General features: G+C 58.9%; 59 protein-coding genes (2 of these 59 only partly in view). 14 read left to right on the top strand and 45 right to left on the bottom strand.

The genetic code is table 11. The features are described from left to right. Both C2U30_RS17905 and C2U30_RS17900 read left to right on the top strand, forming a co-directional pair. Window positions 1–888: the 3' portion of an Nramp family divalent metal transporter gene (locus tag C2U30_RS17905; protein ID WP_103244210.1), read on the top strand. 336 nt of this gene lie to the left of the window's left edge; 888 of the gene's 1,224 nt are visible here — the last part of the coding sequence; its start codon lies beyond the left edge, outside the window; it ends in the stop codon at window positions 886–888. Between the two features lie 100 nt (window positions 889–988). Further along, the gene (locus C2U30_RS17900) at window positions 989–1,837 is read left to right on the top strand and encodes a hypothetical protein (RefSeq protein ID WP_069784677.1); all 849 of its coding nucleotides are present in this window, start codon (window positions 989–991) and stop codon (window positions 1,835–1,837) included. 189 nt (window positions 1,838–2,026) lie between these two features. Here the strand turns inward: C2U30_RS17900 and C2U30_RS17895 are convergent, their stop codons facing one another. The 4 genes from C2U30_RS17895 to rnr form a co-directional block, all read right to left on the bottom strand. Further along, a complete protein-coding gene (locus tag C2U30_RS17895; RefSeq protein WP_069784676.1) occupies window positions 2,027–2,482 on the bottom strand; it encodes a GNAT family N-acetyltransferase in 456 nt (151 codons plus the stop codon). A 151-nt stretch (window positions 2,483–2,633) separates the two neighbouring features. Then, window positions 2,634–3,203: a Crp/Fnr family transcriptional regulator gene (locus tag C2U30_RS17890; RefSeq protein ID WP_069784675.1), complete on the bottom strand. Its 570-nt coding sequence runs from the start codon at window positions 3,201–3,203 to the stop codon at window positions 2,634–2,636. A 7-nt stretch (window positions 3,204–3,210) separates the two neighbouring features. Next, window positions 3,211–3,960, bottom strand: a complete 750-nt coding sequence (gene rlmB, locus C2U30_RS17885) for a 23S rRNA (guanosine(2251)-2'-O)-methyltransferase RlmB (protein ID WP_103244209.1) — start codon at window positions 3,958–3,960, stop codon at window positions 3,211–3,213. Next, window positions 3,957–6,350 (bottom strand): ribonuclease R, encoded by a 2,394-nt coding sequence (rnr, locus tag C2U30_RS17880; protein WP_010673114.1) that lies wholly within the window; start codon window positions 6,348–6,350, stop codon window positions 3,957–3,959. The genes rlmB and rnr overlap by 4 nt, the downstream gene beginning before the upstream one ends. 133 nt (window positions 6,351–6,483) lie before the next feature. Here rnr and C2U30_RS17875 point away from each other — a divergent pair, with 133 nt between their 5' ends. Then, on the top strand, window positions 6,484–7,506 hold the full coding sequence (locus C2U30_RS17875; protein WP_010673113.1) for a GGDEF domain-containing protein: 1,023 nt from the start codon (window positions 6,484–6,486) through the stop codon (window positions 7,504–7,506). Window positions 7,507–7,567: 61 nt separating this feature from the next. On the opposite strand, the gene luxS is transcribed toward C2U30_RS17875, so the two are convergent. From luxS to C2U30_RS17855, 4 genes are read right to left on the bottom strand one after another with little or no spacing between them, the layout of a single operon-like run. Next, entirely contained in the window at window positions 7,568–8,077 is a 510-nt protein-coding gene (gene luxS / locus C2U30_RS17870) for an S-ribosylhomocysteine lyase (RefSeq protein ID WP_010673112.1), read from the bottom strand. A gap of 18 nt (window positions 8,078–8,095) precedes the next feature. Continuing rightward, window positions 8,096–8,698 carry a transglycosylase SLT domain-containing protein gene (locus C2U30_RS17865; protein WP_041214486.1) on the bottom strand — a complete coding sequence of 201 codons (603 nt, stop codon included), beginning with the start codon at window positions 8,696–8,698 and terminating at the stop codon, window positions 8,096–8,098. A gap of 46 nt (window positions 8,699–8,744) precedes the next feature. Beyond that, window positions 8,745–9,083: a nitrogen regulatory protein P-II gene (gene glnB, locus C2U30_RS17860; RefSeq protein ID WP_005308848.1), complete on the bottom strand. Its 339-nt coding sequence runs from the start codon at window positions 9,081–9,083 to the stop codon at window positions 8,745–8,747. A 9-nt stretch (window positions 9,084–9,092) separates the two neighbouring features. Continuing rightward, on the bottom strand, window positions 9,093–10,715 hold the full coding sequence (locus C2U30_RS17855) for an NAD+ synthase (protein WP_103244208.1): 1,623 nt from the start codon (window positions 10,713–10,715) through the stop codon (window positions 9,093–9,095). A gap of 137 nt (window positions 10,716–10,852) precedes the next feature. On the opposite strand from C2U30_RS17855, the gene C2U30_RS17850 reads away from it, so the two are divergent. Beyond that, entirely contained in the window at window positions 10,853–11,356 is a 504-nt protein-coding gene (locus tag C2U30_RS17850) for a GspH/FimT family pseudopilin (RefSeq protein ID WP_010673109.1), read from the top strand. Between the two features lie 13 nt (window positions 11,357–11,369). Here the strand turns inward: C2U30_RS17850 and C2U30_RS17845 are convergent, their stop codons facing one another. Together C2U30_RS17845 and C2U30_RS17840 are read right to left on the bottom strand one after the other, a co-directional pair. Continuing rightward, complete coding sequence (locus tag C2U30_RS17845) at window positions 11,370–11,654, bottom strand: TapY2 family type IVa secretion system protein (protein ID WP_041210962.1); 285 nt, start codon at window positions 11,652–11,654, stop codon at window positions 11,370–11,372. Then, window positions 11,651–14,965: a pilus assembly protein gene (locus C2U30_RS17840; protein WP_233720958.1), complete on the bottom strand. Its 3,315-nt coding sequence runs from the start codon at window positions 14,963–14,965 to the stop codon at window positions 11,651–11,653. Before C2U30_RS17840 ends, C2U30_RS17845 begins: the two co-directional genes overlap by 4 nt. A gap of 80 nt (window positions 14,966–15,045) precedes the next feature. On the opposite strand from C2U30_RS17840, the gene C2U30_RS17835 reads away from it, so the two are divergent. Further along, window positions 15,046–16,077: an IS630-like element ISAhy2 family transposase gene (locus C2U30_RS17835; protein WP_001809438.1), complete on the top strand. Its 1,032-nt coding sequence runs from the start codon at window positions 15,046–15,048 to the stop codon at window positions 16,075–16,077. Window positions 16,078–16,092: 15 nt separating this feature from the next. Here C2U30_RS17835 and C2U30_RS22675 read toward each other — a convergent pair whose 3' ends face one another. The 11 genes from C2U30_RS22675 to murJ all read right to left on the bottom strand — a co-directional run bounded on the left by C2U30_RS22675 (window position 16,093) and on the right by murJ (window position 26,404). Further along, window positions 16,093–16,383, bottom strand: coding sequence for a hypothetical protein (locus tag C2U30_RS22675; protein ID WP_158654924.1), 291 nt, complete (start codon window positions 16,381–16,383; stop codon window positions 16,093–16,095). 11 nt (window positions 16,384–16,394) lie between these two features. Next, complete coding sequence (gene tppD, locus C2U30_RS17830) at window positions 16,395–16,838, bottom strand: type IVa pilus pseudopilin TppD (RefSeq protein WP_069785400.1); 444 nt, start codon at window positions 16,836–16,838, stop codon at window positions 16,395–16,397. After that, window positions 16,835–17,827 carry a PilW family protein gene (locus C2U30_RS17825; protein WP_081999332.1) on the bottom strand — a complete coding sequence of 331 codons (993 nt, stop codon included), beginning with the start codon at window positions 17,825–17,827 and terminating at the stop codon, window positions 16,835–16,837. The genes tppD and C2U30_RS17825 overlap by 4 nt, the downstream gene beginning before the upstream one ends. After that, entirely contained in the window at window positions 17,824–18,387 is a 564-nt protein-coding gene (gene pilV / locus C2U30_RS17820) for a type IV pilus modification protein PilV (protein WP_103244206.1), read from the bottom strand. The genes C2U30_RS17825 and pilV overlap by 4 nt, the downstream gene beginning before the upstream one ends. Before the next feature lie 3 nt (window positions 18,388–18,390). Then, window positions 18,391–18,798: a type IVa pilus pseudopilin TppA gene (gene tppA, locus C2U30_RS17815; protein ID WP_039039991.1), complete on the bottom strand. Its 408-nt coding sequence runs from the start codon at window positions 18,796–18,798 to the stop codon at window positions 18,391–18,393. A gap of 110 nt (window positions 18,799–18,908) precedes the next feature. Next, entirely contained in the window at window positions 18,909–19,844 is a 936-nt protein-coding gene (gene ispH / locus C2U30_RS17810) for a 4-hydroxy-3-methylbut-2-enyl diphosphate reductase (protein WP_042878840.1), read from the bottom strand. Next, entirely contained in the window at window positions 19,844–20,296 is a 453-nt protein-coding gene (gene fkpB, locus C2U30_RS17805; protein ID WP_010673101.1) for an FKBP-type peptidyl-prolyl cis-trans isomerase, read from the bottom strand. The genes ispH and fkpB overlap by 1 nt, the downstream gene beginning before the upstream one ends. Further along, window positions 20,293–20,796 carry a signal peptidase II gene (gene lspA, locus C2U30_RS17800; protein ID WP_010673100.1) on the bottom strand — a complete coding sequence of 168 codons (504 nt, stop codon included), beginning with the start codon at window positions 20,794–20,796 and terminating at the stop codon, window positions 20,293–20,295. The genes fkpB and lspA overlap by 4 nt, the downstream gene beginning before the upstream one ends. Continuing rightward, a complete protein-coding gene (gene ileS, locus C2U30_RS17795) occupies window positions 20,796–23,657 on the bottom strand; it encodes an isoleucine--tRNA ligase (RefSeq protein ID WP_103244205.1) in 2,862 nt (953 codons plus the stop codon). Before ileS ends, lspA begins: the two co-directional genes overlap by 1 nt. Next, on the bottom strand, window positions 23,657–24,631 hold the full coding sequence (ribF, locus tag C2U30_RS17790) for a bifunctional riboflavin kinase/FAD synthetase (protein ID WP_103244204.1): 975 nt from the start codon (window positions 24,629–24,631) through the stop codon (window positions 23,657–23,659). Before ribF ends, ileS begins: the two co-directional genes overlap by 1 nt. A 210-nt stretch (window positions 24,632–24,841) precedes the next feature. Continuing rightward, on the bottom strand, window positions 24,842–26,404 hold the full coding sequence (murJ, locus tag C2U30_RS17785; RefSeq protein ID WP_029313784.1) for a murein biosynthesis integral membrane protein MurJ: 1,563 nt from the start codon (window positions 26,402–26,404) through the stop codon (window positions 24,842–24,844). 191 nt (window positions 26,405–26,595) lie between these two features. Between murJ and rpsT the strand changes: the two genes are divergently transcribed. Continuing rightward, window positions 26,596–26,859, top strand: coding sequence for a 30S ribosomal protein S20 (gene rpsT, locus C2U30_RS17780; RefSeq protein ID WP_005308808.1), 264 nt, complete (start codon window positions 26,596–26,598; stop codon window positions 26,857–26,859). A gap of 48 nt (window positions 26,860–26,907) precedes the next feature. On the opposite strand, the gene C2U30_RS17775 is transcribed toward rpsT, so the two are convergent. The 8 genes from C2U30_RS17775 to rppH form a co-directional block, all read right to left on the bottom strand. Next, entirely contained in the window at window positions 26,908–27,210 is a 303-nt protein-coding gene (locus C2U30_RS17775) for an ArsR/SmtB family transcription factor (RefSeq protein WP_029313781.1), read from the bottom strand. Between the two features lie 48 nt (window positions 27,211–27,258). Beyond that, entirely contained in the window at window positions 27,259–28,191 is a 933-nt protein-coding gene (nhaR, locus tag C2U30_RS17770; protein ID WP_010673095.1) for a transcriptional activator NhaR, read from the bottom strand. After that, complete coding sequence (locus C2U30_RS17765; protein ID WP_175429470.1) at window positions 28,178–28,558, bottom strand: hypothetical protein; 381 nt, start codon at window positions 28,556–28,558, stop codon at window positions 28,178–28,180. The genes nhaR and C2U30_RS17765 overlap by 14 nt, the downstream gene beginning before the upstream one ends. A gap of 20 nt (window positions 28,559–28,578) precedes the next feature. Further along, window positions 28,579–29,769: a Na+/H+ antiporter NhaA gene (gene nhaA, locus C2U30_RS17760; protein WP_010673093.1), complete on the bottom strand. Its 1,191-nt coding sequence runs from the start codon at window positions 29,767–29,769 to the stop codon at window positions 28,579–28,581. Window positions 29,770–30,048: 279 nt separating this feature from the next. After that, window positions 30,049–30,843: a thymidylate synthase gene (gene thyA, locus C2U30_RS17755; protein WP_042014892.1), complete on the bottom strand. Its 795-nt coding sequence runs from the start codon at window positions 30,841–30,843 to the stop codon at window positions 30,049–30,051. After that, a complete protein-coding gene (gene lgt, locus C2U30_RS17750) occupies window positions 30,843–31,667 on the bottom strand; it encodes a prolipoprotein diacylglyceryl transferase (protein ID WP_039039982.1) in 825 nt (274 codons plus the stop codon). Before lgt ends, thyA begins: the two co-directional genes overlap by 1 nt. A 66-nt stretch (window positions 31,668–31,733) precedes the next feature. Then, the gene (gene ptsP, locus C2U30_RS17745; RefSeq protein WP_010673090.1) at window positions 31,734–34,013 is read right to left on the bottom strand and encodes a phosphoenolpyruvate--protein phosphotransferase; all 2,280 of its coding nucleotides are present in this window, start codon (window positions 34,011–34,013) and stop codon (window positions 31,734–31,736) included. Between the two features lie 13 nt (window positions 34,014–34,026). Continuing rightward, a complete protein-coding gene (gene rppH / locus C2U30_RS17740) occupies window positions 34,027–34,554 on the bottom strand; it encodes an RNA pyrophosphohydrolase (protein WP_010673089.1) in 528 nt (175 codons plus the stop codon). A 391-nt stretch (window positions 34,555–34,945) separates the two neighbouring features. Between rppH and C2U30_RS22670 the strand changes: the two genes are divergently transcribed. The 3 genes from C2U30_RS22670 to C2U30_RS17730 all read left to right on the top strand — a co-directional run bounded on the left by C2U30_RS22670 (window position 34,946) and on the right by C2U30_RS17730 (window position 36,373). Then, window positions 34,946–35,140 (top strand): hypothetical protein, encoded by a 195-nt coding sequence (locus C2U30_RS22670; protein ID WP_158654923.1) that lies wholly within the window; start codon window positions 34,946–34,948, stop codon window positions 35,138–35,140. A 145-nt stretch (window positions 35,141–35,285) separates the two neighbouring features. Further along, on the top strand, window positions 35,286–35,960 hold the full coding sequence (mutH, locus tag C2U30_RS17735; protein WP_103244203.1) for a DNA mismatch repair endonuclease MutH: 675 nt from the start codon (window positions 35,286–35,288) through the stop codon (window positions 35,958–35,960). 83 nt (window positions 35,961–36,043) lie between these two features. Then, window positions 36,044–36,373 (top strand): isoamylase early set domain-containing protein, encoded by a 330-nt coding sequence (locus C2U30_RS17730; RefSeq protein WP_103244202.1) that lies wholly within the window; start codon window positions 36,044–36,046, stop codon window positions 36,371–36,373. 102 nt (window positions 36,374–36,475) lie between these two features. Here C2U30_RS17730 and rplS read toward each other — a convergent pair whose 3' ends face one another. Genes rplS through rpsP form a run of 4 tightly spaced genes read right to left on the bottom strand, consistent with a single transcriptional unit; the run spans window position 36,476 to window position 38,434 of the window. Further along, complete coding sequence (gene rplS / locus C2U30_RS17725) at window positions 36,476–36,823, bottom strand: 50S ribosomal protein L19 (protein WP_005313505.1); 348 nt, start codon at window positions 36,821–36,823, stop codon at window positions 36,476–36,478. Between the two features lie 32 nt (window positions 36,824–36,855). Beyond that, window positions 36,856–37,605: a tRNA (guanosine(37)-N1)-methyltransferase TrmD gene (trmD, locus tag C2U30_RS17720; protein WP_010673086.1), complete on the bottom strand. Its 750-nt coding sequence runs from the start codon at window positions 37,603–37,605 to the stop codon at window positions 36,856–36,858. A 34-nt stretch (window positions 37,606–37,639) separates the two neighbouring features. After that, window positions 37,640–38,161 (bottom strand): ribosome maturation factor RimM, encoded by a 522-nt coding sequence (gene rimM, locus C2U30_RS17715; RefSeq protein WP_039039979.1) that lies wholly within the window; start codon window positions 38,159–38,161, stop codon window positions 37,640–37,642. A 24-nt stretch (window positions 38,162–38,185) separates the two neighbouring features. Next, window positions 38,186–38,434, bottom strand: a complete 249-nt coding sequence (gene rpsP, locus C2U30_RS17710) for a 30S ribosomal protein S16 (RefSeq protein WP_010673084.1) — start codon at window positions 38,432–38,434, stop codon at window positions 38,186–38,188. A 235-nt stretch (window positions 38,435–38,669) separates the two neighbouring features. Between rpsP and C2U30_RS17705 the strand changes: the two genes are divergently transcribed. Continuing rightward, window positions 38,670–40,007: an IS4-like element ISAeme15 family transposase gene (locus C2U30_RS17705; protein ID WP_041205253.1), complete on the top strand. Its 1,338-nt coding sequence runs from the start codon at window positions 38,670–38,672 to the stop codon at window positions 40,005–40,007. 46 nt (window positions 40,008–40,053) lie between these two features. On the opposite strand, the gene ffh is transcribed toward C2U30_RS17705, so the two are convergent. After that, a complete protein-coding gene (ffh, locus tag C2U30_RS17700) occupies window positions 40,054–41,433 on the bottom strand; it encodes a signal recognition particle protein (protein ID WP_010673083.1) in 1,380 nt (459 codons plus the stop codon). Between the two features lie 285 nt (window positions 41,434–41,718). Here ffh and C2U30_RS17695 point away from each other — a divergent pair, with 285 nt between their 5' ends. Together C2U30_RS17695 and C2U30_RS17690 are read left to right on the top strand one after the other, a co-directional pair. Beyond that, on the top strand, window positions 41,719–42,510 hold the full coding sequence (locus C2U30_RS17695; protein ID WP_039040017.1) for a cytochrome C assembly family protein: 792 nt from the start codon (window positions 41,719–41,721) through the stop codon (window positions 42,508–42,510). Window positions 42,511–42,549: 39 nt separating this feature from the next. Then, window positions 42,550–43,830, top strand: coding sequence for an HlyC/CorC family transporter (locus C2U30_RS17690; RefSeq protein WP_010673081.1), 1,281 nt, complete (start codon window positions 42,550–42,552; stop codon window positions 43,828–43,830). 30 nt (window positions 43,831–43,860) lie between these two features. On the opposite strand, the gene C2U30_RS17685 is transcribed toward C2U30_RS17690, so the two are convergent. Continuing rightward, window positions 43,861–44,328 (bottom strand): Rrf2 family transcriptional regulator, encoded by a 468-nt coding sequence (locus tag C2U30_RS17685; RefSeq protein ID WP_039039978.1) that lies wholly within the window; start codon window positions 44,326–44,328, stop codon window positions 43,861–43,863. A 111-nt stretch (window positions 44,329–44,439) separates the two neighbouring features. Here C2U30_RS17685 and hmpA point away from each other — a divergent pair, with 111 nt between their 5' ends. Then, entirely contained in the window at window positions 44,440–45,633 is a 1,194-nt protein-coding gene (gene hmpA, locus C2U30_RS17680; RefSeq protein WP_103244201.1) for an NO-inducible flavohemoprotein, read from the top strand. Between the two features lie 82 nt (window positions 45,634–45,715). Here the strand turns inward: hmpA and C2U30_RS17675 are convergent, their stop codons facing one another. The 6 genes from C2U30_RS17675 to C2U30_RS17645 all read right to left on the bottom strand — a co-directional run bounded on the left by C2U30_RS17675 (window position 45,716) and on the right by C2U30_RS17645 (window position 50,771). Then, window positions 45,716–46,369: a tetratricopeptide repeat protein gene (locus C2U30_RS17675; protein WP_223931817.1), complete on the bottom strand. Its 654-nt coding sequence runs from the start codon at window positions 46,367–46,369 to the stop codon at window positions 45,716–45,718. A gap of 402 nt (window positions 46,370–46,771) precedes the next feature. Continuing rightward, window positions 46,772–47,707, bottom strand: a complete 936-nt coding sequence (gene mdh, locus C2U30_RS17665; protein WP_010673076.1) for a malate dehydrogenase — start codon at window positions 47,705–47,707, stop codon at window positions 46,772–46,774. A gap of 242 nt (window positions 47,708–47,949) precedes the next feature. Continuing rightward, window positions 47,950–48,612 (bottom strand): arginine ABC transporter permease ArtM, encoded by a 663-nt coding sequence (gene artM, locus C2U30_RS17660; RefSeq protein ID WP_010673075.1) that lies wholly within the window; start codon window positions 48,610–48,612, stop codon window positions 47,950–47,952. Between the two features lie 2 nt (window positions 48,613–48,614). After that, window positions 48,615–49,265, bottom strand: coding sequence for an arginine ABC transporter permease ArtQ (artQ, locus tag C2U30_RS17655; protein ID WP_042864450.1), 651 nt, complete (start codon window positions 49,263–49,265; stop codon window positions 48,615–48,617). A gap of 3 nt (window positions 49,266–49,268) precedes the next feature. Continuing rightward, window positions 49,269–50,006, bottom strand: coding sequence for an arginine ABC transporter substrate-binding protein (locus C2U30_RS17650; RefSeq protein ID WP_010673073.1), 738 nt, complete (start codon window positions 50,004–50,006; stop codon window positions 49,269–49,271). 24 nt (window positions 50,007–50,030) lie between these two features. Further along, the gene (locus C2U30_RS17645; protein WP_041214472.1) at window positions 50,031–50,771 is read right to left on the bottom strand and encodes an ATP-binding cassette domain-containing protein; all 741 of its coding nucleotides are present in this window, start codon (window positions 50,769–50,771) and stop codon (window positions 50,031–50,033) included. 200 nt (window positions 50,772–50,971) lie between these two features. Here C2U30_RS17645 and argR point away from each other — a divergent pair, with 200 nt between their 5' ends. Next, window positions 50,972–51,442, top strand: a complete 471-nt coding sequence (gene argR, locus C2U30_RS17640) for a transcriptional regulator ArgR (protein ID WP_005308670.1) — start codon at window positions 50,972–50,974, stop codon at window positions 51,440–51,442. Window positions 51,443–51,521: 79 nt separating this feature from the next. Here argR and C2U30_RS17635 read toward each other — a convergent pair whose 3' ends face one another. The 4 genes from C2U30_RS17635 to C2U30_RS17620 all read right to left on the bottom strand — a co-directional run. Continuing rightward, the gene (locus tag C2U30_RS17635) at window positions 51,522–52,427 is read right to left on the bottom strand and encodes a Dyp-type peroxidase (protein ID WP_103244199.1); all 906 of its coding nucleotides are present in this window, start codon (window positions 52,425–52,427) and stop codon (window positions 51,522–51,524) included. An 89-nt stretch (window positions 52,428–52,516) separates the two neighbouring features. Further along, the gene (locus tag C2U30_RS17630) at window positions 52,517–53,551 is read right to left on the bottom strand and encodes an ABC transporter ATP-binding protein (protein WP_103244198.1); all 1,035 of its coding nucleotides are present in this window, start codon (window positions 53,549–53,551) and stop codon (window positions 52,517–52,519) included. A gap of 40 nt (window positions 53,552–53,591) precedes the next feature. Beyond that, on the bottom strand, window positions 53,592–55,217 hold the full coding sequence (locus C2U30_RS17625) for an ABC transporter permease (protein WP_103244197.1): 1,626 nt from the start codon (window positions 55,215–55,217) through the stop codon (window positions 53,592–53,594). Window positions 55,218–55,256: 39 nt separating this feature from the next. Then, a protein-coding gene (locus C2U30_RS17620; protein ID WP_039039971.1) for a Fe(3+) ABC transporter substrate-binding protein crosses the window boundary here: on the bottom strand, window positions 55,257–56,034 show its 3' portion. 230 nt of this gene lie beyond the right edge of the window; the window shows 778 of its 1,008 coding nt (coding positions 231–1,008); its start codon lies beyond the right edge, outside the window — the gene reads right to left on this strand; its stop codon occupies window positions 55,257–55,259.

Below are 56,034 nucleotides of genomic sequence, written 5' to 3'. Positions count from 1 at the left end.
GCTGCGGTCGGCTTCAAGCTGCTGCTCGGCATCACCCTGCTGGAAGGTGCCTGCATCACCGCGGTGGTCACCTGGGGGATCCTGATGTTGCAATCCCGCGGCCAGAAGCCGCTGGAGTTCGTGGTGGGGGGCCTGCTGCTGTTCGTGGCCGCCGCCTACATCGTCGAGCTGGTGTTCTCGCGCCCCCATCTGCCGAGTCTGCTGGAAGGGGCACTCTTCCCCGGTCTCCCCAATGGTGATGCTGTCTATCTTGCTGCCGGCGTGCTTGGTGCCACCGTGATGCCCCATGTCATCTACCTGCACTCGGCCCTGACCCAGCATACCCAGGAGCAGGGCACGGTGACCCAGCGGCTGCACAGCACCCGGGTCGACGTGGCCATCGCCATGACCATCGCCGGCTTCGTCAACCTGGCCATGATGGCCATGGCGGCTGCCGCCTTCCACAGCTCCGGCAATCAGCAGGTGGCCGAGCTGGAAACGGCCTACCAGACCCTCACGCCCCTGCTGGGCCCGGCAGCCGCCACCCTGTTCGGCCTCTCCCTGGTCGCCTCCGGCATCTCCTCCACCGTGGTGGGAACGCTGGCGGGGCAAGTGGTGATGCAGGGCTTCGTGCGCTTCACCATTCCGCTCTGGCTGCGCCGAGCCATCACCATGGCTCCCGCCTTCGTGGTGATCGCCATGGGCCTCAACACCACGGAAATTCTGGTACTGAGCCAGGTAGTGCTGAGCTTCGGCATCGCCCTCGCTCTTATTCCGCTGCTGATCCTGACCGGTGATCGCGCCCTGATGGGGGCACATCGCAATCACCCCGTCACCCAGGCCGTGGGGCGCCTCATCGTCGCCCTGGTGATCGGCCTCAATGCCTATCTGCTGGTCACCACCCTCTAACGCCATCTTGAGGCTCATTGACCCGGGTTGATGAGCCTCTTCGCACTTTCGCGTATGCTGCCCCTTTCCCTTCTCATCATCTCGTTGCGGGAGCCCTGCCATGGAACATACCCGAGCCAGCTTCGTTCTGGGCCACCATCAGGAACAGGCCAGCGTCGTCTGTTGCAAACAGGGGGATCCGACCCTGCTGGTCACCGACCTCACCCCCTTTCATCCCCAGAGCCACCTCTGGCCCGATCAACCCGGTGACGTGGGCACTGTGCGCTGGGAAGGGGGGGAAGCGGCCGTGGGCCCCTGCCGCATGGGCGCCATCAGTCCCGAGGGCGAGCTGTTCGTGGATACGGAGATTCCGGTCAAGCGGGGGGCGGATGGGTGGGCTTTCGTGGTGGTGCATCCCCTCGCCAGTTCCCATCACCTTGCCATTGGCTCGCCTGTGGAACTGACAGTGGATGCCGAGGCTCGCCATGCCCTGAGCCTGGGCCACAGCGCCTGCCACCTGGTGGCACTGGCCCTCAATCGGGCGCTCACGCCCTATTGGCGAAAGGAGACAAGCGAGCTGGACGCTCTCGGGCAGCCGGATTTCGACCGCCTCGCCATCCAGCACTCCCGGGTCGAGCCCAGAGGATCAAAGGAGCAGTACCGGATCGGCAAGAGCCTTCGAAAAAAGGGAATCAACAGCGAGGCACTGCTGGCCGACCTCGACAGGATAGCGCTCCAGGTCAACGAGCAGCTGATGCGCTGGCTCAAAGAGGGAGGCGAGATCCGCCGCAGCCGGGCCGGTGAGGCCATCATCGATTCCCGCTACTGGCATGGCATGCTGGAGGGTCGGGAGATCACCATTCCCTGTGGCGGCACCCATGTGGGCAGTCTGACCGAGTTGGGCCAGGTTCAGGTGACGCTGGCCTCCAGTGAAGAGGGATTTACCCTCACCACCCGGGTCACTCCCTGAACCACCCCAGCCCTCCTGATGCCGCACCGCCCTGACCGGGGCGGTGTCCCGACAGAGAGAGCCGCAGGCAGATCAGCGCGGCGGTATCTCACCCCGGGCTGACGACCACATGGCCACGGGGTAGCAAAAAAACCATGCGATGCGCCACGGGTGAGGGGCCACTTGCCCCTTTCCTGGCGCCTGACGATGTCAGGTAGGCTCCCTTCGCATCCCCATGTGAGGGATGTCATCTTCCAGATACCCTTCCCCTTCGGCCACGAAACCATGCTGGCCGTAGAAACCTTGCAGGTGGGCCTGTGCACCGAGCCAGATGCTGTGTGCAGGCCAGCGTGCCTCGCACTCTCTGACCGCTTGCGCCAGCAGGCGGTGACCCAGTCCGCCCCCCCGCGACGTGGGAGAGGTGACCACACGGCCGATGGCTGCGCCGCTGTCATCACCAATGCCGGGCGCCATGATGCGGGCATAGACCGCCAGGTGATCTCCCTCACGGCCGAGCAGATGCAGCACGCCGTCACGGCGATCCAGCCCGTCCAGATCCTGGAAAGGGCAGGTCTGCTCCACCACGAACACCTCGGCGCGCAGGGCAAGCAGCTCATACAATTCATCCGTGGTCAGCTCGGACCAGGATTTCATACTCCAGTTCATGAATGACTCCTGTTTAATGGGGTCTGACAGCATAATCTTGCTCCCGACGAGGGGCATTAACCTTGGTTAAGTTGCCCCCCTTCTCATCCAATGCGGACATGGCCGACAAAGAGCCGATCTCTGCCCAGGTTCATCGGCAATCCCTTCTGGCTCAACCCTGAACGCGCGTTTTCAGCCGCCTGCGGATGCGGCTCAGGCTGATGGGGGTGATCCCCAGATAGGCGGCAATCTGGTGATCCGGGACCCTGGCATCCAGCGCGGGGAAGCTTCGCAGAAAATGCTGATAGCGCGCCTCTGGACCCCCGGTCAGCAGCAACAGCTCTTTCTCCTCCTTGATGCGCAGTTGCACTTCAAGGAGATGGTGATACCAGGCGGGCCAGCAAGGGAGTCGGCGCAGATCCGCCAGCGGAAGAAGCTGCAGCCGGCAAGGCTCCAGCGCCTCCACGCTGTAGCGGGCGGGCTCACCGCTGAGCAGGTGGTGGAAGTCGAGAAACTCGTCCCCCTCCCAATAGAATTCCTTGATGTACTCGCGGCCATCCGCCAGCACCACCCTGGCCCGCAGCAACCCCTCCTCCACCCTGACCAGCAGTGCCGGACTGTCACCGGCATGCCAGAGGCAGGTGCGAGGGGGCAAGGTCAGGGAGCGGACAAAAGAGAGGAGGCGCTCGGCCTCCTGCTCATCTGCAACCCGTTCCCAGACAAAGGGGGGTCTGTCGGTCATCGTCTTGTCAGACGCGGCGCTGGCGCACGGCTTCGAACAGGCAGACACCGCTCGCCACCGAGACGTTGAGGCTGGATACTGCCCCCGCCATCGGGATGCTCACCAGCTCGTCGCAATGTTCGCGGGTCAGGCGGCGCATCCCCTTGCCTTCGGCCCCCATCACCAGCGCCATGGGGCCGGTGAGTTTGGCCTGATAGAGATCGTGATCCGCCTCACCGGCGGTACCCACGATCCAGACGCCGCGCTCCTGCAGCTCGCGCAGGCTGCGGGCCAGGTTGGTGACCTGGATGAGCGGCACCACTTCGGCGGCGCCACAGGCGACCTTGCGCACCACGGACGTGAGGCCTGTGGCCTTGTCCCGCGGCACGATCACCGCATGTACCCCGGCCGCATCGGCACTGCGCAGACAGGCGCCGAGATTGTGCGGATCGGTCACCCCGTCCAGTACCAGCAGGAAGGGCGCTGTCTCTTGCGCCGCCAGATCGTCCAGCAGGCTGGCCAGGTCGTGCTCGGCCAGCTTGGACGCTTCAATCACCTTGGCCATGATGCCCTGGTGATTGTTGCCTTCCGCCTTGTCATCCAGCGTCTTGCGGTTCACGCTCTGCACCCTGATACCGAGGGACTCCAGCTCGGCCAGCAGGGGATGCAGCCGCTCGTCATCGCGGCCCTTGAGAGCCCACACCTCGATGAAGCGCTCCGGGGTGCGCTCCAGCAGCGCGGAGACGGCGTGAATGCCGTAGATCAGTTCAGTACTCATTTAGTGCTCTTGGCCTTGTCGCGAGCCTTTTTGCTCGGTCGTCTGTTGCTGGGCTTGGCACGGCCACCCTTGTCGGATTTACCGCTCTCCTTGCCCTCTTTGCGTTTCTCGTGGCGCTGGGCGCTCTTGGCCTTCTCTTTCTTGATCTCGGCCTGCTTGCGCGCCATCTCCTTGGCGTTCTTGCCGGTGGCCTTGAGGGGCTCTTCCACCATCACGAAGTCGATCTTGCGATCGTCCAGGTTCACGCCCATCACCTTGACCCGCACCTTGTCACCCAGACGGTAGCGGCGGCGGAAGTTCTCGCCGATCAGCTGCTGGTGCAGCGGGTCGAACTGGTAGTAGTCGTTGGTGAGGGTGCTGACGTGCACCAGACCGTCGATGTGGATCTCCGCCAGACGCACGAAGAAGCCAAAACCGGTGACGCTGGCGATGACGCCGTCAAACTCGTCACCCACGTGATCCAGCATGTACTCGCACTTGAGCCAGTCTGCCACGTCGCGGGTGGCATCATCGGCACGGCGCTCCGTCATGGAGCAGTGCTCGCCCATCGGGTCCACTTCTTCCAGCTGGTAGTGGTAGCCACCGCTCGGCGTCCACTTGTGGCGCAGGTTGCCCTGCTGCTCCTTGGCGGTCTGGTACTTGATCGCCCGGTGCAGGATGAGATCCGGGTAACGACGGATTGGCGAGGTGAAGTGAGCGTAGGACTTCAGGGCCAAGCCGAAGTGACCGATGTTGTCGGCCTGATAGATGGCCTGACGCATGGAGCGCAGCAGCATGGTGGAGAGCAGTTCCGCATCCGGGCGCCCTTCGAATTTGGCGGCCAGGTCGGCAAAGTCCTTCGGCTCGGGCTCCAGGCCCCCCTTGAGCTCCAGACCCAGTTCGGCCAGGAAGTCACGGAAGCCGGTCAGACGCTCCTCGCCCGGGCGGTCGTGCACCCGGAACAGGGCGGCGGCCTCGTTCTTCTCGATGTAGCGGGCGGCTGCCACGTTCGCCTGGATCATGCACTCTTCGATGATCTTGTGGGCGTCATTGCGCACCAGCGGTACGATACGGTCGATCTTGCGCTGGGCGTTGAAGATGAAGCGGGTCTCCTCGCTCTCGAACTCCACCGCACCGCGTTGATGACGGGCATGCTTGAGCGCCTTGTAGAGGTTGCTCAGCTCCTCGATGTGGCCCACCAGCGGATCATACTGCTGACGCAGCTTGGGATCCCCGTCAAGGATCGCCGCTACCTTGGTGTAGGTCAGGCGAGCGTGGGAGTTCATTACCGCTTCGTAGAACTTGTAGCCGGACATGCGGCCGGCGGCGGAGATGGTCATCTCGCACACCATGCAGAGCCGGTCGACCTGCGGGTTCAGGGAACACAGACCGTTGGAGAGCACCTCCGGCAGCATGGGCACCACGAACTCGGGGAAGTAGACCGAGTTGCCGCGCTGATAGGCTTCGGTGTCGAGGGCCGTGCCCGGTTTCACATAAGCCGAAACGTCCGCGATGGCGACCCACAGGCGCCAGCCACCACCGCGCTTGGCTTCACAGAAGACGGCGTCATCAAAGTCACGGGCGTCTTCCCCGTCGATGGTCACCAACGGCAGGGCGCGCAGATCGATGCGACCCTCTTTGGCCTTCTCCGGCACCTGCTCGCCGAGACCGGCGACCTCCTTGGTCACCTCTTCCGGCCAGGTGTGCGGAATGCCGTGGGTACGCAGGGCGATCTCGATCTCCATGCCGGGCGCCATGTTCTCACCCAGGACTTCCAAGACGGTGCCGACCGCATTGAAGCGGGCAGTGGCGCGCTGGTTGATGCGCACGACCACGACCTGGCTCTGGCGAGCCCCCTTGTTCTCCCCTTCCGGGATGATGATGTCCTGGCCGATGCGGCTGTCATCGGGTACCACGAAACCGACGCCGTTCTCGACGAAGTAACGACCGACGATGTCCGCCTCGCGGGATTTGAGCAGGCGCACCAGACGCGCTTCCTGACGACCCTTGCGATCGATCTCGGTCGGCTGCACCAGGGCATAGTCGCCATGCATCAGGCGCTGCATCTCGCGGTTGTTCAGGAAGAGATCCGCTCCACCACCCTCGGGGCGCAGAAAACCGAATCCATCTTTGTGGCCAAGCACATAGCCTTTGACCAGATTCAGGCGATCCGGCAGGGCGTAACATTGGTTGCGGGTGAACACGAGCTGCCCGTCGCGCTCCATGGCGCGCAGACGACGTCGCAAGGCTTCCAACGGCTCTTCATCGGTCAGCTTGAGGACCTTGGCCAGCTCTTCCCGGGACATGGGTTTCTCATGGCCCTTGATGAGCTCCAGCAGCATCTCGCGACTGGCGATGGGGTTTTCGTATTTTTCGGCCTCGCGTTGGAGGAAAGGATCTTTTTGAGACATAAGCAGGCCTTAGGGTAGGTAATAACGCAGACATTATATCGGAGGGGGGAGCTAATGGCATCCATCGACTGCCTTTTGGCCATTCTCTCTGTCATACTGGACACAGTTTGCAGGTATGTGAGACTCGGAACTCATGAGCAAGGACTCGTTCGCCCAATCTGCCGCCTATTTGAAACAGGCGGTTCCCCTGATGATCAAGTATCAAATTCCCACCACGCCGAACAACTATCACCTTTGGTACAGCTATGTCTCCGGCGACATGCCCGAACTCAACCATGCCGTCGATCAGGCGATAAAACAACAGGGGACCTTCTCCCTGACCACCTGTGAGCGTCTCTACCACCAGCACCTTGCGGCTCAGGACGAGCAGCAGATCGAGGCGATGAAACTCAACCTGGCGGCCATGGCCAGCGAGCTGAGTCACTCGATGCAGGATGCCATCTCCGATACCGGGCTGTTTCAGGAGATGCTCGACAAGAGTTTCGACAAGCTGAGCAAGATAGACGACGAGGGGCTCAGCCTGGAAGACACCATGGGGATCCTGCGGGATCTCGTGCGCGAGTCGCGTGACGTACGCATGTCCACCCTCCACTTTCGCAACCAGCTCAGCAGCGCCGAGAAAGAGATAAAAGAGCTGAAACAGGCCCTGAACGAGACGAGGAAGCTGGCCACCGAGGACCCGCTCACGTCTCTGCTCAATCGACGCGCCTTCGATCTCGAGATGGACAGCCTCATTCGCAGCAAGCAGCCCTTCTCCCTGATCCTGACCGATATAGATCGCTTCAAGAACTTCAACGACGAATACGGACATCTGCTGGGGGACCAGGTGCTGCGCATCGTCGGCAAGCGGCTGCGAGAGGCCAGCAAGGAGGGCATAACCGCCTATCGCCTGGGGGGTGAGGAGTTTGCCCTCTTGGTGCCAAACCGCGCCCTGGCGCTGACCCGCCAGATGGCCGAGAGCCTGCGTCGCGTCATCGAGCGGATGTCGATTCTGGATCGCAAATCCGGGCGACGCATCGATCACATCACCGCCTCGTTCGGCGTGGGGGAATACATCCCCCAGGAGACGGCAGACACCCTGATCGAGCGTACCGACAAGCTGCTCTACAAGGCCAAGGAGCTGGGACGCAATCGGGTGATGCCACTGCCCTCCTGATCCCACCAGATGCAAAAAGGCCGGTCATTGACCGGCCTTTTTCATGCTTCCCTTCTCGGGATCAGAGGCTTTTCAGCTTCTCTTCCGGCAGGGCCAGCTCGTCATTGTGGTTGACACCGATACCGCGCTCCAGCACATGGCGGGCGATGGCATGGGCCTCTTCCAGCGAGTGCATGCTGTAAGTACCGCACTGGTATTCGTTCAGCTCGGGGATCTTGCCCTGATCCTGCACGGTCAGCACGTCGCTCATGGCGGCCTGCCAGGCAGCGCCAACACGGGCTTCATCCGGCGCACCGATCAGACTCATGTAGAAGCCGGTGCGGCAACCCATGGGAGAGATGTCGATGATCTCCACCCCATTCCCATTGAGGTGGTCACGCATGAAGCCGGCAAACAGATGCTCCAGAGTATGGATGCCGCGCTCGGAGAGGATCTCCTCGTTCGGCACGCAGAAACGCAGGTCGAACACGGTGATGGTGTCCTTGTTCGGGGTCTGCATGGTCTTCGCCACCCGCACTGCCGGGGCGGCCATGCGGGTATGATCGACGGTAAAACTGTCCAATAACGGCATTTCTGACTCCTGATTTGGTTACCAGAACCAGCCCCCGCTGGAGAGCTGATCCTTGCATTGTCGATACTGGGCACCGTAGCGCTGGGCACGGGCCTCCACCTTGCGGGAGACCTTCATCAGCCATCCCTTGCTGCGGTAGCTGCCACGTCGGTAGCCCCCCCAGCCTTCGTGATAATTGAGATACTGGCCATAGGCATCCCACTTGGACGTGCCGTTGAGCCGCTGTGCCTTGTGAGTGTACCAGCCCATGAAATCGATGGCGTCGGCAAAGTCGTCGCGATCGCTCCAGCCGTTGCCGGTTTCCCGCTGGTAGTCGGCCCAGGTTTCGTCTTTCACCTGGGCATAGCCGTAGGCTGAACTGGCCCGCCCGGTGGGGATGAAGAGGAAATACTGCATCGGCGGCTGGGCATCGTGCACGAAGGAGGACTCCTGGTACATCATGGCCATCACTACCTGGACAGGTGTCCCCCACTTCTCGTTCATCTTGAGCGCCGCCTCGTGCCATTCGGGTTTCTCCCGAAAGATCTGGCACAGGTTTTCCGGCTGGGCCGGCGGCCGGGTACTGCACGCGGTGAGTGCCATCAAGCACGCCGCCACGACCCCGATACGGTACAACGACATCAGAACGACAGACTCTTGCTGTTCATCACAGGGCACATCCACCACATCAGATCGCGTCTTCGTTCTCTTCACCAGTACGAATACGAATGACGCGCTCCACCTCGCAGACGAAGATCTTGCCATCACCGATCTTGCCGGTACGCGCTGTGTTCTGGATGGCTTCCAGGCAGGCATCGAGATCCTCGTCCTGCACCACCAGCTCCACCTTGACCTTGGGCAGGAAGTCGACCATGTACTCGGCACCGCGATAGAGCTCGGTATGGCCCTTCTGGCGGCCGAACCCCTTGACCTCGGACACTGTCATGCCGTTGATGCCGATCTCGGCCAGGGCCTCGCGCACATCGTCCAGCTTGAACGGTTTGATGATGGCTTCAATCTTCTTCATGGTGACTCCTTACCAGTTCTGTTTGCCGAACCCGGACGTGATGGGATAGCGGCGGTCCTTACCAAAGTTGCGAGCCGTGATGCGGGGGCCGACGGCGGCCTGACGGCGCTTGTATTCGTTGAGATCCACCAGACGGATCACCTTGCGTACCACCGCCTCTTCGAAACCTTCCGCCACCATGTCGGCGACAGACGCATCCTCTTCCACGTAGCGCTTGAGGATGGCATCCAGAATGTCATAGGGGGGCAGGCTGTCCTGGTCCACCTGATCAGGTGCCAGTTCGGCCGACGGGGGACGATCGATGACCCGCTGCGGGATCACGTACTCCACGCTGTTGCGATATTCGCACAGCTTGAAGACCAAGGTCTTGGGGACGTCCTTGAGCACATCAAAGCCACCCGCCATGTCGCCATACAGCGTGGCATATCCCACGGCCATCTCGCTCTTGTTGCCAGTGGTCAGCACGATACGGCGGCGCTTGTTGGACAGCGCCATCAAGAGTACACCGCGGCAGCGGGCCTGCAGGTTCTCTTCGGTGGTGTCGCGGGCGGTCCCTTCAAACAGAGGTGCCAGCTGCGTCATGAAGCCTTCGAACATGGGTTCGATGGAGATGATGTTGAACTCCACCCCCATCCGCTCGGCCTGCTCCTTGGCATCCTCCACGCTCATCTGGGCGGTGTAGCGGAATGGCATCATCACCGCCTGCACCTTGTCCGCCCCGATGGCGTCGGCCGCAATGGCCAGGGTCAGCGCCGAGTCGATACCACCGGAGAGGCCCAGCACGGCGCCCTGAAAACCGTTCTTGGTGACATAGTCGCGCACCGCCAGCACCAGGGCCTGATAGGTCTCGGCCAACGGCTCCAGCGGTGCGGCGGGTTCCCGCTCCTTCACCGGCTGACCATCGGCAAAGCGCACCAGCGCCAGCTCTTCGGCAAATGGAGCAAGCTTGTGGGTCAGCTCGCCCTGGCTGTTGAACACCTTGGAGCAGCCGTCGAAGATCAGCTCGTCCTGGCCGCATACCTGGTTGAGGTAGATGAGCGGCAGGCCGGTCTGATCGCAGCGTTCCGCCATCAGCTCGCGGCGGATCCAGGGTTTTTCCTGATCATAAGGAGAGGCATTGATGGTGAGCAGCAGCTCGGCCCCCCCCGCCTTGGCGGCCAGCGCCGGACCCGGCTGCCAGAGATCTTCGCAGATGAGCAAACCCAGCTGATGGCCACGGAACGGCACCACACAGGTATCGGCCGCCGCAGTGAAGTAGCGCTTCTCGTCGAACACCCCGTAGTTGGGCAAGTCCTGTTTGAAATAACGTGCCCGCAGTTGACCGCGCTCGTAGAGAGACGCCGTATTGTAAAGCGCCCCCTCTTCGCGCCAGGGATGGCCCACCAGAATGGCACATTGTCCCTGCCATGCCGCGATGCGGGACAGCGCAGCCTCGACCCGGATCATCAGGTCGGCGCGCAACAGCAGATCCTCAGGCGGGTATCCTGTCAGGGCCAGCTCGGAGCAAACCAGCAGATCGGCCCCTTGCTGATCGGCCAGGGCTGCTGCCGCCAGTACCTTGTCACAGTTATCTTCGATGGCGCCTACCGTCAGATTTAACTGGGCAAGCATCAGAGAGAGGGCTTTTGCCATGGCGATGCATCTTGAATTCGAAAATGATGGGGAATGATAAAGAAAAGGCGCTGGCTGTGCCAGCTCAACACTTGGGCTTTGCGCTGGTGTTCTGGCTGTCTGGAGATAAGATGTAACTAATCGAGGGAGATACTGCCATGATCAAGGACGAGAAAGGATTCACCCTGCTGGAACTGATGATCGCCGTCAGTCTGGGGGTCATCTTGCTTGGTATTGGTGCACCGGCCATGTCGAGCCTGCTCAATGAGAATGCCTTGAAATTTGAATCTCGCACACTCTTGAAATATCTGCGTTTTGCTCGCAGCCAAGCCATCGACAACCAGCAATCTGTCACTGTGTGCCTTGCCAATGCCAGTGACAATTGTGTCACCGCCAATCCGACCCAATTCCTCGTGTTCGTCGACGGTAATGGCAATGACATTTTCAATAACGGTGAGCAGATCCTGGCAAGAAGCCCTCAGCTATCTGACTCGCTGACTGCTGCAAACAATCGAACTTCCACTACCTTCAGCCCTGATGGCACCAGCCTGGGTACCAATGCCACCATCACGCTGTGTCGTTCGGGAAATGCCCAGATAAATCTGGTCATCTCTCCCTCCGGCCGCACCACCCAATCTACCCAGGCAAATATCTGCCTCTGAATGAAGTTCTTCGCTATCGCAGTTGACGGGCATCCTGTTGCTGACCCTCTTTTGACTGGAAATTTTCCTCCGCTGTTCGGCATTCCAGGATTTTCTTCACAGGCTGTACCGCACCATCCACCTCGTATCCTCTTTGTTTGAATTTATCCTGCACCGCCTTTGGCGTGTTGTCTGCCACAGTACCGTGCAGGACAACCTTCTGGCCGTTAACCAGCTCGACATAACATTTTATGTCATCTGCCAAGACAGACCCGGATAACAAGAGGCACAAACCCAACACCCCGCTGCGTGTTTTCATTGCGCCTCTCCTTCGTAGAGGTAAATTTTCTTGGGCGACATGTCCATTTCAGCCTCTTCCGCCCCCTGGGCGCACTCACCGCCACTGGTACACCGCTCAGGCTCACCATCCCCTTCATCTTTCAGGATGACCTCTTCCCCGGTGCCGCCCCCCAGGATGCGGATTTTGGCATCATCCCCGGCATGTACCACCAGATCGTCTGCCACCTTGTTTTGCACTTCAACGTAGCGTTCTGGAGTTTCATTGCCATCGAGATCGACCACATAGCGGAAGGAGCTGCCATAGTGCATGTCCACCATATACTGACGCGCCGCGCCTATAGACTGAATGGTGCATTGCTGGAACGATTGCACCTGAGGCAGGAAGGAGGTGAAGTAAAGCTTGCCCTGCAAGACCACCCCGGCCCCCAGAGACTTCTCTCCCCTCGCGTTCAACCAGTTGACCCAACCCTTGGCACTGGTAATACCCGCCTTGATTGCCAGCGTGCCTTCGACTGTCGTCTGGACCGACAAAGGATCATTGGTCACATCGTAGAGGTCTGATACTAGGATAGGGTCTCTGGCCGTCGCATTCGTGGCACGCGGCATGACATCATAGTCACGCAACATGAAATAGCCATTGCGGACGGTCGATTCAGACGAAGGGCGGTTGCGATCGCCGCTGCCGATCAGCACCGCATCGAAGGGGCGATCCTGATAGGAATAGACCGTATTGCCCCCCACCACGGAACGAGTCACTTCCTTGTTGATGGTGCGCACTACTATGGGTTGTGTAAAGAAGCGGCGGTCATCTGCCAGCGTTGAGTCCGACCCCAGACTGGCAAATTTGAATACACTCCAGTCCGACTTGTTGGTACTGGGGAGATCCATGCGCCAAAGATTGCCTCCTGTATCTCCAACATAGATGCGGTCGGTCTTGCCATCACCATCACTGTCGAGTGTTGCAACCGACCCAGGCATACTGTCAGTTATCTCTGTGACCTGGAGATTGCTAGTATCAGAAGGGGTTGCACTGAATATCAACGCCCCCGTTTTGGCATTGACGATGTAAATCCCTCTGCCCATGCTGTCACTGGATCCCAATCCCAGCAAGCTCTTGTTCACGTCATAACCGCCAGCAAAAATAAGCACGGGATCACTGATTCCCGGTACAAGCGCGACTTCAGGCACCGACCAGGTCAGCCCCAGCTCACCAAAACCAGTCGTCAGACTGTTCAGACGCCACTTCAGTGACGGCGCATCCGGGCTGGAGACGTCGAAGGCGTAATAAGCCTTGCCCCCACTCCTCAGCCCGGTGAACACCCAGACAAAGTCGCTTTCCGAGGCTTTCAATACACCATTACGGTTGGCATCCTTGATAAGGGCGACGGGAGATGAGTCGACGCCATAAATGTGGTCAGCGGATTCGGCATTGGCACGCAGCGCCTGCTGATTCGCCAGAAATTCATAGGGAATGGCGGCCCAGCTTTCGTCTACGGTTTTACCCATGTCCTTGAACATGTGAAGGAAACCGGCATTGGTTCCAAACACTATCCGCAAGTCGGGTGCATCCGTCGGGCTGCCGGATTGTGGGCCATAGTTCAGCACCAACGGACGGGAGTGCAGGGGATCCCCCATGATATGGCGGCGGTTCAGGGTTGAGGTATCAAAGTCTTCGTTGTCGACATCCAGCCCCTTGGTCCAGTTAATCAGTGCATCCAAATCGGTCGTGCTGCTGGCCTGCATCCAGGTCATGAGCGCCGCCTCACTGCCAGCCTGCGTCACCAGATTGGCCTTGGTCAGCTGATCGAGGCGGTTCTGGGCATTGTTGATGACATAGAGACTGCGATTGCTTTTCCCCGCCAGCATCTCTTGGGCTCCCCCTTCAGCCACCTTGTTGCCATCGCGGCCCGATGACCAGAAGGTTTGAGCGTTATCGATAATAGCACCATCAGGTTTAATTGCCGGCAATCCTCTCGCATCCACCACATAACCATCAGAAGAGAGCATTAATTTTTTTAGATTGCCTTTCCACTTAGGGCCGGCGTCTGGTTCAAACATCGCGTAATAAATATTGTTATTACTACGTGTTCTATCAAAGTTATTGCTGGCGATGGCGGGTGACACCAGTGATGCATTGATACGCAATATTGCCAATAGTGATGCTTTCAGCGCATCACTTAAGGCAGATGCATCGGTTGCCGGATAATATTTCCCTCCACCCCGCCGTGCCGTTTCGGCCAGCAAATTACCCGCTCCGGTAATGGCTTCATCACCAAACCCAACAGTGAAGGTAGTTACCGTCTGCTTATCACCCATCGTACTGTTAATATCATTGTGCTTCATATAGCCAGCCAGTGCAGCCAAATAACTAGACCCACGACTACTACCTGAACCATATGACACTGCTGTACCATAAGCCCGCTTGTCATTATCAGATAATGTGTTGATAAGACCTATCACAGTATTATCAGAGGAACCATCACTAGTCGGCTCACCATCGGTGATGTAAATAACATAACCATTGTTCGAACAATTGTCATAAGGAGCCTTATAAGTACCATCAGACTTTTCAGCTGATGTATCTCTGGCAGGCGATAAACTACCCCCCTGAGTACCGTAGACAACACTCATCCCTCCAAAGAATTGATAGGCCTCCTGTAAGGTCTCGCACAACGGCGTGTTGCCATCCGCATTCAATGCATTGACTTTATCAAGCAAGTCCTGCTCACCTGTCTTACCATTACCCAGGATTGTTTCACTTCCTAATATATTACGGACAATACGACCACCATTGGTATTTGTGTTTCTACTGCTATTCTCATTAAAAACTGCCAAACCAAAATCCACACCAGGTGTTGATGAAATTAACTCAGCCACCGCATTTTTGGCAATACTCAGCCTTGATTGGCTGACTGGTTTACCTGGCCCGTGATACCAACGTATATAATTGGAAGAATACAGTGTAATGCCTGTATTGTTATTATAGACATTGGTAACATCTGCAGTATACGCTGCCGTTGCGGTAGAGTTCCCCCTGATGGGGTAACCAGCCCCTACTGTCAAAGTTCCACTATAGGGATTGGCTGTATTCCTTACCGTAACATCCTGTTGACAATCTACCAATTTTATATCTTTTTCTTGCTCACCTCTGATGGAATCCCATGACCAATATCGCCAAAAAAGAAAATTGGTTTCCTTATAAACCCAAACAGCTGAAACAAACTGCCCTACATTGGACAAGGGGAGCTTTGACGTCGCGCATGCATTTACGCTGTCAGGGAAGCGGGCAGAACTGGTAATACTAAATAGCTGTTCCGAATAGTAGATCACCGGAGGAAGGGAACTCAGTCCAGTTTGTGCGATCTGATTAGTCGCTAAACAAAACAAGCCACACCCAAAGGACTGAGTTGATGCCTATCCTACCACCTCTGCCACGACCACAACGGCGCCGCATTCACAAAATCATCCATGCCACCCGTGATAAAGGACATGCTCGTCGCTTGATGGCCATCTTGCTGTTACATGAAGGACGCACGATCACCGATGTTCATCACCTTACCGGCGCTGCGCGCTCGACCATCGGTCGTTGGCTTCGGTGGTATCGAGATGAAGGCATAGATGCGCTAGAAGCCTTACCGGCTGGCCGTGCCCCAGTCTTACCTATCGCCAAGATTGTCACCTTACTGGTGCTGCTCATGCAGTTTTCTCCGCAAGATTTTGGTTATCAGCGCAGCCGTTGGTGTACTGAACTATTGGCTATAAAAATCAATCGGTTAACAGGGCTCAATGTGGCAGCCTCCACGCTCCGCCGATGGTTACCTCGTATGGGCATTGTCTGGCGCAGGCCCGTGCCGACCTTGCGGATAAAAGACCCAGCCTATCAGGAAAAAATGGCGAATATCGACGCCGCGCTGGCCCGCTGTGATGCCGATAATCCGGTGTTTTATGAGGATGAAGTCGATATAGACCTCAATCCCAAATTAGGAGCCGACTGGATGTTCAGAGCGCAGCAAAAGCGGGTTGTCACACCGGGGCAGAATGCCAAGCATTATCTGGCAGGCGTTCTCCACGCAGGCAACGGAAGGGTACTTTACGTCAGCGGGATCAAGAAAAACTCATCGCTGTTTATTGCCATGCTGGAAAAGCTGCGCCACCACTACCGACGAGCCAAAACCATCACGTTGATCCTCGATAACTACATCATTCACAAAAGCAAACAGACCGAGCGATGGTTGAAGAAGAATCCCAAGTTCTGCCTGGTGTTCCAGCCAGTTTACAGCCCTTGGGTTAATCACATAGAACGGCTATGGCACAAGTTACATGAAACCATCACGCGCAATCATCAATGCAGAGGGATGGCAAACCTGCTGGCCCGAGTGAAACACTTCATGGATACCGTGTCTCCTTTCCCGGGGAATGGCTATGGCACAGCGAAGGTGTAGCACTATTGGGATCAGTTATTTAGGCACACTGCTATTTGAAGAGAAATATATGTACTTTTTGCTATTGTTTGTGTCGGGGTCATTAGGTAATGCTGGATATATTGTTGCGGGATCATAGGCTTCACTCACCTGCATTGTTTCTTTCATACTGCCGGATGTATCAAATATCAGCAGCACCTTGGGGCGAAAATCCCCGGCCTTGTTAAAGTCATATATAAACAGTTCGGTGTCATCGGCTCTCGTCGATGTAATGCCAAACACAAGGCTACACCAGCATAAAATCACTCCAAGTCGTCGTAACCACATATCCTTCGCTCCTATTCGGTGAGCAGTGGTTGTTCTACACCCGCAATCCAAGTCAACGGGCGAACATATTTTCCATAATTCACATTGGCCTGCAGCTCGACATACTTGCACTTAGGAATCACATTGCTGCTGCTGGCGTCAATCTTTCTCTTGCACACGGTTTCGGTGCGATTAGCAAGAGCGACCGCGGCCGAAGCATTGCTGCTATTGATGCTGATCGCCGCACTGGCCCCCGGAGTGTCGCTCATGCCGGCAATCACCGTCGATATGTTGTTGCTCTGTATAGCGGCTTCGATAATGCCTTCGAGTCGGTGCTCTGCCTGGCGGAAGCTGGCAGACGAGCCTGCCATCTTGAGGTCTTGCCCCGAAGATTGCATCACCACCACGGCAATCAGGGTCAGGGGCACCAGAATGATCAGGGCTATGATCAGAGCCACACCGCTCTGGGATTTCATTTCCCTCCTCCTGCAATCACCGCTGGATTACGTAATGAGACGCTCGACTCCAATAGCAAACGACGATAACCATCGCCGTTACCCGGGACCTGAATATCGCCAACCTGATAGGTGTTGTTATTGACATAGCGACTGGAAACTTGTAACGAACGCACGAGCACAAAGACTCTAGCGGCGATGACTCGACCCTCACTCCACTCCTGCCCTGTGACATTGTTGGTAGCGACATAGCGATCAATTTCGCCATCAGGGACTAAGCTGTCATCAACACCAAGCAATATTCTCATCTGTTCAATGCCTTCGGCCATTGCTCCACCAATTAATAAAGAACCACCCCCAGGCGTTAAATATCGCTTACGCAGCTCAGGGTTGCCATTTTTTGAATTAGGAGATAGGTAGTAAATAAAATGCTGATATTCCCACAACTGCGGGTTTATCATGGTGCCGGGGATGGCCTCCCCCTTTTTGAATAGGTAGGCTGACTGTGTTGTAGTTGCAAGATAAAAGCGTGTAGTCACTAGATCTTTAGATTCCAAAGAGTTTCCAACTAATCGCTTGATACTCACAACGTCTGAATTGGCTATACGGTCACCGACATCAATGCAGTCGAGCCCCCCTCCTATCACGGTTCTATTTCCATCTATATGCGCAACCCAGAATGAACGTAGTGAACCTGTACTAGTTGGAAAACTGCCACGATCTAAGTCATCTAAACAATCTTTTGCTACAGTAGTCCCGCTACTTAAGGTTATCCCCAAGTCTTTAGTCATTGGAGACCCCGTATAATCCCCCCAGAAGCCGGCCCATTTCAGATCCTGGGTGAGCAGACGCATGGCGATACGGCCATTTTCCTGCAACTCACTCTGATCGAAAGCATCTTCGGTGGTGGCGCGAGAAGCCACAAAGATGCTCAAGCCGCCACCGACCAGAAATACGCCGATCAACATGGCAATCAGCCATTCAATCAGGGTGAAGCCACGGGCATTCATAGTGTGGTCGTCAGTACGAACTGACGCCTCTGTCTGTCTGCCGCATTGCCCAACCCACAACTGTTGCGCACTGCGGCCACTGCAACGGCACCATCGGACAGAGACTCCCGCCCCTGCCAGAAGATCCCTATGGTCAAACTGTTGTTGGCGCCACGAATCACGCAGCCGACCGGAGATTGCAGAGGTGATGCGGCACCGGATACTGCGGTTCCCAGCAGAGACTGCTGCCAGTAGAAGAGGTCCAGTGCCTGCCGCTCAGTCCTGCTGCAATCCGACATGGTGCCATTGTTGTTGGCACAGCTCGGCATATCCAGGATCGCGTTGCCGGATACCACTGTCGTTCCCTGACCAGCCCAGCTGTCTTTGTTGATCCTGGCGCGTTCCACCAGATCATTGGCCAGCCAGTTGGCGATGGTGCGCTGACGCGCTTCGTAGCTGGAAAACTTGGCGGTAACCTGCATGGCAACCAATCCCAGCAAGCCGAAAGAGAGCACCACGGCCGCAATCATCACCTCCAGCAGGCTGAATCCCCTCGTGTGTCGATGGCGCAGTGGTTTCATCGCCTAGTCCCAGCAAGCATTGTTGACGGTATCCCCGAGCCGGGTGGCACTCCGGGTGCCATCCTGGTCGATGGAGAAAATGATGCAGTCGCTGTCTGACCCCTGCGCACCAGAGGCCGTGGCAAACAGGATGTATGTATTGACCCCGGCCGAGATGACCAGGTGATAGAAGCCGGATTCGGAGTTCTCCGAGATATTCAAATCGGCTGCGGATGAGGTATACCGATTGAAGTCCATAAAATAGGTTTCTTGTCTGTTGGCGGCGTCCAACAGCATTTTTTTGGCATCAATTCGGTGGCTGGACAGCAGGTAACGCTGATAGGAGGGATAGGCAATAGTGCCAAGAATCGCCACGATTGCGACGACAATCATCAATTCAATGAGAGAAAAGCCTCGATAGAACCCAATCATAACCCATCCTTGGTGACTGGCGGTTCATATAGTCTAATGCCGGATAGGTCGCAACGACAAATCCGGCATCAGGAACATAACTCTTTATTCTCAGGCCATCCTGGCCACATTCAAATAATTCTAAGCTCGGGCGGCACTTCAAACACCACATTCTCTTCTCGGCCAGGATGCTCGGTCACTATCTTGCCTCCCAGCTCGCGCAGACGAGCAATGACATTCTGAACCAGCACATCGGGGGCTGACGCACCCGCCGTGACCCCGATACGGACAACCCCGTCCAGCCATTGCGGCTCAATCATGGAGGCATCGTCGATGAGGTAGGCCTTGGCGCCCACCTTCTCGGCCAGCTCCCGCAGACGGTTGGAGTTGGAAGAGTTGCGCGACCCCACCACCAGCATGGCGTCCACCAGCCCGGCCATCTCCCGCACCGCATCCTGGCGGTTCTGGGTGGCATAGCAGATGTCATCCTTGCGCGGCCCCTGGATCTTGGGGAAGTGCGCACGCAACGCATCGATGACATCCGAGGTCTCGTCCACGCTCAGGGTGGTCTGGGTGACGAAACAGAGATCGTCCGGGTTCTTCACTTTGAGTTTGGCCACATCTTCCGGCGTCTCCACCAGATACATGCCCCCCTCACTGTTCTCGTACTGTCCCATGGTGCCGATCACCTCGGGGTGGCCGGCATGGCCGATGAGCACGGCTTCGGAGCCCTTGCGACTGGCGCGATGGACCTCCATGTGCACCTTGGTCACCAGCGGACAGGTGGCATCGAACACCTTGAGGGCGCGGGATTTGGCCATCTCGCGCACGACCTTGGCGACACCGTGGGCAGAGAAGATGACGATGCTGTCATCCGGCACCTCATCCAGCTCCTCCACGAAGACGGCGCCCGCCTCCTTGAGCTTGTTCACCACGTAGCGGTTGTGCACCACCTCATGGCGGACATAGATGGGGGCACCGAACTTCTCCAGCGCGCTCTCGACGATGCTGATGGCCCGGTCGACACCGGCACAGAAGCCACGGGGGTTAGCCAGCAGAATATCCATCAGTGAACCTTCTCCTCGTCATCAACTCCCAGGATCTCCACCTCGAAGGTGACGGTGTGACCGGCCAGGGGGTGGTTGAAATCGACCGTAACCGACATCCCTTCCACCGCCCGGATGATCCCGGGCAGTTCGCTGCCGTTGGGCTGGTCAAACAGAATGATGGTACCCACCTTGGGCTCAACTTCGTTACCGAATTTGGCGCGATCGAGATGGTAGATGTTGTCAGGATTGGAAAGGCCGAACGCCTCTTCCGGCGCCAGGGTAAAGCTCTTGCTCTCCCCTTCGCGCAGCCCCAGCAGGCATTGCTCGAAGCTCGGCGTCAGGCTGCCGTCTCCCATCCGCAGACGGGCAGGCTTGCCGTGCAGCGCCGTGCTGTCGGCCACCGAGCCATCTTCCAGTTTGATAGAGAAATGGAACAGCACGCTGCTGTCCGCAACAATTAGCTGGCTCATGAGGTCGCGTCCTGTTTTTTCTCGCCACGGAAGCCGTCCAGCACGATCATGGCGGCACCGATGAAGATGAAGCTGTCAGCCAGGTTGAACGCCGGCCAATGGGCGCGCTGCCAATAGAAGTCGAGGAAGTCGACCACATGACCCAGCACCAGCCGGTCAAACACGTTGCCGAGCGCCCCGCCGATGATCAGGCTGTAGGCGATACCGCTCCAGCGCTGGGTGACCGACTGCTTGCGCAGCCAGTGGATCAGCAGGCCGCAGATGGCGAACGCCAGCACGGCGAAGAACCAGCGCTGCCAGCCCCCCTGATCCGCCAGGAAGCTGAAAGCAGCGCCCTTGTTGTAGACATGGACCAGGTTGAAGAAGGGGGTGATCTCCACCCCCGGGTAGCCAAACGGCAGCAGTTTGACCACGGCGAGCTTGCTCGCCTGGTCCAGTACGAAGGCCAGCACTGCCAGCCACAGCCAACGCAGGCCGCTTTTATGTTGAGTCATGTTCATCAGGCAAATTGACGCGTTTCGCCGTCACCCTCGACGTTGGTGACGCAGCGGCCACAGATCTCTTCGTGACCCGCAATGGTGCCCACGTCTTCCACATGGTGCCAGCAGCGGTCGCACTTGGCGGCGGCAGACTGGGCCACGCAGAGCCACAGGTCATCGCGCTCGGTCGCCACCGCGTCTGCCGGTGCGGCATCGACGCTGACCACCCTGGCCTTGGAGGTGAGCAGCACGAAGCGCAGCTCATCGGCCAGGGCATTCAGACGCGCGGCCAGCTCAGGCTTGGCGAACAGAGTCAGCTCGGCCTGCAGAGAACCGCCGATGCGCTTCTCGCCACGGGCCACTTCCAGCGCCTTGTTCACTTCACCGCGCACGGTGAGGATCTCGGCCCAGAACTCGTCGTTCAGCACTTCGCCCGCTTCCAGCCCGAACAGGCCGTCGTACCACTCCTCGGTGAACACGAACTCACCGCGCTCACCCGGCAGCAGCGCCCAGATCTCGTCGGCGGTGAAGCTCATGATCGGCGCCATCCAGCGCACCATGGCCTCTGCGATGTGATAGAGGGCGGTCTGGCAGGAGCGACGGGCCAGGCTGTCAGCCTTGGCGGTGTACTGACGGTCCTTGATGACGTCCAGATAGAAGGAACCCATCTCGATGGAGCAGAACTGCATCAGCTTCTGGGTCACACCGTGGAAGTTGTACTCATCGAACGCGGTCACGATCTCGGCCTGTACCGCCTTGGCACGACCCACGGCCCAGCGATCCACCACCACCATGTCGGCAGGCGCCACCATGTCGGTCGCCGGATTGAAACCGTTCAGGTTGGCCAGCAGGAAGCGGGCGGTGTTGCGGATGCGGCGATAGGCGTCGGCAGAGCGCTTGAGGATCTCGTCGGAGACGGTCATCTCGCCGGTGTAGTCAGTGCTCGCTACCCACAGACGCAGGATGTCGGCACCCAGCTTGTTCATCACATCTTGGGGGCTGACCACGTTGCCGATGGACTTGGACATCTTGCGGCCCTGACCATCCACGGTGAAGCCGTGAGTCAGCACCTGGTTGTAGGGAGCCTTGTCTTTCATCGCCACGCCGATCATGAGCGATGACATGAACCAGCCACGGTGCTGGTCAGAGCCTTCCAGATACATGTCGGCCGGCTTGCCGTTGAACTCGGGACGGGCGTCGACCACGGAGGCGTGGGTAGAACCGGAGTCAAACCAGACGTCCAGGGTGTCGGGCACCTTCTCGTAGTTGTCGGCATCGGCGCCCAGCAGTTCGGCCTTGTCCAGATCCCACCAGGCCTGGATGCCGGACTGCTCGACCCGCTTGGCCACCTCTTCCATCAGGCGCACGGATTCCGGGTGCAGCGCCTGGGTATCCTTGTGAACGAACAGGGAGATGGGCACGCCCCAGGTACGCTGACGGGAGATACACCAGTCGGGACGGTTCTCGACCATCGCCTGGATGCGATTCTTGCCCCAGGCCGGGACCCAGCCGCTCTGGCCGTGTTCGGCAATGCCCTGAGTCTCGATACGCTCGATCTCTTCCAGGGCGCGCTTGCGCAGACCCTTCTGCTCCATGCTGATGAACCACTGGGGGGTGGCACGGAAGATGATCGGGGTCTTGTGACGCCAGCAATGCGGATAGGAGTGGTTGAATACCTTGTGATGCAGCAGGGCGCCGCGCTCGGTCAGCACCTCGACCACGGCCGCATTGGCCTTGAACACGTGCTGGCCGGCAAACAGTTCGGTATCCGGCAGGTAAACGCCGTTGCTGCCAACCGGGTTGGCCACTTCCAGACCGTACTTCTGACCGACCACGAAGTCTTCCTGACCGTGACCAGGGGCGGTGTGCACCGCGCCGGTACCGGCGTCCAGGGTAACGTGGTCACCCAGCACCACCGGCACGTCGAAGCTGTAGAAGGGGTGGTTGAAGCGCAGCAGCTCGAGCGCAGCGCCCTTGGCGTAGCCCAGGTTGTGGAACTGCTCGATGCCGGCGCGATCCATCACATCCTTCACCAGCTCAGCGGCCAGGATCAGACGCTCGGGATTGTTGCCCTCAACCTGCACCAGTGCGTAGTCGAGATCGGCGTGCATGGCGATGGCGCGGTTGGCCGGCAGGGTCCACGGGGTAGTGGTCCAGATCACGGCAGAGAGCGCGCCCTTGCCGGTGTGGCCTTCGGCGCAATCAAACTTGGCGGCAACGCCAGCCTCGTCGACGGCCTTGAAGCGCACGTCGATGGAGGGGGAGTTCTTGTCGTAGTACTCCACTTCCGCTTCAGCCAGCGCGGAGCCGCAATCGGTACACCAGTGCACCGGCTTGGAGCCTTTGTGCAGGTGGCCGTTTTCAACGATCTTGGCCATGGAACGGATGATGTTGGCTTCGGTCCCAAAATCCATGGTCAGGTAGGGGTGTTCCCAGTCACCCAGCACGCCCAGACGGATGAAGTCGGTCTTCTGCGCTTCGATCTGGGTTTTGGCGTATTTGCGGCACTCGGCGCGGAACTCGGCGGCGGAAACCTTCTCGCCCGGCTTGCCGACCATGCCTTCCACTTTCAGCTCGATGGGCAGACCGTGGCAATCCCAGCCCGGCACATAGGGGGAATCGAAGCCAGAGAGGCCCTTGGACTTGATGATGATGTCTTTGAGGATCTTGTTGACCGAATGACCGATGTGAATGCTGCCGTTCGCATAGGGGGGGCCATCGTGCAGAATGAAAGAAGGCTTACCCGCTTTGGCGCGGCGAATGGCGCCGTAAAGATCCTGATCGTACCAACGTTTCAACATGTTGGGTTCGCGTTTGGCCAGATCGCCACGCATCGGAAACTCGGTTTCCGGCAGATTCAGGGTGTGTTTATAGTCGCTCATCAGTCCTGGGTTCCCTTCTTTTCTAAAAGAGTGCTGGGTAAATGAAATTGTGGCAGCCCGAACCAGGCTCGGGCCGCCAGGGCATCTCGTTCGATCTGCTCTTTCAAGGCGGTGAAAGAGTCAAATTTCTGCTCTTCGCGCAGCTTGTGGCGAAGCAGCACCTTGACCTGCTGACCATATAGATCACCAGAAAAATCAAATAGATGTACTTCCAATCTGGCTTGTGTACCGCTCAAGGTCGGACGTACACCCACATTGGCGACACCGGGGAAAGTCTTGCCGGAACATATCACTTCCACCGCAAACACGCCACCGACCGGGACCACCTGGCGTTTGAGGGCCAGATTCGCGGTGGGAAAACCTATGGTGCGCCCCAGCTTGTCACCATGGGCCACCCGGCCGCTGATGGCATAGGGGCGACCGAGCATCAGCTCCACCTCCGCCATGCGGCCCGCTTTGAGGGCCTCGCGCACCAGCGTACTGCTGACCCGCTGGCGGGAAAGCTGGAAGCTCTGGGTGCTGATCACCTCGAACCCGAAGCGCCGACCGGCCTCCTCCAGCAGGTGGAAGTCCCCTTCCCGCCCCTTGCCGAAGCGAAAGTCGTCGCCGACCACCAGATAGTGCACGCCGAGTTTCTCCACCAGCAGTTGCTCGATGAAGGTGCTGGCCTCCTGCTCGGCAAAACGATGGGTGAAACGCACGCAGAGCATGCGATCGATCTGCATTCCCTTGAGGGCTTCGTACTTCTCCCGCCAGCGGCTGAGGCGGGCGGGCGCGGCACTGCCCGCAAACAGCTCCAGCGGCTGGGGTTCGAACAACATGACGCAGGCCGGCAGGCCAAGTTGGGCGGCCTTCTCCTGCAAACGGGCCAACACCGCGTGATGCCCCTGATGAACCCCATCGAAGTTGCCTATGGTCAATACACAGCCCCGGTGACGGGGCTTGATATTGTGAATGCCGCGAATAAGCTCCATCAGTGCCTTGTGCGTTGCTGCCATGGAAATCGGCGGATTATATATCAGGCAGCAGGCAGGGTCAGCCCTGCCGTTGACCCGATTTAGCCATCCCGCTCGCTTCTCGGACTCGGCCAGGAGCATCGCACCTCGTTGGCGGGCCAACTCGACAGCCCCTGAGACCGCTCCCCCATCTCCCCTGTACTGTCCCCCTCCCTTGCAGCTGGCTCCTTATTGCTGACCGGCTCTCAGGTGCCGTGGCCGGATCCCCAATGCCAAGAGGACAATGCCATACAACGCTCCGCCCAGGCAGAGCAGCAGGGTCAACTCCAGGCTGGCCTTGCCCATGCTCCAGGCACCCCATTGGGCGAGATCCGGTGACAGATAGGCCAGAAGCCCCCCCATCAAGACCGTTGCCGCCAAGAGCTTGAGGCAGAACAGCCCGGTGTTGCGGGAAGGGCGATAGACATCCTGCTGATAGAGCCCCTTGAACAGCAGTACGGCGTTCAGCGTGCCGGAGCAGGCGGTCGCCAGCGCCAGCCCGACGTAGCCGAGCGGATAGATGAAAATAAGGTTGCACACCATGTTGGCTACCATGGCCATGATGCCGATACGCACCGGCGTCCTGGTGTCCTGGCGGGCGTAATAACCGGGGGCCAGCACCTTGATGAGCATCAAGGAGAGCAGCCCCGTGGTGGAGGCCAGCAGGCTCGCACTGGACATGCTCACCTCGTGCAGACCGAACTCACCGCGCATGAAAAGTACCCGCAGTATGGGCTCGCGCAGCACGGCGATGCCGACCATGGCTGGCAAGCCGAGCAGCATCACCATGCGTACCCCCCAATCCATGGTGCGAGAGAAATCAGCCGGATCCGCATCCACGTGTTTTCTGGCCAGGGCAGGCAGGATCACCGTGCTGATGGCCACAGCAAAGAGGCCGAGGGGAAACTCCAGCAACCTGTCCGAGTAATAGAGATAGCTGATGGCACCGGTAGCCAGGAACGACGCCAGCATGGTGTTGATCAGCAGGTTGATCTGGCTGACCGACACCCCGAACAGCGCCGGGATCATCAGGGTGCGGATCTTCACCACCCCCGGATGGTGCCAACCCCACTTGGGCCAGACCAGCATGTTGAGCTGGCGCAGAAAAGGATACTGGAACAAAAACTGGACCAGACCGCCGAGGAAGACACCGATCGCCAGGGAGATTTCGGGGCGCTCCATCAAGGGCGCGATCCACCAGGCCGCCGCAATCATGGTGATGTTGAGGAATACCGGCGTGAAGGAGGACACGGCAAAACGGCCAAAGGTATTGAGAATGGCCCCCGCCATGGCGGTGAAGGTGATGAACCAGAGGTAGGGGAAGGTGATCTTGAGCATCAGACTGGCCAGCTCGAACTTCTCCGCCGCCGGTCCGCCATGCAGCCAGTCCCAGAACCAGCCCCAGCCAAAGAGAGCCGTCAGGACACCGGAACCCAGCACCCCGAGCAGAGTGACAACGGTGACGATGCCACCCAGGGTGCCCGCCACCGCCGCCAGCAGCTCCCGAACCGCCTGCTCGTCACCGTTTTTCTTGTACTCCGTCATCACGGGCACGAAGGCCTGGTTGAATGCCCCTTCGGCAAAGAGCCGGCGCAAGAAGTTGGGAATGCGATTGGCGAAGAAGAAGACGTCTGCGGCCACCCCGGCACCGAGCAAATTGGCGATGACCACATCGCGCACCAAGCCCATCACACGGGATGCCAACGTCATTCCGGACACAATCATGCCGGATTTGATCAATTTCTTACTCAAGACGAGGCCTCTGGAACTGTCGGAAAGAAAAGAATGCTGTTAGAATCGGCCGACAGTTTAACCGTCTCCCATCTGACACACCACCGGGGGGCGGTGTTTATTTGCACAAATCATTTGACAATATGTGGTTGGGAAGGCATATTTCCGGGCCTTTTCAATACACTCGCTAAGACAGTTTTAGGAGTTTTACCTTGGCTAACATCAAATCTGCTAAGAAGCGTGCTCTTCAGTCAGAGAAACGTCGTCAGCACAACGCCAGCCGTCGTTCCATGACCCGTACCTACCTGAAGAAAGTGATCGCTGCCATCGCCTCTGGTGACAAGGCTGCTGCCACTGCCGCTTTCGCTGTTGCTCAGCCGATCATGGATCGTATGGCGACCAAAGGCCTGATCCACAAGAACAAAGCTGCTCGTCACAAGAGCCGCCTGTCTGCCCAGATCAAAGCCATGGCTTAATCAGCATCCGCTGATGAAAGCTGAAAAAACCGGCCTAGTGCCGGTTTTTTATTTGGGGTCGCTACAGTACAGTCTGTGCAACAGTCCGATCATCTCACGCACTTCATGGCTGCGCAGGGAATAATAGACCGTCTGGGCTTCCTTCCTCGTCGCCACCAGCTCATCCCGGCGTAACACCGCCAGATGCTGCGACATGGCTGACTGGCTCAATCCCAAGACCTCGTTCAGCTCGCCGACCGACAGCTCCCTATCCAGCAACTGGCACAAGATAAACAGCCGCCGTTCATTGGCCAATGCCTTGAGCAGGGTGACGGCACGCCCGGCATTCGCTTCCATCTCTTCCAATTGCATCTCACCCTCCTCTTCCAAGACAGGCATCATAGCGCCGTCACCGTCGATTTAAAACGAGAGGCTTGCCGGCTGAATGGCCGTGAAATCCTCCTGCCCGGCAAAGAGGAAGGAGAAATCACTCTCGCATACTCGCTTGACCGCAGGATGTTGGATCATCCGCTCGGCAAAGATGACGTAATACTCCTCCATCAGATCCTGGGTTTCACCTAGCAGCATCACCTCCTCCCCCTCCAGGATCTCTTCCCGATAGATGGTCGGAGCCATGAAGATGCCCTGGTTGAAGAAGCCGAACGCCTTCATCAGCGCCGCATCGTCGAATTCTCCCAGAATGCTGGGGGAAATTCCCTGCTGCTCGAACCACTGGGTCAGTTGACGACCCATGGCGGTGCGACGGCCCGGGATGAGCAGCTTGCGCTCTTCCAGGCAGGCAGGGAAAGGCTGGGAGGGCAGAGGCGCCTTGCAGAAGAAACTGACGCCGCATCCCCCCAGACGCTTGGACAGCAACCCGGCATGCTGGCTGGAGTCCACCGGGCAATCAGAGAGGATCATGTCGAGCTTGTGCTCGCTCAACTGCTCCAGGAGCAGTTCATGGGTCGACTCGAAACAGCGCAGGTGAATGGAACCATCATTGGGGATCACGGAGAGCAGTACCCGGCTGGCAAGACGCTTGGAGAGTGCATCTGCGATGCCGACGTCGAACAGGATCTGGCTCTCCTTGCGGTAGTTGACGATATCCAGCATCTCGTAGGAGAGGCTGAACATCTTGTCCGCATAGCGAAACACCAGTTGGCCAAGCTCGGTAGCCTCAAGGGAGCGTCCCTTTCTGATCAGCAACTTGCCGCCAAGACGCTGTTCGAGCAGCTTGATCTGACCGGTCACGGTCTGCGGAGTCAAAAAGAGGGCTTCCGCCGCCTGCGTGACGGAGCCCTTCTTCTGAGTCATCCAAAAATAGTAGAGATGGTTGTAGTTAAGGTGTGACATCCGATGGGGTTCCCGCGCCAGGCGGGCTCCGGTAGCAGCTGAGTTCAACCGCCAGAATGTCATACATGTCGCTGATCGAGTCAACCTTGTTCGCGTCGAACTGTGCCTGCAGATGGGCCTTGAGACGACCGGCATCCGGCATTCGCTCGGTGCAATAGCGCTTGTTGGACAGCTTGACTCGCTCGCCGGCACGACTGCTCAGTGCCCGTTCGGCGAAGGTCTCTCCGAACCGGGCTTTTACCTGTGAGTCTCCCAGCATGAGTGCGCTGTCGACCACCCCGTTGAGATAGGCAGAACAACTTGCCGAGGTGGCATCCCGCTGACAATCGGCCAGACTATCTGCCCAGAGTGCAGGGCTCGCAAGCATGACTAACCATCCTAGTTTTCTCATAACCCCTCCGTACTTTGATTCGCCTCCCGATTGGGCAGCGATATCCGCAGGGCGATGTAACCGATCACGGCCGCGAGTGTGGAACCTGCCAGGATCCCGAGGCGCGAGTAGCTGCCGTAGTCCAGTCCGCCATGCTCGAATGCCAGCGATGCGATAAACATCGACATGGTGAAGCCGATGCCACACAGGATGCTGACGGCAAAGATCTGTCTGAAGTTCACTCCTTGCGGCAATTGGGCAATGCCTGATTTCACAGCCAGCCAGCTGATGGTGAAAATCCCGAGCGGCTTGCCGACGAAGAGCCCCAGGATGATCCCCATGGGGAGCGGATTGAGCAGAGCCGAGAAGTAGATCCCCTCCAGCGATACCCCGGCGTTGGCGAAAGCGAACAGCGGCAGGATCAGGAAGGCACTCCAGGGGTGCAGCACATGCTCCAGATGCTTGAGTGGCGATGCGTAACGCTTGCCGTTGAGGGGGATCATGAAGCCCACGATGACCCCCGCCAGGGTCGCATGGACACCGGACTTGAGCACGGCAACCCAGAGCACCAGGCCGACCAGCATATAGAGTCCAATCCTGTCCTCACCACGGCGATTCATCCAGAGCAAGGCCAGGGTGGCCACCACACCTATCGCCAGCGCAGTCAGCGACAGTTGCTGGGTGTAGAAGAGGGCAATGATGATGATGACCCCCAGATCGTCCATGATGGCCAGCGCCAGCAAGAAGACCTTGAGACTGGTCGGTACCCGCTTGCCCAGCAGCGCCATGACCCCGAGAGCGAAGGCGATGTCGGTTGCGGCCGGAATCGCCCAGCCAGCACGGGTAGCCTCGTCTCCGTAGTTGAAGAAGCTATAGATGAGGGCCGGTGCCAACATCCCACCCACGGCGGCAATGGCCGGGAAGGTTGCCTGCACCCGGGAGGAAAGCGCCCCCTCCAGCATCTCTCGCTTCACCTCGAGACCCACCAGAAGGAAGAAGATCGCCATGAAGCCATCGTTGATCCAGAGCAGCAGCGGCTTGTTGATGTCGAGCGCCGCGATGCGAACCTGCACCTCGGTATTGAGGAAGCTCTGATAGTGTTGCGCCAGTGCCGAATTGGCCAGGCCGATGGCAAGCAGGGCGGCCAGGATCAGAATGATCCCGGAAGCAGACTCCAGTTTGAGAAAACGCTTGAATACATCGCTCATATCTAACTACCCATAAGATTCCATTTTTTCAGTCTAGGGCCCGAGTAGCTCAATGAAAAATCGTTTCTAACGGCCGATAACAACGGAAAAACCGAAAGCAAAACAGATAATGCCTGCTATAAGCCGGTTACTACCCTCTTTCAAGAGCCTTCTCTCCACCCGGAACATCGCATATTAATTCACAGAAAATGCAAAAAGGCACCCGAGGGTGCCTCTAACAGCTGAGTGTCGATTCATCGTCACCTGAGAGGCGGGACTCGCCCCAGGCTCATTATCTACTCAAATAGCGACAGGCGCCTTGATCCCAGGATGGGGATCATAGCCCTGGATCTCGAAATCCTCGAATCTGTAATCGAAGATGGAGTCAGGTTTGCGCTTGATCACCAGTTGCGGCAGGGGGCGCGGCTCGCGGGTGAGTTGCAGTGCCGTCTGCTCCATGTGGTTGGAATAGAGGTGCACATCGCCACCGGTCCAGACAAAGTCCCCCACTTCCAGATCGCACTGCTGCGCCATCATGTGGGTCAGCAGCGCATAGCTGGCAATGTTGAACGGCAGGCCAAGGAAAACATCACAACTACGCTGGTAGAGCTGGCAGGAAAGCTTGCCATCCGCCACATAGAACTGGAAGAAGGCGTGGCAGGGTGCCAACGCCATTTTGTCCAGCTCGCCTACGTTCCAGGCGGAGACGATGATGCGGCGGGAATCCGGGTTGTGCTGGATGTCGTCCACCGCCTTCTGGATCTGGTCGATGACAGACCCATCGGCCGCCGGCCAGGAGCGCCACTGGGCACCATAGACAGGCCCCAGATCACCGTGCTCGTCGGCCCACTCATCCCAGATGCTGACACCGTGCTCTTTCAGATAGGCGGTGTTGGTATCGCCATTGAGGAACCAGAGCAGCTCATGAATGATGGAGCGCAGGTGGCACTTCTTGGTGGTCACCAGCGGGAAACCTTCCGCCAGATTGAAGCGCATCTGATGACCGAACAGGGAGACGGTCCCGGTCCCGGTGCGATCGGATTTGACGGTCCCTTCATCCAGAATTTTCTGCATCAGGTCGAGATAGGCACGCATTACTTCGCCTCCTTGGGTGCATTGCCGAACAGACGGGGCTGCTTGTAGGCGGCCCAGACCATGAGCGCACCCGCCACTATCATCGGGGTAGAGAGGATCTGGCCCATGCTGATCTCGTTGAAGTAGAGACCCAGCTGGCTGTCAGGCTGACGAACAAACTCCACCAGGAAGCGGAACAGACCGTAGAACAGCAGGAACATGCCGGAGATGGCGCCACGGGGCGGGTGCTTGCGCCAGAACAGGTTCAGGATGATGAAGAGCACCACACCTTCCAGCGCGAACTGGTAAAGCTGGGACGGGTGACGCGGCTCGGGGCCCGCCTCGGGGAAGATGATGGCCCAGGGGACATCGGTCACCCGACCCCACAGCTCGCCGTTCATGAAGTTGCCGATGCGGCCAACACCGAGGCCAAACGGAATCAGCGGCGCCACGAAATCCGCCACGGTGAAGAAGTGGCGCTGGGTTTTGTGGGCAAACCAGATCATGGCGGTGATCACCCCGATGAGGCCACCGTGGAACGACATGCCACCGGTCCATATCTTGAACAGATAGGTCGGGTCTGCGAGGAAGAGATCGAAGTTATAGAACAGCACGTAACCGATGCGCCCTCCCAGGATCACCCCGAGGAAGCCGTAGAACAGCAGATCCGAGACCTCGTTGCGGGTCCAGCCGCTATTGGGTGCATCGGCGCGGCGACCTGCCAGCCACATGGCGAAGGCAAAACCGAACAGGTACATGAGACCATACCAGCGTACCGATAATGGTCCCAAACTGAATGCTACGGGATCAATCTGCGAGAAAACCCAATATCCGTCGTGCTGCATAGGCGGCCCCAATCATAAGAAAAGCCGCATTCTCCGATCATTCTTACGCAGTAACAAGGTGGAATATCAATCGGGCAGCCTGACCTTGTGCCCAGCCCGCAGCAATCCGCCCAGACCGTGCTCTTCCAGATATCGGGCAAACAGGCCCCGCAGCACGTGAGGATTGTCATGCTTGAGACCATCCGCCATCAGCGCCTTCAACTCGCCAAGGTCGGATTGCCGCAGCACGTATTTGATACGGGAGATGTTGTGGGTATTCATGCTGAAACGACGATAGCCCATGGCCAGCAGCAGCAGCACCCCGACCGGATCGCCAGCCAGCTCGCCACAAACAGAGACCGGCTTGTGATAGCGCTGAGAGGCATCGACCAACAGTTGCAAAGCGCGGATCACCGCGGGATGGAAGGCATCGTAGATGCTGGCGACACGGGCATTGTTGCGATCCACCGCCAGCAGGTACTGAGTCAGGTCGTTGCTGCCTACCGACCAGAAGTCGATGAGCGGCGCCATCTCCGGCAGGATGTACAGCGCGGAGGGGACTTCTATCATCACCCCGAGACTGGGGTAGCGGATCACCGCATCGCGGCTGGCCGCTTCTTCCGACACCTCGCGCCACGCCTGATCCAGCAGACGACGGGAGGCCTTGATTTCACTGACGCTGCTGATCATCGGCAGCATGATGGCCAGATTGTCCAGCCCTTCGCTGGCCCGCAACATGGCCTTGAGCTGAACCAGGAAGAGTTCGGGGTGATCCAGGGTGAGCCGGATCCCCCGCCAACCAAGGAAGGGATTTTCCTCCACGATGGGAAAATAGGGCAGTTGCTTGTCCCCCCCCACGTCCAGAGTCCGCATGCAAACCGGGCGATCCCGATAGGTTTCCAGGATCCCGCGATAGCGGGCAGTCTGCTCCCACTCCGAAGGGAAGCTGTCCTGCAGCATGAAGGGGATCTCGGTGCGATAGAGCCCGACCCCGTCCGCCAGATGATTGAGGGAGATCTCGGTATCCGCACTCAGCCCTGCGTTGAGCAGCAGAGAGACCTTGGTGCCGTCGGCAGTCTCGGAGGGCTGGTTGTCGACGCTACGCACCAGGGTGTCGAGTGCCCGCTCCTCACTCAGCAGTTGCCGGTACTCGGTCAGGATCACCTGGTTGGGTTCGATGAAGAGATCGCCGCTGTAGCCATCGATGACCAGAGTGCGCCCGCCGATGTCACCGAGGGGCAGATCCACCCCCATGATGGCCGCCACCCCCATGGCACGGGCCAGGATGGCGGCATGGGAGTTGGTCCCGCCCTTGAGCGACACCACACCGCTCAGAAATTCCCTCGGGATCTCCGCAAGGATGGTGGCCGTCACTTCATCGGCGACCAGCACCACGGGTTCGCCGATGGTGAGCTGCTCGGGTTCGTCCTGCACCAGCCGGCTGATGAGCCGCTGGGCGATGTCTTTCACATCGGTGGAGCGCTCCCGCAGATAGGGATCCTTCATCCCCTTGAACTGCTCTATCAGCCGATCGCTGATGAGTTTGACCGCCGAGATCGCCGTCCAGTGTTCCTTGCTGACCTTGTTGCGGATGGGCTTGATGTAGCCGGGATCGTTAAGCAGGTGCAGATAGATGTCGAAGATGGCGACCGAGTCCTGGCTGTAGCTCTCGCGAAAGCGCAGTGCCAAGCTCTCCAGATCATGGCGCACTTCCTCCACCGCCAGCTCGAGACGGGCAAGCTGCTTGGCATGATCCTCGTCCTTGCGCGGCGTGATGGTATTGAGCGCCTTGCGCGGACGCCACACCCAGGCCTTGGCGATGGCGATGCCACTCGCCCCGGCAATACCGCGCAGCGGCTTGCTCCAGTCGGTCTTCTGCAGCCACCCCTTGGCCTGGGCCTGGGCGATGCGGGCAGCCAGCTGAGCTGCCAAGGTGACCATGAAGGACTCTTCCCCCTCATCGAAGAGGCGGCTCTCCTTCTGCTGCACGACCAGAATCCCCACTACCTGACGCTGATGCATGATGGGAGCGCCGAGGAAGGAGCGAAACGCCTCTTCCGCCACATCGGGCAGGAACTTGAAACTGGGATGGGAGGGGGCATCGGCCAGGTTGATCAGCTCTTCACGCTGACCCACCAGACCGACGATACCCTGCTCGAACGGCAGGGTGGCCTTGCCCACGGCCGATTCGGCCAGACCATCGGTCGCAGCCAGTCGATAGCGGCGCATGTCCGGCTCGGCCACATAGACGGAGCAGCAGTCCACCGTCATGGCGAGCCGGGTCTGGCTCACCAATGCTTGCAAGGCCTGTTCGAGGGTGTTGGCCTCGGCCATGCTTTCCACGATGCGTCTGAGTTCCGTCAGCAACTAGTTGTGCTCCTTAACGCGAGCGGTTGCGCCGCCCATCTTTTCGGTTAGCCTGCACCACGGGGACTGGCATGGCCAGCGGGGCAAACTCCTTCATCACCCGGCGGTAAACCTCCCGCTTGAAGGAGACGACCTGACGAACCGGGTACCAGAAGCTGACCCAACGCCAATCATCAAATTCCGGGTGACCATGACAGCCAAACTGGATCCTGGACTCTTTGCCAGGATCGAGCTGCAACAAAAACCATTTCTGCTTCTGGCCAATACAGACCGGTGAACTGTCCCAGCGGACGAGTCGTTTGGGTAAGCGATACTTCAGCCAGTTGCGACTGGTCGCCAGTATGGTCACATCGTCCTGCTTGAGGCCTATCTCCTCATACAGCTCACGATACATGGCCTGTTCCGGCGATTCACCATCATCAACCCCCCCCTGCGGAAACTGCCAGGAGTGCTGCCCATAGCGCTTAGCCCACAATACTTGTCCGTCACGGTTACAGATCACGATGCCGACATTGGGACGAAATCCGTCACCATCTATCACGTGATCACCTTATAAAGGCTGAATCTATAACGAGATTGTTCCACATTCACCCCGTGGCGGCAAACAGGGACTGTCATCTTCCATTCATGAATAACTTGGCATTTCAAGCAAAGTTATAAACAAATTGAAGGTTCATGCTAGGCAAGTTGCCCACCCAGACTGTGCATAAACCTGTGATCAAGCAGGTATATACAGTAGTTTTATACTGTGGCATTGCACGGAAGCATATCATACCCGATTCACTTAAAAACAAAATATACATTTAAATACATAAGGTTATAGTTTAATTGCTGGATCAAGATCCATGTCTTTTGCCTAAGAGGATCCAGCCTGTCAATTGTGAACAAGTTCGACTGCTCAAAGATCCACCAAGACGGATTTATCCACAGACATGGCGCATTATCTGCACCGAAATGGCGCTGAAAATCGGCGTATTCTCACATTTATTTCTGGTGCCACGCTTCCTTTCACCACTTTACGCCAGTTATCCAAGATTTCTGTGGATAACTGTGTGCAACAGCTCGCACAAACCCTTGGACAACTCGTTTATGCGGGGATCCGGCGGGCCAACATACTGGATAAATAAAGTAAAACCCTTTAAAATCATTTGGATATGTTGAACTCTGTCACCCATGTCTCCCTGTGTATAGTCGGGCGAGGATAGGTTATAAAATCAGCGATACCATGCAAGGATCCGTATTGCGATGTCTATTATCTCCAGAGGAGCCCTCATGCCCGCCAATCCCCACTCAGAACAAGAGCTGCTCAGTCGAGCCTACGCCATGGCGGGCTTCACTCTGGCCCAGCTTGCCGCAACGGCGGGCATCCCCGTACCGCGGGATCTCAGACGTGACAAGGGCTGGACAGGGCAGTTGATCGAGTGGCAGCTGGGGGCCAGTGCAGGTAGCCGTCCCGAGCAGGATTTTCCGGATCTCGGTATCGAGCTCAAGACGATCCCCGTCGATCCTCAAGGGCGCCCGCTGGAAACCACCTTTGTCTGCGTGGCCCCCCTCATCGGGGTCAGCGGCCAGCGCTGGGAGGAGTCGAACGTGCGCAACAAGCTGTCGCGGGTGCTCTGGATCCCGGTGGAAGGCAGCCGCGACATCCCTGTCGGCGACCGTCGCGTCGGCATGCCGCTGCTGTGGAGCCCGAATGAAGAGGAAGAAGGACTGCTGCGCCAGGACTGGGAAGAGCTGATGGACATGATAGTGCTGGGAGAAGTGGAGCAGATCAGCGCCCGCCACGGCCAGGTATTGCAGCTACGCCCCAAGGCGGCCAACAGCAAGGCGCTGACCCGCGCCATCGGCCGCAATGGCCAACCCATCATGACGCTACCACGGGGCTTCTACCTCAAGATCGAGTTCACCCATCAACTCCTGCAGCGCCATTTTGCCCTCCCCCTTTGATCCTGCTTATCAACATCCTTGTCATAAAGTGATATAAAAATAACCAGTGCTACTTTCTTCGCAGCCAGTGACAAGGAGTCCATATGCCGATCAACAAGCAATTCCTCAAATCCCGTCCCGAGGTCAAGGTGACCTTTGCCGTCGAAAAGGAGGCCGCCGGTGATGCCGAGCAGGTCTTGCTGCTGGGTGAATTCAGCCAGTGGCAGCCCATTGAACTGAAGAGGATGAAAAACGGGGAGTTCAAGGCGACACTCAACCTGCCGACCGATGGCCCCAGCCATTTCGAGTATTGCTATCAGCTAGTGCAACCCGATGGTGAAACCCTTTATAACAACGACTGGGAGGCGGACGACTATGTGCCTGGCCCCTTCGGGCGTGACAACTCGGTGGTGCGGGTCAGCCAGCCCGGTTGAGCCAATACCCCGCACACGGATACAAAAAAGGCTCGCCATTGGCGAGCCTTTTCACTACCTGTCGAGCTTTTCGCCGACATACCGACACCAATTCGAATCGAATTAGTTGAGCTTCTCTTTGATACGAGCAGCTTTGCCGGACAGGTTGCGCAGGTAGTACAGTTTGGCGCGGCGAACATCACCACGACGCTTCAGTTCTACACTGTGGATCAGCGGAGAGTGAGTCTGGAATACACGCTCAACACCTTCGCCGTTGGAGATCTTGCGAACGGTGAAAGCAGAGTGCAGACCGCGGTTACGCTTGGCAATCACGATGCCTTCGAAAGCCTGCAGACGCTCTTTACCACCTTCTTTAACACGAACTTGAACACGTACGGTGTCGCCCTGGGCAAAAGCCGGGATGTCGGTACGCAGTTGCTCTTGTTCAAGCTGCTGAATAATCTTGCTCATTGTCTTTCCTTACCTAGGATAAACTGAAAACTCTACTTAACGCTGTCACGCACTTCGCGGACATACTCGGCAAGAAGTGATTCTTGCTCGTCAGTCAGAGCTAGGTTGTTAATAAGTTCCGGCCTTCTCTGCCAGGTTCGTCCGAGCGATTGCTTGAGTCGCCAGCGCCGAATCACTTCGTGATTGCCGCTTGTCAGCGCCTCGGGCACCGTCAGCCCATCCAACACCTCCGGCCGAGTATAGTGGGGATGATCCAGCAGCCCATCCGTGAAGGAGTCCTGCTCGGCACTGGCCTGATCACCCAAGACCCCCGGGACCAGACGCGAAACCGCATCGATCAGGGTCATGGCAGGCAACTCGCCACCACTTAACACGTAATCTCCGATAGACCACTCTTCGTCGACTTCGGTTTGTATCACGCGTTCATCGATACCTTCGTATCGACCGGCAACCAGAATCAGTTTCTGATTCGTCGCCAACTCGGTCACGCCCGCTTGAGTCAGCTTGCGCCCCTGAGGAGAGAGATAGATGACTTTCGCCCCGTCTCCCGCCGCTTGCTTGGCTGCATGAATGGCATCACGCAGCGGCTGAACCATCATCAACATGCCGGGCCCACCACCATAAGGACGATCATCGACCGTACGGTGTTTGTCGTGGGTGAAGTCCCGAGGGTTCCAGCACTCAATCTGCAGCAGGCCACTCTTGACGGCCCGACCCGTTACCCCGTGCTCGGTAATGGCTCGGAACATTTCCGGGAAGAGGCTAATCACCCCAATCCACATAAGAAACCTCCGGCACCCGTGTTAGCGCGGGAAACTAGAAACCAGGATCCCAATCAACTTCGATTGTTCGAGCAGTCAGATCAATATTCTTGATCACCTGCTCTTCCAGGAACGGTATCAACCGCTCCTTTGCACCAAAGGCATCTTTTACATTGGCCTCAACCACCAACACATCGTTGGAGCCGGTTTCCATCAATTCGGTCACCTTGCCCAGGTCGTATCCCTTGGTGGTTACCACGGTGCAACCAATGAGGTCACGCCAGTAGAACTCCCCTTCGGGCAACGCAGGCAACAGATCGGCGGGGACGCCAATCTCGACGTTGGTCAATGCCAGGGCATCCTCACGCACATCGATACCATCGAGTTTGCAGATCAGACCCTTGTTGTGACGCTTCCAGGATGACACCCGGATTTCACGCCACGCCCCGTTCTGATTGATCAGCCAGGGGTTGTAATCGAAAATCGCTTCGGCAACATCGGTGAAGGAGTTCACTTTAAGCCAGCCCTTGATTCCGTAAACGGTCCCCAGGGTGCCCAGAACTACAGGTTTTTCCACCTTAACTCCCTACCGTTTGGCTGATTAAGCAGCTTTGGCAGCGTCTTTGATCAGCTTGGCAACGCGGTCAGAAACAGCGGCACCAGTAGCAACCCAATGCTCGATACGAGCCAGGTCCAGGTTCAGCTTTTCAGCGTTACCAGCAGCAACCGGGTTGAAGAAACCGACGCGCTCGATGAAACGACCGTCACGGGCGTTACGGCTGTCAGCAACTACTACCTGGTAGAACGGACGCTTTTTCGCGCCACCACGTTGTAAACGAATGGTTACCATATCGTCCTCATAAACATCTAATGAACAAGGCCTGCAAATACGCAGACCCTAGCTTAAAATAAGCCGCGTAATTCTACTTGGATTCGTAATAATTGCAACCAAGCCAGCTATTTTTTGCGCAGGGATTGGCATGAAAAAGGCTCACCAGGGTGCAATGCTGATCAGTTAAGGATCCATTGACCGATCCTTCTGCTGTAGGACAATCCGGAACCAATCACTGGTTCCGGATTTTTTTATGTCTATTGCAAACGATCTGAACGATGTTGTTGAGGCATCTGGCGACATGCTGGCTCGGCTGGCCATTTTTGCCGACCATATTCCCGACGAATGGATTACTGCCGCTGCCGCCTTGTCTGAAAAGGCCACTATCCGCCGACGCCGCTTACCTTCTGATATGGTCTTGTGGCTCGTCGTGGGGATGGCCTTTTTCCGCAATGAGCCCATCTCCGAGGTCGCTCGGCGCCTCAACATCTGTGCAGAAGGGTTGGCCAATGATGCCTTGCTCGCGGACAGTGCCCTGTCTCAGGCCCGTCAGCGACTCGGCAAACAGCCGCTCGAGTGGCTGTTCAAACAGTGCGCCGATGTGTGGGGGCGGGAACGTTATCCTGAAGACCATTGGCACGGTTTACAGGTCTTTGCCATCGATGGGGCCCTGTTCCGAACCCAGGATATGCCTGAACTCAGAGCACATTTCGGCTCGGGTAACACCTCAACCAACCGGCAGACACCCTACCCGATGCTGCGGTTGGTCACGCTCATGAATGTCCGCTCGCATGTCATTGCCAACGCGGCCATCAGCCCGTACCGCAAAGGGGAAATCCCCCTGGCCAGCGAGTTCATTCACTCATTGCCGGACAAGTCAGTGACCCTGCTGGATAAAGGCTTCTTCGGTGCCGACCTGTTGCTGCGTATTCAGGCCGAAGACACCGACCGTCACTGGCTCATCCCGGAACGCAAGGGGCTGGTATACACGGAACTTGAGCGCTATGGCGACGGTGACCGTCTGTTGCAAATGACGGTCTCGCCTCAGGCTCGCAAGAAAAACCCGGCGTTGCCGACACACTGGCAAGTTCGCGCAGTGACCTATGAGGTGGCAGGCAAGGAGAAAACGGTCTTTACCTCCCTGCCCGTGGCGCGATTCAGTGCAGCTCAGGTGGCGACCCTGTACCACGAGCGCTGGGAAATCGAGCTGGGATACCGGGATATCAAAAGCGCGATGCAGCACAACGCCATCACGCTGAGAAGCAAGAAAGTGGACTTGGTCTATCAGGAGCTGTGGGGATTGCTGCTTGGATACAATCTGGTCAGGCGGGAGGCCAGCCAGGCCGCCGTAGCCCATCAGCGAGCGCCCAATGAGGTGAGCTTTAAGTTTGCCTGTCAGTTCATCGCGAACCAGATGGCAGTGATGGCGGGCGCGTTATCGCCAGCCCATACGCCACGGAGGTTGGCGGAGTTGCGGGGCTGCATAGGCGTCATGTTCATAGAAAAACGCCCCAGGCCATCGAGACCCAGGGCGGTGAAGATATCAAAGACCCGTTTTCCGGTAAATCGCAATGCGGCTCCGCTTAAGTGAACAGCATTGCACCAGGGTGAGCCTTTCTGCCTGACCAGCAGGAAAATCAGAACGGACCGCGACCGCCACCACCGAATCCGGGGGGCAGCATGTTCTTCATCTGGCCCATCATCTTGCGCATGCCGCCCTTGCCGGACATCTTCTTCATCATGCGCTGCATCTCGGTGAACTGCTTGAGCAGCTTGTTCACATCCTGGACCTGCATGCCGGAACCCGCAGCGATGCGGCGCTTGCGGGAGCCCTTGATGAGATCGGGATGGGCACGCTCTTTCGGCGTCATGGAGCTGATGATGGCCTCCATCCGCACGGTGAGCTTGTCATCCATCTGATCCTTGATGTTGTCCGGCAGGCCGGACATGCCGGGCAGCTTGTCGAGCATCCCCATCATGCCACCCATGTTGCGCATCTGGGCCAGCTGCTCACGGAAGTCTTCCAGATCGAAGCCCTTGCCGCTCTTGACCTTGCTGGCCAGCTTGGCCGCCTTCTCTTTATCGACGTTGCGCTCCACCTCTTCGATGAGAGAGAGCACATCCCCCATACCGAGGATGCGGGAGGCCAGACGATCCGGGTGGAACGGCTCCAGCGCGTCGGTCTTCTCGCCCATACCGATGAACTTGACCGGTTTGCCGGTGATGTGACGCACCGACAGTGCGGCACCACCGCGGGCATCACCGTCTGCCTTGGTAAGGATCACACCAGTGAGCGGCAGCGCCTCGTTGAAGGCCTTGGCGGTATTGGCGGCATCCTGGCCTGTCATGGCATCCACCACGAACAGGGTTTCGACCGGCTTGATGGTGGCGTGCAGATCCTGGATCTCCGCCATCATTTCGCCATCGACGTGCAGACGACCGGCAGTATCGACGATCACCACGTCATAGAACTTCTTGCGCGCCTGATCGATGGCGGCAGTGGCAATGGCGATCGGTTTCTGGCTGGCATCACTCGGGAAGAAGTCGACACCGATGTCGCCCGCAAGGGTCTCAAGCTGCTTGATCGCCGCCGGACGGTAGACGTCCGCACTGACCACCAGCACCTTCTTCTTGCTGCGCTCCTTGAGCAGTTTGGCCAGTTTGCCGACCGTAGTGGTCTTACCGGCCCCCTGAAGACCTGCCATCAGGATGATGGCCGGCGGCTGGGCAGCCAGGTTGAGCTGTTCGTTGGCCTCCCCCATCACGGTGACCAGTTCGCCATGGACGATCTTGATGAAGGCCTGGCCCGGGCTCAGGGATTTGGCCACTTCCTGGCCCACGGCACGTTCCTTGACGCGCGCCACGAAATCGCGCACCACCGGCAGGGCGACGTCCGCCTCGAGCAACGCCATGCGGACTTCGCGCAGGGTATCCTTGATGTTCTCTTCGGTCAGACGGCCGCGGCCGCTGACGTTGCGCAGGGTGCGCGAGAGTCGTTCAGTCAAATTCTCAAACATGACGCTTTCCGGTTCTTGGCGTGACACTGGGGGCATTATACCCCGGTCAGCACTCTAGGGACGATTACTCGCCGCTTGCCGCGGCGGCCTGCCATCGAGCGGGCAGGTCAACAAATGGAGGGCAGTATACCCCAGTCAACGCCGGAGGACGATTATTCGCCGCACGGTGACCATCAACGCCTACTTATATGTGGGCAGTTAGCCTCTGGCACAACTGGCGAGCATATCTTGTGCAAGGTATACTGCCCCTCTTATCCATAAAGCTTGTTTGACAACGACCTGGTTATGATCGTGATCTCTGTTCTGGCCCTGGCGTTTTACCTGCTGGCCATCATCGCCTCACTGCACCTGCTGCTCAGCGCCAAGCCCGTCGGGCAAGTATCGCTGTTCGCCTGTGTCGGGCTGGCCCTGACCGCCCATGGCATGGCGGTGGGCAGCGAAGTGCTGGCCACCCATTCCGGCCAGAATCTCAGCATGTTGAACGTGGCGTCCCTGGTCAGCCTTATCATCAGTTGCTTCATGACCTGCGTCACCCGACGCTTCAACGGCTGGATCCTGCTGCCCGTCGTCTACAGTTTTTCAGCCCTGCTGCTGGCAGCCAGCGCGCTCATTCCCGGGCGCTACATCACCCATCTGGAAGCGCACCCCCAATTACTGCTGCACATAGGCCTCGCGCTGATGGCCTATTCGGTACTGATGATCGCCTGCTTGTTTGCCCTCCAGCTTGCCTGCCTGGACAGGCAACTGAAATCCAGAAAAATCAGCCACTTGCCAGCCATGCCACCCCTAATGACGGTGGAGAAGCGCCTGTTTCAGCTCATTTCTGCAGGTCTGCTGCTGCTGACCCTCTCCATCGCATCCGGCCTGTTCTTCCTGGAAGACATGTTTGCCCAGGGCAAGTCCCACAAGGCCATCCTCTCTATCCTGGCCTGGTGCGTCTACGCTCTGCTGCTCTGGGGTCACCATACCCGTGGCTGGCGCGGCCGCAAGGTCATCATGCTGAGCCTCATCGGCAGCTTCATCCTGACACTGGCCTATTTTGGCAGCCGTTTCGTCAAGGAAGTGCTGCTTAGCTGACACACGAACATTCCCCAACCATCCTTACAGGAGCCCTTCTTGGACAGTATCTCAACGAGTACATTGCTGATTGTTCTCGTTATCTTGATCCTTTTGTCAGCCTTCTTCTCCAGTTCCGAAACCGGTCTGATGTCGCTCAACCGCTACAAGCTGCGGCATCTGGCCCAGACCAAGCACAAAGCTGCCCGCCGGGTCGAGAAGCTGCTGGCCAGGCCGGACCGCCTGCTTGGCCTCATTCTCATCGGCAACAATCTGGTCAACATCCTGGCCTCCGCCATCGCGACCATCGTCTGCATCCGGCTGTTCGGGGATCTCGGCGTCGCCATTGCCACCTTCGGGCTGACCCTGGTGGTACTGGTATTCGGGGAAGTCACCCCCAAGACACTGGCGGCCATGTTCCCCGAGCGGATAGCCTATCCTGCCTCCTGGATCCTCAAGGGGCTGATGGTGCCGTTCGCCCCCCTTGTCTGGCTCATCAACAGCATCACGAACCTGCTGCTGAAACTCTTGCGTCTCGAGCACAACAAGGATGATTCCCTCAATTCCGAAGAGCTGCGCACTATCGTCAACGAGGCGGGCAATCTCATTCCCAAGCACCACCAGGAGATGCTGATAAGCATCCTGGATCTCGACAAGATGACGGTGGAGAACATCATGGTCCCTCGCAGCGAGATCTCCGCCATCGACATCAATGACGACTGGAAGATCATACTGCGCCAGCTGGCCCACTGCGCCCACACCAAGATCCTGCTCTATCGCGACAACATCGATGACGTCGTCGGCTTCCTGCACTCACGGGATGCCCTGAGACTGGTCGCCCGGGATCAGTTCAGCAAGTCCAGCCTGCTGCGGGAAGTCGACCCCATCTATTTCATCCCCCAGGGGACCCCCCTCAACGTGCAGTTGGCCAAGTTCCAGCGCAACAAGGAGCGAATTGGCCTTATCGTCGACGAATATGGCGATATTCAGGGGCTGATCACCCTGGACGACATCCTGGAAGAGATTGTCGGTGACTTCACCACCTCCATGACACCGACCCCGAGTGACGAGATCCATCCCCAGCCGGACGGCTCCTTCCTGGTTGAAGGCTCCGCCAGCATCCGCGAGCTGAACAAGGAGATGGACTGGCACCTGCCCATGGACGGCCCACGGACCCTCAATGGCGCCATCCTGGAGTACCTTGAGGAGATCCCCCAACCCAACATCAGTGTCAGGCTGGCGGGCTACCCTATCGAAATTCTCGAAGTGGAGAACAACATGGTGAAGATGGCGAGGATCATGCCGCACCTGTACCGGGACGATTCAGGGTACGAGGATTGAAAAAAGGCTGCCAATGGCAGCCTTTTTGTTTCACTCGCTCTCGTCATCCGGCTCCAGCACCAGAGTGGGGATGAGCTCACCGAACACCTGCTGCAACTCGTCACGGTTTGCCAGCAAATCCTGCAGCGTATAGCCATCCATCACCGCGAGGAAGGCGTTCATCGCCTCCTTCAAGGCACTCTTGAGCAGACAGACGGAGACGATATGGCAGACCGGGGAGCTGCAGTCGATCCCGTCCAGATTGCCCTCCAACGCCCGGATCACTTGCCCGATATTGATCTCGTCGGGGGAGCGCGCCATGCGGATACCACCATTCTTGCCGCGTTGTGACTGCAGATAGCCCAGTTTTACCAACTGGTTCACCACCTTCACCATGTGGTTACGGGATACGTCGTACAAGGCGGATACCTTGGCCACGCTCGACAGTTCCCCCTCCGGCAGGGTGGCCAGATAGAGCAGGGCTCTCAATCCAAAATCGGTATAGCTCGTTAGTCTCATAGTGCCTGTAGCGCCTAGCGCGAAGAATTGATGATTGATCCAGATCAATTAAACATTTAGGATGCAACTTAATAAGTGACATTCCAGATGTTCAATTAGAAAGGACCTCCTATGTTAGACCAAGCCACCATCGCCGTCATCAAGAGCACCATTCCTTTGCTCGAATCGGCGGGCCCTGACCTCACACGGCACTTTTATCAGCGCATGTTCAGCCACAATCCTGAGTTGAAGGATCTCTTCAACCTGGCTCACCAGCGTAGCGGGGGACAGCCCTTGGCACTGTTCAGTGCGGTGGCGGCCTATGCCAGGAACATTGACAATCTGGGGGCCCTGGCCGGAGCCGTTGAACGCATCGCCCACAAACACACGGGTTTCCTGATCCAACCGGAACAATATCACATTGTGGGTAGTCATCTCTTGGCCACGCTCAAAGAAATGGGTGGCAACGCTGTCACGGAGGAGGTCCTTACCGCCTGGGGCAAGGCTTACGGTGTGCTGGCCGACATCTTTATCGGCCGGGAGAGCGAGCTCTATCGGGAGAAGGCAAGCCAGGACGGTGGTTGGCAGGGAACCCGCCCTTTCATCATCAAGGAGAAGCGTCAAGAGAGTGAACTCATCACCTCTTTCGTCCTGGCACCCCTCGATGGCAACCCCGTGTTGCGTTTCAAACCGGGGCAATATCTAAGTATCAAGCTGGTTCATCCCGCCCTCGAGCATCAGGAGATCCGCCAGTACTCCCTCTCGGACGCCCCCAATGGCCGCGACTACCGCATCAGCGTCAAGCGCGAACCCAGGGGTCAGGCCTCCAACCTGTTGCATGATCATCTTCACATCGGTGACACGGTCGACATCATGCCGCCGGCCGGCGACTTCTTCCTGCAAGAGGAGACAGACACGCCTGTGGTGCTGATCTCCGCCGGGGTCGGCCTCACCCCCCTGCTGAGCATGCTCAACCACTTGCTGGCCGATGGCCCGGATATGGATATTCGCTGGCTTCACGCCTGCGAACATGGCGCCCACCACGCGTTCAGGGACGAGATCCGGGCAAAGAGCAGGCAACACGGGAAACTGGAGAGCCGGATCTGGTATCGAGAGCCGGGGGAGCAGGATGTCAAAGGAGAGGATTACGACTTCAGCGGCACTCTGGCACTGGAGCAGGTCACCGACCTCATGCCGGCCGACGCCCACTACTATTTCTGCGGCCCTGTCCCGTTCATGAAGGCAGTCAAAACTCAGCTGGAGAATGTGGGCGTGCCTGCCGGGCGGATGCACTACGAGGTCTTCGGCCCCCATCAGGGCCTCTGATCCCTCCCCTGACCGAGAAAATGCACAAGGCCCACAAGCACAGCTTCGTGGGCCTTGTAATATCAAAGCGGGCTACCAGCACTCAGTGCATCGCCTTGGCACGGGCGATGGCATTGGCGGGCATCCGGTTGCCGAGCCGGCTGAGCAGGCTCGCCGCCTTCTGGTGCATGGCCTTGTCGCCGATGACGGCGCCGTGCAGCCAGTGATACGCCTCCTCGTAATCCAGGGGACTCCCCATGCCCTGCAGCAACATCTCCACCCACTCCATCTGTGCCCGCAAGAAGCCGAGGCTCGCGGCTTCCCGCATCAGGGTCTCGGCCCGCACCAGATCCTTCTGGACCAGGATCCCCTTCCAGTAATAGCGGCCAAGCTGTTCCAGCGCCGGCGCCAGCCCCTGGTTGGCGGCCTCCCACATGTACTGCACCCCGATCTGGGCATCCGGCTTGGTGCAAACTCCCCAGGCCAGCATGTCTCCCCAGAGGAACTGATAGGCAGGGATCTTCATCACCGAGGCCCTCGCCTCGATATCCTGGGTGAGCTGGCACCTGTCCTGCTTCACCCGGGCCAGATGGCGCCCCTGCTCTATCCAGTTGAGCAGTTCGTCCTGGCGATAGAGCGGCACGGCCTGCAACTCTCCCGCAGCAGCGGATGCCTGCGTCGTCGCCCTGGGCAGCGGCGCCGGGGCCGGGGCAGATGCCACGGGGGCGGCAGCGGCCGGCACCGCGGTTGACGGCATGGGAGCTGTGGCCACACTGGCCGAGGACTCCGCAACCGGTGCTGGGACCGGGGCGGTCGATGGCAAGGCCGCCGAGGGCGTCGGTGCTGTGGCCGGACTGGCCGTGGGCTCAGCAACCGGTGTTGGGACCGGGGCGGTCGATGGCAAGGCCGCCGAGGGCGTCGGGACGGGAGCGGCCGTGACCGCCGCCGACTGGGGTTGCGCAGCGGCCGAGGTGGGCTCCGCACCCTGCAAAGGGAAGCTGCACACACCGATAATGGCGATGAGGGTTCTTGGTTTTATCATAGGGATCTCCTGCTGCCTTCTGTTATCGGCAGCCAGGGCCATCTCCTTAGCCCGCTACACCCAACCCCGAAAATGACAAAGGGGAGCCTGGGCTCCCCTTGCGGTCGACGTAGAGACTTACTTGACGAAGTCGACGCCCAGCTGGATGTCAGCCTTCAGGGTGGCCAGCATGCTGTCCATCGCTTCCTGCTCGAAGGCGCTCAGCTTGCCGTAGTCCAGCACGGTTTCGACACCGTTCTTGCCGAGCAGCACCGGCTGCGCGAAGAAGGTGGCGTGCTCACCGTTGCCTTCCACATAGGCACACTCGATGACGTTGGCTTCCCCTTGCAGACCCTTGATGAGCGACAGACCGAAACGGCAGGCTGCCTGACCCATGGAGAGAGTGGCGGAACCGCCACCGGCCTTGGCTTCCACCACTTCGGTACCGGCATTCTGGATGCGCTTGGTCATGGCAGCCACTTCCTCAGCGGTGAAGCTGGCGCCTTCAACCTGGGAGAGCAGCGGCAGAATGGTCACGCCACTGTGACCGCCGATGACGTTGACACGTACCTTGTCAACGTTCAGGCCCTTGGCTTCGGCCACGAAGGTCTCGCCGCGGATCACATCCAGGGTGGTCACGCCGAACAGGCGACGCTTGTCATAGACACCGGCTTTCTTCAGCACTTCGGCGGCGATGGCGACCGTGGTGTTGACCGGGTTGGTGATGATGCCGATCAGTGCTTTCGGGCAGGAAGCAGCACACTTTTCCACCAGGTTCTTGACAATACCGGCGTTGATGTTGAACAGGTCGGAACGGTCCATGCCGGGCTTGCGCGCCACGCCGGCAGAGATCAGCACGACATCGGCGCCGACCAGAGCCGGGCTCGGATCTTCACCGCAGAAACCTTTTACTTTCACGTCAGTCGGGATGTGGCTCAGGTCCGCCGCCACGCCCGGAGTGACCGGGGCAATGTCATACAGGCTCAGTTCGGAACCGGCAGGCAGGCGGTTTTTCAACAGCAGAGCGAGGGCTTGGCCGATGCCACCGGCGGCACCCAGAACGGCAACTTTCATGATCAACTCCATGTCTAAGCGTAGGTTTAAGGTTGTTTCTAGTTGGGTTAACGCTGATTCTTATTGTGCGCCTCACCTTAAAGGATCCCCTCCTAAAAAACAATCTGATAACAGTTGTAATCACGGGTTCTGTGAGCCAGGGAACAAGCGGCGATGAAAGCGGAGAGGAATATGCGATAAATGGGAGGAAAGACACAGATTTCCTGTGCTTCCCTCACCATTAAGAGGTAAATGTGACTGCTTCAGGACTGGAAAGCCAGTGCCCGACGCTCACACCAGCGGAAACCAATTGTTAACAATCCATTCATGGTCAGATAGAGCGCTCCGGCCACGGTGAACACCGCCAGGGTGTCATAGGTCTGGGCGTTGAGACGCTGGGCCAGCCCCATGATGTCCATGATGGTGATGGTACTGGCGAGCGAACTCCCCTTGAGCACCAGGATCACCTCGTTGGAATAGGCGGGGACCAGCCGACGGGCGGCATGGCGGGTCTTCATCCACAGGGTCTGTCCGGCCGAGAAGCCGAGCGCACGGCAGGCCTCCACTTCACCGGCGGGGATGGCGTCGAGCGCCCCTTTGAACAGCCGGGTGGAGTAGGCTGCGGTATTGAAACCGAGCGCCAGCACGGCGCAGAACCAGGGTTGCTTGAGCAGCGGCCAGAGCGGCCCCGCCTTGAGCCATTCAAACTGGCCAGGCCCGTAGTAGATGAGGAAGATCTGGATGAGCAGCGGCGTACCGGTAAAGACCAGTACCCAGAGCTGCACCAGCTGGGTCGCCACCGGAATGCGGCGCTCCAGCACCCAGGTCATGCCGGCCGCCATCAGCACGCCCAGCAACAAGCTGAACGCGGTGAGCTGCAAGGTGATCGCCAGCCCTCCCAGCAGGGTCATCAGGTAATCCTGCATGGTCAGCCTCCGTAACGGCGGGTATAGCGGGACGCCTGCTTCAAGCCGAATTCACTCACCAGACTGATGGCCAGATAGATGAGGGCGGCAGCGGCGTACCAGGTGAAGGGTTGATAGGTGCTGGCAGAAGCCATCTGTGCCTGACGCATCATCTCGTTCACCCCGATGAGGGAGACCAAAGCGGTGTCTTTCAGCAGCACCAGCCACTGGTTGCCGAGCCCGGGCAGGGCGTGACGCCAGGCCTGGGGCAGCACGATGCGAAAGAAGGTGTGCCCCTTGCCAAGGCCGAGCGCCTGCGCCGCCAGCCGCTGCCCCGCGGGCACCGCATTGAGGGCGGCACGCAGGGTCTGGGTGGCGTAGCTCGCAAACAGCAGGGAGAGCGCCAGTACACCGCAGGCGAACGGGCTGAACTCCACATACTCCCCGGTGATGAGGAACAGCACCTGGGTCGAGCCGAAGTAGATGAAGAGCACCACCAGCAACTCGGGCAGACCACGGATCAAAGTGGTCAGGGTGGCCACGGGCCACACCAGCCAACGCTGCTTGCTCAACTCAGCCGCACTGAATGCCAGTGCCAGCACCATGCCACCGACCAGGGATGCCAGGGCCAGCCCGAGGGTCATCCAGGCTGCATCCAACAACAGGCTCAACATGGCTTACTGCGCGAAGTACTTGTCATAGATCTTCTGATAGGTGCCGTTGGCCTTGATCTCGGCCAGCCCCTTGTTCAGCTGGGTCAGCAGTTCCTGGTTGCCCTTGGCCACGGCGATGCCAAAACCGGTACCGAAGTACTTGGCGTCGGTCACCGGGGTACCCACCACGGCGTATTCCTTGTGCTGCTTGAGCCAGTCCGCGGCCACCGCCGTATCGGCAAACACGCCGTCAGTGCGGCCATTCATCATGTCGAGGAAGGCGCTCTGGTAGCTGGCGTAGGGCACGGTCAGCAGACCCTTGCTCACCCAGTTGTCCACCAGATAGGACTGGTGAGAAGTGCCGTTCTGCACGCCGACTGTCTTGTCCACCAGATCGTCCGGCCCCTTGAAGGTCTCTTTCTTGGCGACGAACACCGCGGAGTTCTCGTAATAGATATCGGAGAAGTCGACCTGGGCAGCCCGCTCCGGGGTCACGTCCATGGCGGCGATGACGGCATCATAGCGACGGAACTTGAGGCTGGGGATCAGGCTGTCGAAGGCCTGGTTGTGGAAGCTGCACTCCAGCTTGGCCTGCTCGCAGACCGCGCGGGCCAGATCGATGTCAAACCCCTGGAACTCGTTCTTGTCATCCAGGTATTCGAACGGCGCATAGGTTGCCTCGGTGGCGAACTTGATCTCTTTGGCCAGCACAGAAGTGCTCAGCAGACCCATGGCGGCGATCAGCAACAGACTCTTTTTCATGACAGCTTCCTTATCGACTCAATATCAATGCATCAAGAATTCGGCAAACCGGCTGGTTTGCGGGGACTGGAAGATGGCGGCGGTGCCAGATTCGATGATCCGCCCCTTCTCCAGATAGATCACCTGACTGGCCACCTTGCGGGCGAACTCCACCTCGTGGGTCACCACCACCTGGGTGATGCCTGTCTGGCTCAGGGTGCGGATGATCTCCGCCACCTCTTTGGTAATTTCGGGATCCAGGGCAGCCGTCGGTTCGTCAAACAGCAGCACCTGGGGATCCATCATCAGGGTCCGGGCAATGGCGACCCGCTGCTGCTGGCCACCGGAAAGCCGTGCGGGCCAGGCGTCCCGTTTGTCGGCCAGTTGCAGCTGGGCCAGCAGATAGGCCCCTTTCTCGATGGCCGCCTCGCGGCTCATGCCGAGCACCTTGACGGGCGCTTCAATCAGATTCTCCATCACGGTGAGGTGCGGCCACAGATTGTACTGCTGGAACACCATGCCCACCTTGCGGCGCAGCGCCTGTGCCTGACGGTTGAATTCGGCAGTAGAGAGGCTGGACGGGAAAGAAAATTCACTGTCTGCGATGCGCAACACACCGGCATCCGGCGTGTCCAGCAAGTTCATCATGCGCAGCAGAGAGCTCTTGCCTGCCCCGCTCGGGCCCAGCAATACCAAGGTCTCGCCGGGAGCAGTCCGAAAGCTCACCTGCTGCAGTACCGGCACCTTGTGCCAAGATTTTTCGATGCCGATTAATTCGATACCCATACAGCCCAATTGAATAAGTTTTCAAAATTTCGTCCTGATTCTAGCGCCAGCATAAGTTGATGCAAGCTATATTTGAATCAATATGCAGAACAAGCGCCGCTTCCTTGCCAAAACAGGCATATGAATGCAAAATAGCAGCGCTGTTCGTATCTGCCGCCTGAGCGTGACAGGCGGTCACTCCCCTCATTCGTGAGTCCAAGATGAAACATAACGACAAGCAAGAAAAACTGGCCAAGGCCTTTAAAGCCTTGCTGAAAGAGGAGCGTTTCGGCTCCCAGGCAGAGATAGTGACTGCCCTGCAAGAGATGGGCTTCGAGAACATCAACCAATCCAAGGTCTCGCGCATGCTGAGCCGCTTCGGCGCCGTTCGCACCCGCAATGCCAAGATGGAGATGGTCTACTGTCTGCCGGTGGAACTGGGCGTGCCCACCACCTCCAGCCCCCTCAAGAACCTGGTGCTGGATGTCGACCACAACGGCGCTCTGGTGGTGATCCACACCAGTCCCGGCGCAGCCCAGCTGATCGCCCGCCTGCTTGACTCCCTCGGCAAGGCCGAAGGGATCCTCGGCACCATCGCCGGTGATGACACCATCTTCATCACACCGACCAGCGATACCGACATCGAGGAGCTCTACCTCTCCGCCCTCGAGCTGTTCGAGCAGACGCCCTGATCCGGTCGCCTTGAGCGATCCGCACAAAAATCCCGGCCTTGGCCGGGATTTTTTGTTTTGAGCGGTCGGCAGGCCGGGCTTATTTGCCCTCGGCCACCAGAAAATCGACGGAAGGGGCGAAGAAGGCCGCGCCGGTCACCGCCCGGGTGAAGCGCAGCAGGTGGTCGAAGTGGCTCCCCTCCCCTTTGTACATGCTGGCCAGCATGGCGTTGAAGTGCAGCGGTGTGCGGCAGCAGGAGATGAAGTAGAGCCCCTGTTCGCTCATGGTGCCCCAGGGCATGCTCTGGCGCAGGATCTCCATGGACTCCCCCTTCGGGGTCTTGAGGTTGACCCGCTTGATGTGGGAGGTGAGTGGCTTGTCGGCGGACTCGTATTCGATGTTGTCGACCTTGGTGCGGCCTATGATGTCTTCCTGCTCCTTCAGGGCCAGCTTCTCCCAGTCGCTCATGGCGTGGGCCCAGCGCTGCACGTGGATGTAGGAGCCACCGGCGAACTCGCCGCCGTCCAGCAATGCCACCTCGGCGCGGTGCTCATCCTGCGGGTTCTCGGTGCCGTCGACGAAACCGGTCAGATCCCGGCAATCCTGGTTGCGAAAACCGCGGACTTCCTCGGCCAATTCAACAAGCCCGGCCAGCAGGGCCATGACGCGATGACCGGCATGATGCAGCACGTCCACCCGATCGGCACGCAATTGTACGAAGAGATCGAACGGGGTATTGGGGGCCTCCTGACCGTTGGCGGATTGCGCCATGAAACTGCGGAACTGGGGCGGCCGGGCGGCAGGATAGAGATCATCCCAGGCGTCGGCCCCAACGGCGACCAGACCGCTGAAAGCCGCATCGGGGAAGTCGGCGCTCACCGCCTCCCAGAGTGCTGGCAGGCTGGCCAGGCGGGAGGTCAGGGCAGCGGCGTCACCGGTGCGATTGAACATCAGATAGAGGGCGTGCAGATTCGGCTCTGCGCAGATCCCGGCTTGGGCTTTCATGTCTCTCTCCAAGTGCGTTGGCTATGGGCGTGGCGCGATTATAAACCAGCGCGCTTCCAGTTCATTGATTTCACGACAATACCACGCACTCAGGGCAAGGGGTCAAACAACACCAGGGCATGAGGCGCCACGGTCACCCGCGCGCGCTCCCCTTCCAGGGGCTCACCGATGCTGGCTTCCAGTTGCTGGCCGCCCCCCTCCACCAGTACCCGGCAGTGATGGCCCAGGAACTGTTGCTCACGCACCCGGAGCTCACCGTCATCCGCCGCCGTCAGCGCCAGTTGCTGAGGTCTGAGCATGAGCTGCAACCGCTCCCCCACCGCGCGGCCATGGGGCTCCTGACCGCAGATGGTTCCAAGGAGGGTCTGCACGCAGTGGCTGTCCACCACCTCGGCCGCCAGATAATTGACCCCGCCGAGAAACTCCGCCACGAAGCGGTTCCCGGGGCGGCGATAGAGCTGCTCCGGCTCCCCCACCTGCTCGATGCGACCGGCGCGAAACAGGGCCAGCCGATCGGCGAAGGCGAAGGCCTCTTCCTTGCTGTGGCTGACGAAGATGGCGCCAATGCCCTGCTGTTTGAGCAGGGTGCGGATCTCGAGGATCAGCTTCATCCGCACCTGGGTGTCGATGTTGGAGAAGGGCTCGTCCAGCAGCATCAGGCGCGGCTTGCACACCAGGGCGCGGGCGATGGCCACCCGCTGCTGCTGGCCGCCGGAGAGCTGATGGGGATAGCGCTCCCCCAATCCCTGCAGGTTGACCAGCGCCAGCGCCTCTTCCACCTGCTGCAGGCGGCTGCCGCGATCCTGCCCGGTCAGGCCGAAGCCGACGTTCTCGGCCACCGTCAGGTGAGGAAAGAGAGCGTAATCCTGGAAGATCATGCCGATATGGCGGGCCTCCGGCGGCACACTCACGCCGGGGGCATCGAGCAGGGTCTCTCCCAGCCGGATCTCCCCCTGGGCCAGGGGCAGCAGACCGGCCACTGCCTTGAGCAGCGTGGTCTTGCCACAGCCGCTGGCCCCCAGCAGACAGACAATCTCGTTGTCGGCCACCTGCAGGGAGAGCTGCTCCAGCACGGGGCGGCCATTGTAGTGACAGCTGACCTTCTCGATATTCAGGCAGGACAAGGTTCTTTTCCTCTCGCGTAGTGATGCCGGACGGGGCCGCTCAATGGCCTGGACCATCCAGGGTACGGTTGATCCACAGCAGGGGAATCAGCCCCACCAGCACGATGACGATGGCACCGAGCGCCCCCCGCTCCAGCATCTCGTCCGAGACGAACTGATAGACGTGGGTCGCCAGGGTTTCGAAGTTGAACGGCCGCAGCAGCAGGGCGGCGGGCAGCTCCTTCATGGATTCGATGAACACCAGCATGGCGCCGGCAAAGAGGCCGCGCCGTACCAGCGGCAGGTGAATGCGACGCAGCATGCCGCCCGCCCCCTGCCCCAGAGAGCGGGCAGCCATGTCGAGGCTGGGGGAGATCTTGCTCATGCTGCTCTCCACCGACCCGATGGCGATGGCCACGAAGCGCACCAGATAGCCGAACACGATGGCGGTGAGGGTGCCGGTCAGGAGCAGACCGGGGCCCGGCATCCCGAGCCACTCGGCCAGATCGTTGATGCCAAAATCCAGGGCCGTGAGCGGCACCAGCACGCCGATGGCCAGCACAGTCCCCGGCATGGCATAGCCCATGGCGGCGAGGCGCAGGGGCAGCAAGCTGCGAGGCCCCCCATCGAGGCGACGGAAGAAGCCGAGCAGCAGGGCAATGGCCATGGCCAGCAGGGCGGTCAGGGCCGAGATGGCGAGGCTGTTGCCCGCAAAGCGCACGAATTCGGGCGTCCACGACAGCGCGAAGTAACGCCCCCCGTAATCGAGCAGGATGACGAACGGCAGGGCGAACCCCGCCAGCACCAGGCCCCAGCACCAGAGCCCGGCCAGCACGCCCCTCAGGCCACCGAGGGGGTAACGCAGGGGCTGCTCGAAGCCCATGGACTTCTGGAACACCTGCTGGCGCTGGCGGGAGCGGCGCTCCAGCGCGATGAGCAGCACCACCGCCAGCAGCATCAGACAGGAGAGCTTGGCGGCGGTCGCCAGGCTGCCGTAGCCGAGCCAGGTGTCGTAGATGGCGGTGGTCAGGGTGTTGATGGCAAAGAAGTGGACGGTGGCAAAGTCCGCCAGAGTTTCCATCGCGACCAGAGATGCCCCCACCATGATGGCCGGGCGGGCCAGGGGGAGGCTCAGGCGGCGAAAGCTCTGCCAGGGGGTGCAGCCGAGCAGGCGGCTGGAGTGAATGAGGCTGACCGACTGCTCCAGGAAGGAGGCCCGTGCCAGCAGATAGACATAGGGGAAGAGCACCAGCGCCAGCACCCAGGCGGCGCCACCGAGGGAGCGAATGGCCGGGAACCAGTAGTCGGCCGGTCCCTGCCAGCCAAACAGGGCACGCAGCCCCGCCTGCAGCGGGCCCGAGTAGTCGAGCAGGTCGGTATAGACGTAGGCCACGATATAGGAGGGCATCGCCATGGGCAGCATCAGCGCCCATTGCAGGGCGCGGCGCCCCGGCACCTCGCACATGGCCACCAGCCAGGCGGTGGGCACTCCGAACAGCAGGCTGAGGCAGACCACCCCCAGCACCAGGCCGGACGTGTTTCGCAGATAGTCGGGCAGTACGGTATCGGCGAGGTGGGCAAACAGTTCCCCATCAGCCGAGAAGGCGGAGAAGACCAGGGCGAGTACCGGCAAACCCAGCAGCAGAGCGGTGACCCAGCTGCCGGAAATCCATCCAAAATGTTTCATGAGTCCACAGAAGTTGATGGGGCCGTTGGCCCCATCTGATTACAAGTCGAATTTCACTTCATCCAGCAGTTGCAAGGCGTCCTTGCGGTGCTTGGCATAATCGCTGACCGGCATAGGGTCAGACTTGAACGTGCCCCAAGACTTGACCATGGCAGAAGGCTCGACCCCCGCCTTGACCGGGTACTCGGCATTCACATCAGCATACATGTGCTGGGCGGTATCCCCGGAGAGGAACTCCATCAGCTTCTGTGCTGCGTCCTTGTTCTTGGCATACTTGGTCATGGCCACGCCGCTCACGTTGACGTGGGCACCGCGATCACCCTGGTTCGGGAAGTTGATTTCCACCGCGTCGGCCCAGGACTTCTGCGCCGGGTCCTTCAACATGGCACCCAGGTAGTAGCTGTTGCCCAGGGATACATCACAGATGCCGTCCTTGATCGCCTTGACCTGATCACGGTCGTTGCCCTGGGGCTTGCGCGCCAGGTTGGCCTTGACCCCTTCCAGCCAGGTCTTGGTGTCCGCCATGCCGTGATGGGCAATCATGGACGAAACCAGCGCCACATTGTACTCGTGCTTGCCGCTACGGGTACAAATTTTTCCTTTGAATTCAGGCTTGACCAGATCTTCGTAGCGGATGGTGTCGAGCTTGCCAAGACGCTCCTTGCTGGAGTAGATGGCACGCACCCGGGTGGTCAGGGCGAACCAGCGGTTGTCCGGATCGCGATAGATGGAGGGGATGTTCTCCTGCAGCGTCTTGCTGTCCACCGGCTGCACCAAGTCCTTGTCCACCAGCTCGGTCAGACGGCTTATGTCCACG

This window comes from Aeromonas sp. ASNIH5 (genome assembly GCF_002902865.1).
Classification (GTDB): Bacteria; Pseudomonadota; Gammaproteobacteria; order Enterobacterales; family Aeromonadaceae; genus Aeromonas; species Aeromonas caviae.
This window is presented reverse-complemented; position numbering and strand designations above follow the sequence as displayed.

Excerpts from the sequence above, each read along its gene's own strand:
- C2U30_RS17900 (WP_069784677.1), top strand. The coding sequence starts at position 989 with ATGGAACATACCCGAGCCAGCTTCGTTCTGGGCCACCATCAGGAACAG.
- C2U30_RS17895 (WP_069784676.1), bottom strand. The coding sequence starts at position 2,482 with ATGAACTGGAGTATGAAATCCTGGTCCGAGCTGACCACGGATGAATTG.
- C2U30_RS17890 (WP_069784675.1), bottom strand. The coding sequence starts at position 3,203 with ATGACCGACAGACCCCCCTTTGTCTGGGAACGGGTTGCAGATGAGCAG.
- rlmB (WP_103244209.1), bottom strand. The coding sequence starts at position 3,960 with ATGAGTACTGAACTGATCTACGGCATTCACGCCGTCTCCGCGCTGCTG.
- rnr (WP_010673114.1), bottom strand. The coding sequence starts at position 6,350 with ATGTCTCAAAAAGATCCTTTCCTCCAACGCGAGGCCGAAAAATACGAA.
- C2U30_RS17875 (WP_010673113.1), top strand. The coding sequence starts at position 6,484 with ATGAGCAAGGACTCGTTCGCCCAATCTGCCGCCTATTTGAAACAGGCG.
- luxS (WP_010673112.1), bottom strand. The coding sequence starts at position 8,077 with ATGCCGTTATTGGACAGTTTTACCGTCGATCATACCCGCATGGCCGCC.
- C2U30_RS17865 (WP_041214486.1), bottom strand. The coding sequence starts at position 8,698 with ATGTCGTTGTACCGTATCGGGGTCGTGGCGGCGTGCTTGATGGCACTC.
- glnB (WP_005308848.1), bottom strand. The coding sequence starts at position 9,083 with ATGAAGAAGATTGAAGCCATCATCAAACCGTTCAAGCTGGACGATGTG.
- C2U30_RS17855 (WP_103244208.1), bottom strand. The coding sequence starts at position 10,715 with ATGGCAAAAGCCCTCTCTCTGATGCTTGCCCAGTTAAATCTGACGGTA.
- C2U30_RS17850 (WP_010673109.1), top strand. The coding sequence starts at position 10,853 with ATGATCAAGGACGAGAAAGGATTCACCCTGCTGGAACTGATGATCGCC.
- C2U30_RS17845 (WP_041210962.1), bottom strand. The coding sequence starts at position 11,654 with ATGAAAACACGCAGCGGGGTGTTGGGTTTGTGCCTCTTGTTATCCGGG.
- C2U30_RS17835 (WP_001809438.1), top strand. The coding sequence starts at position 15,046 with ATGCCTATCCTACCACCTCTGCCACGACCACAACGGCGCCGCATTCAC.
- C2U30_RS22675 (WP_158654924.1), bottom strand. The coding sequence starts at position 16,383 with ATGTGGTTACGACGACTTGGAGTGATTTTATGCTGGTGTAGCCTTGTG.
- tppD (WP_069785400.1), bottom strand. The coding sequence starts at position 16,838 with ATGAAATCCCAGAGCGGTGTGGCTCTGATCATAGCCCTGATCATTCTG.
- C2U30_RS17825 (WP_081999332.1), bottom strand. The coding sequence starts at position 17,827 with ATGAATGCCCGTGGCTTCACCCTGATTGAATGGCTGATTGCCATGTTG.
- pilV (WP_103244206.1), bottom strand. The coding sequence starts at position 18,387 with ATGAAACCACTGCGCCATCGACACACGAGGGGATTCAGCCTGCTGGAG.
- tppA (WP_039039991.1), bottom strand. The coding sequence starts at position 18,798 with ATGATTGGGTTCTATCGAGGCTTTTCTCTCATTGAATTGATGATTGTC.
- ispH (WP_042878840.1), bottom strand. The coding sequence starts at position 19,844 with ATGGATATTCTGCTGGCTAACCCCCGTGGCTTCTGTGCCGGTGTCGAC.
- fkpB (WP_010673101.1), bottom strand. The coding sequence starts at position 20,296 with ATGAGCCAGCTAATTGTTGCGGACAGCAGCGTGCTGTTCCATTTCTCT.
- lspA (WP_010673100.1), bottom strand. The coding sequence starts at position 20,796 with ATGAACATGACTCAACATAAAAGCGGCCTGCGTTGGCTGTGGCTGGCA.
- ileS (WP_103244205.1), bottom strand. The coding sequence starts at position 23,657 with ATGAGCGACTATAAACACACCCTGAATCTGCCGGAAACCGAGTTTCCG.
- ribF (WP_103244204.1), bottom strand. The coding sequence starts at position 24,631 with ATGGAGCTTATTCGCGGCATTCACAATATCAAGCCCCGTCACCGGGGC.
- C2U30_RS17775 (WP_029313781.1), bottom strand. The coding sequence starts at position 27,210 with ATGCAATTGGAAGAGATGGAAGCGAATGCCGGGCGTGCCGTCACCCTG.
- nhaR (WP_010673095.1), bottom strand. The coding sequence starts at position 28,191 with ATGTCACACCTTAACTACAACCATCTCTACTATTTTTGGATGACTCAG.
- C2U30_RS17765 (WP_175429470.1), bottom strand. The coding sequence starts at position 28,558 with ATGCTTGCGAGCCCTGCACTCTGGGCAGATAGTCTGGCCGATTGTCAG.
- nhaA (WP_010673093.1), bottom strand. The coding sequence starts at position 29,769 with ATGAGCGATGTATTCAAGCGTTTTCTCAAACTGGAGTCTGCTTCCGGG.
- thyA (WP_042014892.1), bottom strand. The coding sequence starts at position 30,843 with ATGCGTGCCTATCTCGACCTGATGCAGAAAATTCTGGATGAAGGGACC.
- lgt (WP_039039982.1), bottom strand. The coding sequence starts at position 31,667 with ATGCAGCACGACGGATATTGGGTTTTCTCGCAGATTGATCCCGTAGCA.
- C2U30_RS22670 (WP_158654923.1), top strand. The coding sequence starts at position 34,946 with ATGGCGCATTATCTGCACCGAAATGGCGCTGAAAATCGGCGTATTCTC.
- mutH (WP_103244203.1), top strand. The coding sequence starts at position 35,286 with ATGCCCGCCAATCCCCACTCAGAACAAGAGCTGCTCAGTCGAGCCTAC.
- C2U30_RS17730 (WP_103244202.1), top strand. The coding sequence starts at position 36,044 with ATGCCGATCAACAAGCAATTCCTCAAATCCCGTCCCGAGGTCAAGGTG.
- rplS (WP_005313505.1), bottom strand. The coding sequence starts at position 36,823 with ATGAGCAAGATTATTCAGCAGCTTGAACAAGAGCAACTGCGTACCGAC.
- trmD (WP_010673086.1), bottom strand. The coding sequence starts at position 37,605 with ATGTGGATTGGGGTGATTAGCCTCTTCCCGGAAATGTTCCGAGCCATT.
- rpsP (WP_010673084.1), bottom strand. The coding sequence starts at position 38,434 with ATGGTAACCATTCGTTTACAACGTGGTGGCGCGAAAAAGCGTCCGTTC.
- C2U30_RS17705 (WP_041205253.1), top strand. The coding sequence starts at position 38,670 with ATGTCTATTGCAAACGATCTGAACGATGTTGTTGAGGCATCTGGCGAC.
- ffh (WP_010673083.1), bottom strand. The coding sequence starts at position 41,433 with ATGTTTGAGAATTTGACTGAACGACTCTCGCGCACCCTGCGCAACGTC.
- C2U30_RS17695 (WP_039040017.1), top strand. The coding sequence starts at position 41,719 with ATGATCGTGATCTCTGTTCTGGCCCTGGCGTTTTACCTGCTGGCCATC.
- C2U30_RS17685 (WP_039039978.1), bottom strand. The coding sequence starts at position 44,328 with ATGAGACTAACGAGCTATACCGATTTTGGATTGAGAGCCCTGCTCTAT.
- hmpA (WP_103244201.1), top strand. The coding sequence starts at position 44,440 with ATGTTAGACCAAGCCACCATCGCCGTCATCAAGAGCACCATTCCTTTG.
- C2U30_RS17675 (WP_223931817.1), bottom strand. The coding sequence starts at position 46,369 with ATGCCGTCAACCGCGGTGCCGGCCGCTGCCGCCCCCGTGGCATCTGCC.
- mdh (WP_010673076.1), bottom strand. The coding sequence starts at position 47,707 with ATGAAAGTTGCCGTTCTGGGTGCCGCCGGTGGCATCGGCCAAGCCCTC.
- artM (WP_010673075.1), bottom strand. The coding sequence starts at position 48,612 with ATGCAGGATTACCTGATGACCCTGCTGGGAGGGCTGGCGATCACCTTG.
- artQ (WP_042864450.1), bottom strand. The coding sequence starts at position 49,265 with ATGTTGAGCCTGTTGTTGGATGCAGCCTGGATGACCCTCGGGCTGGCC.
- C2U30_RS17650 (WP_010673073.1), bottom strand. The coding sequence starts at position 50,006 with ATGAAAAAGAGTCTGTTGCTGATCGCCGCCATGGGTCTGCTGAGCACT.
- C2U30_RS17645 (WP_041214472.1), bottom strand. The coding sequence starts at position 50,771 with ATGGGTATCGAATTAATCGGCATCGAAAAATCTTGGCACAAGGTGCCG.
- argR (WP_005308670.1), top strand. The coding sequence starts at position 50,972 with ATGAAACATAACGACAAGCAAGAAAAACTGGCCAAGGCCTTTAAAGCC.
- C2U30_RS17635 (WP_103244199.1), bottom strand. The coding sequence starts at position 52,427 with ATGAAAGCCCAAGCCGGGATCTGCGCAGAGCCGAATCTGCACGCCCTC.
- C2U30_RS17625 (WP_103244197.1), bottom strand. The coding sequence starts at position 55,217 with ATGAAACATTTTGGATGGATTTCCGGCAGCTGGGTCACCGCTCTGCTG.